This is a genomic window from Streptomyces sp. SM11 (genome assembly GCF_002910905.1).
Taxonomy (GTDB): Bacteria; Actinomycetota; Actinomycetes; order Streptomycetales; family Streptomycetaceae; genus Streptomyces.
In genome coordinates, this window is the sequence record NZ_NEUE01000250.1 from 1 (window position 1) to 55,735 (window position 55,735).

Here is a 55,735-nt window from a genome sequence, read left to right on the forward strand (position 1 = left end):
CCCGCGCCGGGCAGGAGCGCGCCCAGGAGGCGGCCCGAGCCGCCGAGACGGAGGAGCGGGCGGCCCAGGACGCGCTCGGTGCCGTCCACACGCGGGCCCGGGAGGAACTTCGGCGGTGGCAGGACCAGTACGGGCAGCTGCTGCCCGAAGGCACCGCCGAGCCGCTCGCGCAGGCACTCGATGCCGCCGCCGAACCGGACGGCCGGGAAGCCGGTATCCCCGTACTCACCGACCTGTTCACCGAGGCCACCGCCGCCGCCGTCCAGGGCCTGCGTGACCGGCTCGCCGCCTTGCGAGGCGAGCGCGGCGCGCTGGAGGCCCGCCGGGCCGAGACCGAGGCGGAACGGACCCGGATCGCCGCCGAACACGATGACGCCCCGCCGACCGCCCGCGGCCGCACCGCCGACCGTGACAGCCTGGAAGGCGCTCTCCCGTTGTGGCGGCTGGTCGACTTCGCGGACGGCCTCGACGACACGGAACGCGCGGGAGTGGAGGCGGCCCTGGAGGCCTCCGGCCTGCTCGACGCGCTCGTCACCTCCGACGAGCCCCCCACCAGTGGCGGCGACGGATACCTGCGTGTCACCGCCCCCGTCGACGGTCCCAGCCTCGCCGACCTGCTGCGCCCCGAGACCGGTACGCCCATCTCGGCCGCCCGGATCACCGCCGTACTCAGGTCGGTCGCCGTCGCCGACACGGCGGGCGCGGCGACCGCCGTCTGCCCCGACGGCCGTTACGCCGCCGGAATCCTCATCGGCTCCCACACCAAACGCCACGCCGAGTACATCGGCGCCACCGCCCGGACGCGCCGCCGCGCCGAACGCATCGCCGCCTGCGACACCGTCCTGTCCGAACTGGGCGTCCGGTTGGAGGAGGTGGCGCGATCCAGGTCCGGCTGTGAGCAGAGCCTTCAGGAGTACGACACCGCTCGCGCCGCCCTGCCCCGTACCGCCGCCCTCGCCCCGTGCCTGCGCGCACTGGACCGCGCCGTCGCAGCCCTGCGCGCCACCCGCACAGCCTCCGATGCCGCCCAGTCCGTCTACGACGAGACGCAGGCCGCCTGCGCTGTCGCGGTACGTGCCCTGCATCGCGCCGAGTCCGAGCATGGCGTCACCGCCCAGGATGTCGACGACATCGAGTCCGCCACGCGCGCCTTCGAACGGGAGGCGGGCGAACTGGCCGCCCGGCGTCGAGAGCACCTCCGGCAGACCGAGTCCGCCACGGCCGCCGCCGACCGGCTCACGGTCGCCGCGGAGGACGAGGAGGCCGCCGCCGAGGCCGAACGCGCCGCCCGCCGCCGCCACGCCGAGGAGTCCGCCGGACTCCAGGCGCTGCGCGAGGCCGTCGGCGCCGAGGCGCGGCAGGTCATGGCACGCGTCGAGGAGACCGAGGACAGCCTGGAGGCCGCCGCGCGGGAGACGGACGCCGCCCGCGGTGTCAAGGACGAGGCGATCGGCCGCCTGGCCGCCGCCGAGGCTCGCCGCACCGCCGCCGCCGAAGCGCTGCGGGTCGCCGTCACCGAGGAGAAGGACACCGCCCGCGGCCTGGCCCCGTACGCGGCCCGCGAACTCCTCGACATCCTGCGCTGCCCGTCCGGCCTGGCCTGGCCCGCGCAGGAGGCCGACTGGACGGGCGAGAGTCTGCCGCGGGCCGCCGTCGCCGTCCACGAGGCGATCCTGACCGCCACGCGTGAACTCGCGCCCACCGAGTCCAGCGTCAAGCAGTCCGTCACCCGTCTCACCACGGCTCTGGAGGACCTGCACGCCCATCTCGCCGCCGCTGGACAGGACTACCAGCCTGCCTGGGACAGCTCCAGCGGTGTCATCACCGTCACCGTCGCTGACGAACAGGGCCCGTTGCCCATCGCCTCCTTCGCCGAGAAGATCGCCTCCCACCGCCGCGACCAGGCCGAACTCCTCTCCGACTCCGAGCAACGCATCCTCGAGGACGCCCTTCTCACCCGCCTCGCCCAGCAGATCCACGACCGCACCGTCGACGCCCGAGACCTGATCCGCCGCATGAACACCGACATGCGCGAGCGCCGCATGTCCTCGGGCACCACGGTCGGCGTCAGCTGGTTGCTCGCCGACGGCCTCGACGACGAACAGCGTGCCGTCTGCGCCCTCCTGGACGCCGACGCCGCCCGCCTCGGCCCCGAGAAGCTGGCCCGCATGCGCACCCACTTCGCCGCGCAGATCAAGAACGCCCGAGCCCGGCAGCGCGAGGCCCCCTACCGGCAGCTGCTCGCCGAGGTCCTGGACTACCGGAGCTGGCGCCAGTTCGCCTTCCAGCTGGTACGCCCCGGCGGCGCCGAGGAACGCCTCACCCGCGCCCGGCACAGCCGCCTCTCCGGCGGCGAGCAGTCCGTCTCCCTGCACCTGCCGTTGTTCGCCGCCGCCCACGCCATGCTCAACTCCGCGCACCCCGACGCCCCGCGTCTGCTCGCCCTCGACGAGGCGTTCGCCGGCGTCGACGACACGGGTCGCGGCGAACTCATGTCGCTGGCTGCCCAGTTCGACCTCGACCTGTTCATGACCGGGTACGACCTGTGGGCCGTGCACAGCGCGGTGCGTGCCGCCGCCCACTACGACCTCGCGCACTCCGCCGTCGACCACACCGTCTCCGCGCTCCTGCTCCTGTGGGACGGTGAACGCCTGCACGCCGACGACAGCGGCACCCTGAGCAGCATGCTCGGCTCACCAGGTACCCGCTCCGCAGCCCGGCAGGAACTAAAGGTCCAGGAGGCCCAGCTTGTCGACTGACAGCCAGCCGTCCCCGCCGTCGTACACCGAGCTCCGCGAGGAAGGCTGGCGGCGCCTGCTCGCCGCCGCCCGCCGCCGTCTGGAGCGCAGCGGCGGCATCGTCCACGGCGACATCGGCCTCACTTCCCCCACCGAGGCCGAACGTCGCATCGTCATCGGCGTCACCGGCCGGTACCGCCCCGAGACCGCCAGACGCCTCACCATCCCCCTGGCAGACCTCGACGCCTACCTGCACACACGCTACGGAACCGGCCTGCTCCAGACCCTGGGCCGCCTGCACGGTCCGCTGCGCGACCGCCCCGCCGAACGCGCCGACGAGGCGGCCGCCGGTGCCCGGGCCCTCGCGGCAGCCCAGGCCTCACCTCTCGCCGACCAGGGCTGGTACCCGGCCTGGCTGGAGCGGATCGCCGCCGACGGCACCCTCACCCGCCTCCTGCGGCGAGGCGACGCGGCACTGCTCCAGGCCGCCGTCCGGGTCCTGGGGAAACTCCCCGGAATACGGGGCGACGCGGGCCGAAGCCCCCTGCCCCTGCCGGTCCTCGCCGAGTGGGCCACCGGCGACACCAAGGCGCTGCTGCCGGGCGGCCCGCTCGAACAGCTCGTACTGCGCGCTCTCGCCCAACGCACCGCCGCGGGCGACGGGCAGCCGGTGGGGGCCGTCCCCCGAGACCGGGCCGGACGCCGCGCGCTGTGGGAGAGCGCCGGAGCCGTCGCCGACGACCTCGCCAGCCAGGTCCTCGTCCTCAACATCGGCGCCCGCGGAGACGACGTGGTGTGCGACTGGCTGCGTGACGCCGCCGGCTTCGGCATCCCCTTCCGCCTCACCCTCCACCAGCTGACGACTGCCGCCGTCGTCCCCGCCGCCCGTGAGATCCACGTCTGCGAGAACCCGGCAGTGCTGCGCGTGGCCGCCGCCGAACTCGAAGACCGCGCCGCCGCCCTGGTCTGCACCGAAGGCATCCCGTCGGCCGCCTGCCACAAGCTGCTCGCCGCCGCCGCCCTGTCCGGCGCCCGTCTGCACTGGCGCGCCGACTTCGACTGGACCGGCCTGCGTATCACCGCCGCCGCCATGGAGCGCCATGGCGCCCGGCCCTGGCGCATGAGCACGGCCGACTACCGCAGTGCCCTGGCGGGAGGTGCCTCCACGCCGCTGACCGGACCACCCGCCGCCAGCCCCTGGGACCCCGCCCTCGCTTCCGCGATGAGCGAGTCGGGCCAGGCGGTCATGGAGGAACGACTGCTGCCCGAACTCCTCTCGGACCTCGGCTGATGAGCTGGGTACCGGCGACATGCCGGCAGAGCCGGGTCCCGGACGTGACCGGCAGCGGTTGACGCTGTTGCGAGTCTCCTGGGCACCGGGGTGCGGCGTGAGTCAGATTCTGATCACGCGGATGCCGGGGCCGCACAGAATGAGGAGATCAGCAGGGTCCGAGGTGAGGACGGTCACCGGGGAGGGCGAGGCGAGGACGGTGGCGGCCACGATGGCGTCGAGAGCGTACTTGTGGCCGTGCAGGCTTGCTGAGGCGAGGAGCTTGCTGGCGTGGTGGGCGCTGGCTTCCGTGGGCGGCACGATGTTCACGCGTGAGACGGCGTAGTCGAAGCGGGCCTGGTTGGTCTTGGGGTCGCGGGCTTCGACGAGTGTCACGGAGCTCGTGATGACGCGGATGTCCTCGGCTTCGGCCGCGGCGAGCCATTCGGTGAGCTCGGGCGTGCGTCGTACGAGCTTGGACAGGCCCTCGCAGTCCAGGACGAGCGTGCCGCTCACGCGGCGTCCGCCGAGCCGGCCGCGTCAGCGCGCAGGAGTGCCCGCTTGGCCTCGACCGCTGCCTGGTCGACCGGGCCGTGCTCGGCTTCCGCGTCTTCGATGAGTTCGCGCAGCCGGTCCCGTTCGAGTTGGCGCTGGATGAGGGCTTCGACGTAGGCGGACATGCCGCGCTTGCCGGTTCGTGCCTTGAGTGCCGTGATGGTGCCTTCGTGGAGGGAGACGGAGACTGGGCGGACGGGACCTTCGCCGGGAGCGGGAGCGGGGGTGGTGGCCATGGAAGCCATTTTAACAAAACTCTTGTTATTGAGCGGGGTGATTCCGCGACGTTGCGGCCTGACCGGAAGTAGGAGGCGGATTCCCCCGCGGGGTACAGATCCTCTGCGATCACTAAGCGCGACGACGCGATCCGTGGGCTGACGCGCGAGGAACTGCTCGCGCTGCCCGCGGCCGTGGATGCGGTGATGGACTCTGTTCGGGGCTTCATGAACCGGTTGGCCGGACAGGGAATGGAATGCCGTGGTCGGCACTTCGAGTCGGAACTTCCACCGCGCGATGTTCTCCCGGCTGCTGTCGCACACCGAATACGACGTCCGGAAGGCCGGCGGGGTGCGACGGAGTGTGGGGTGGTGGCGAATCGTCGGGTCGGGGGCCCGGCTAGCGTGGCGCGAATGCGTGTGATGAATGGCGACGAAGGACAGAGCCGGGCAATGGATGGGCGTGACCGGGAGGGCGTTTCCGGCGAGGTGCCGGTGGCGGACGGAGCTGTGACCGGGGACGGTCCAGCGGGCCGGGTTCCCGGGCGCGTGGTGGTGCTCGGGACGAGCGGGGCGGGAAAGTCCACTCTCGGCGCGCCCCTCGCAGCCCTGATCGGTGCCGCCCACAGCGGACTCGACCGGTTCCAGCACGGGCCCAACTGGACGCAGGCGACGCCCGAGGAGTTCCGGAAGAGGGCCCTGGCGGAGGCAGAGAGTCCGCGCTGGCTGTTCGACGGCAACTACATCGACCGCGTCGCCGCCGATCTGTGGCCGCGTGCCGACCTGATCGTCTGGCTCAACCCGCCGTTGCCGGTGATCCTGCGGCGGTTGTTCGTCCGCAGCCTGAAGCGGATCGTTCTGCGTACCGAGTTGTGGGGTGGAAATCGCGAGGGCTGGGGTGCGCTCTTCAGCCGTAACTCGGTCCTGCGGTGGGCCGTACGGTCCGACCGGCGACATGTCGAGGAACTGCCGGGCCGGCTCGCGGAGCTTGAAGCGCAGGGTGTCGAGGTCGTACGGCTGCGCTCCGGCGCCGATGCCCGCGCCTGGTCGCGCGCCATGGACGAGCGGGTGCGGGCCCGCGTGACGGAGGTTTTCACGCGGGCGGTGGCGCCTTCCGGGGAACCCTGGAGGGTGCTCGACGCGGCGGACGTGCTGCCGAGGGATTGCTCGGACTGTCTCGCGGCCACTTTTCCCGACAGCCCTCAGATGAACCTGATCGAGCGGGGCAGGGCGGCGTCCGGGGCCGGGGCGGTGGCGCCGGTGTGGCGGGCCGCAGTGGACGGTCTCCTCGCGACAGGTGGTGGTGAAGCCGTGATCCGGGCCTTCACCCGTTGGGAGAGCGGCCCCTCGGAGACCGGCGACGGGGTGGAGCCCGGAGCGCCAACCGCCCGGCAGGCGGTCGCGGAGGAGGCCGCCCCGGCGGACGGGGCATCGCTGCGGCTCCGCTTTGTCTCCGGCGGAGGGCATGGCGTCCTGACGGTCGCGTACGCGAAGAGCGACTGACCGGCGGGGACCGGTCATCGACCGGGCATGTCCAGGTTCGGCTTCCGGTCACGGCCTGTAGGTGGTAGTTGTGCGGGCAGGGATGCCTTTCAACGCCATTTGCCCCGAGCGCAGCAAATGCAATATGTCAAGACCGTCATCTCCGTGGTCAGCATGGGTTTCCTGCGCGGACTCTCGGCTGCCCACATGGAGACGATCCCAGCGATCAACGACTGGGTCGCGCATCCGATCGCCAAGGACCCTGTTCTGTCGGCCACGGGACTGAGGGTCATCCGTAACCGTCACCAGTTGCGCGCCAACCGGCAGATGGCCGATCTCGCCGACCCGTCCGCCGCCTTGCACCTGGTCGGCGAACTCTCCAGGCCGTTGCCCCAGACCCAGGCGGCGATGCCGACTCTGTTGCGTACGTCCAGTTTGCGCTGGACGTTGGCGACATGCGTCTTGGCCGTACCCGCCGAGATGAAGAGCGCGGCCCCGATCTCCGCGTTGGTCATCCCCTTCGCGACCAGCCGGGCGATCTCTCTCCCGGTCCGTCAGCGCGTCCAGCGGCTTCGCGGCCCGGGGTCTGCCGGTGTCCCGGTGGCGCCGCAGCAGGCTGACCGTGAGGGAGGGGCTGATCAGGGTGTCGCCCGCCATCGCGGAGCGCACCGCCTCCACCAGCAGCGTCGGGCCCGAGCGCTTCAGCAGGAAGCCGCAGGCGCCGTCGCGCAGCGCGGTGTGGACGTATTCGTCGAGTCCGAAGGTCGTCACCACCACCACGCGCATCGGGCTCTCGGCGTCGGGCCCGGCGAGTCGCCGGGTGACCTCCAGGCCGTCCATGCGCGGCATGCGGATGTCGGCGAGTACGACGTCCGGGCGCAGTTCCGCGGCGAGTTCGACGGCCCGCAGACCGTCGGAGGCCTCGCCGACCACTTCCATGTCGGGCTGGGAATCCAGGATGAGTCGGAATCCGATGCGTACGGATTCCTGGTCGTCGGCGAGGAGTATGCGAGTGGTCACGACCGGCACCGTAGTTCGCGTTCGCCCTGTCCGGCCAGCGGAACGCTACGCGCTGGTTTCCGCGGTCTCCCCGGCCGGGCCATGGCTCTGGGCGCGCGGGCCGTCCGGCAGTTGGAGTCTACGGTGGCACGCTCTCCGGAACAGCTGAGCACCGGCCGGATTCCGGCCATGTGACGCAGACGGAATCGGCTTCCGGGGCCGGTGGTTACGGGGCGGAAAAGGGCGCTGCGCCTTGAACTGCCGGTTCGTGACGGGCTGCTCTTCAACACAGCGCGGCGAGGCCGGTGATGGCCCTGCCGCAGGGCGCGTTCCGCCACGCGTTCCCCCGCCGCCCGACTCCCCGTCTCTCAACTCGCAGGCGTCCAACTCGCCGTCGCTCGACGCCCCGTCGCCCAGCGCCTCTCACGGCCCGAAGGATCACCGGATGAACGTCGGCGCCCACCGCATCGCACCGTCGGCGAACGTCAGCCCGGACGGCTGGCTGCGTCGCTACCCCGCGACGGCCGGCGTCCGCCGCAGGCTGCTGGTCCTGCCGCACGCGGGCGGATCGGCCGGCTTCTTCCACGCCTGGGGCACCGCGTTCGACAGCGGTACGGAGGTCCTCGTCGCGCGCTACCCCGGTCGCCACGACCGGCTGGGAGACCCCTGCATCACGACGATGGAGGAGCTGGCCGACCGGGTGTCCGAGGCGATCCTCCCTTTCCACGACGTGCCGTTGTCGCTCTTCGGGCACAGCATGGGAGCCTCGCTCGCCCACGAGGTGGCGCTGCGCCTCGGGCGTCGGCACGGAAAGCATCCGGCGGCCCTGCACGTATCGAGCCGCAGGCCGCCGCACCGGCTGACACCGCGCGCCCTGCACGAGCAGGGTGACGAAGCACTGATCGCGGAGATGCGACGGCTCGGCGGCACCGCCGAAGCGGTCCTCCGGGACCCGGACCTCCGGGAGATCGTCCTGCCCGCCATCCGCGCCGACTTCACGATCGTCGGGACCTACGGACCGCGCGCCGCCGATCCGGTCGGCTGCCCCGTGTACGCGTACATCGGGGACGAGGACCCGGGCGCCTCGGTGGAGGACATGTCGGCGTGGTCCGATGTCGCCTCCGGCGGCTTCCAGCTGGACGTCCTGCCCGGAGGCCACTTCTACCTGGTCGACCAGCACGAGTCCCTGGTCCGGTCCGTCCTCGCCCGGCTGCACTCCGCCGACGACGGTTCGCGCCGTCCCTGACCGCACTCCGGCCGGGATCCGCATGATGCACGGGTGTGCGGAACTCCTATCCTGGGCGGGCGCGAACGGCTCCGGCCGGCGCGAACGACCGTAGGGGAAACGGCCATCGGGGGATCGGGGCGGCATGGGCGAGGGCACGGGCAAGGACAGCGGGCGGTATTCGGCGATGGAGGGCATACGGCCGCTCGCGGCCGGTGACCCGGCTCGGATCGGGCCCTATCCGCTGCTCGGCCGGCTCGGTGCGGGCGGGATGGGCCGGGTGTATCTGGCCCGCTCGGCGGGCGGGCGCACGGTGGCCGTGAAGGTGGTGCACGAGGAGCACATCGCGAACGGGGAGTTCCGGGCCCGCTTCCGCCGGGAGATCGAGTCGGCCCGCCGGGTCGGCGGGCGCTACACCGCCCCGGTGCTGGACGCCGACGCGGACGCCGCGCAGCCGTGGGTGGCCACCGGCTATGTGCCCGGCCCCTCACTCGAACAGGCCGTCCGGGAGCATGGTCCGCTGCCGGCCGATTCGGTGAACGCCCTGGCCGAAGGGTTGTTGAGAGCGCTGCGCGGTATCCATGCCGCCGGGATCGTCCACCGGGACCTGAAGCCGTCCAACGTACTGCTCACCGGGGCAGGGCCCGTGGGAGGGCGGGCCGGGGCTCCGGTGACGGACGCGGCGGGCTGGGAAGGAGCATGCCGGGCACGCTACGAGACGGCCCGGCGCCCCGGCCACCCCGTCCGCTGCCACCCCGGTGGTGGAGCTGGCTCCACCACGGAACTCCACCTCGCCGCGATGTGCCGTGCGAGCGGCGCCGGTTGAGTGGACCCCATGAATCCAGCATCGACCACCGACCAGGTACCGGCCGTCCGGCTCCGGTCCGTCACTCGCTCCTACGGCCGTGGCGGCAGCGACGGCAGCATGGTGAAAGCGCTCGACGATGTCAGCCTGACCGTCCGCCGCGGTACGTTCACCGCGGTCATGGGGCCCTCCGGCTCCGGCAAGTCGACGCTCCTGCACTGCCTCGCGGGCCTGGACCGGCCGACCGGCGGCCGGGTGCTGCTGGGCGACAGCGATCTGACCGGACTGAGCGAGGCCCGGCTGACCCGGCTGCGCCGGGAGCGGATCGGCTTCGTCTTCCAGGCGTTCAACCTGCTGCCCTCCCTGACGGCCGCGCAGAACGTGGCTCTGCCGCTGAGGCTCGCCGGACGGCGGCCGCGCAAGGCCGACGTGCTCGACGCGCTGGACCGGGTCGGCCTGCGCGAACGGGCCCGTCACCGGCCCGGCGAGCTGTCCGGCGGCCAGCAGCAGCGGGTGGCCGTCGCCCGCGCCCTGGTGACCAGGCCCGAGGTGCTCTTCGGCGACGAGCCGACCGGCGCCCTGGACTCCACCGCCGGGCGCGCGGTGCTCGGCCTTCTGCGCGACATGACCGACGACGGACGCACCGTGATCATGGTGACCCACGACCCGGTCGCCGCCTCCTTCGCCGACCGGGTCGTCTTCCTCGCCGACGGCCGGATCCGGGACGAGCTGGACGCGCCCTCGGCGGAGCGGGTCGCGGCGCGCATGGCGGCGGGCTCCGGCCCGGCGGCCGGAGCGTCCCCGGCCTTCTCGAAGGGCCCGGCCCTCTCGGAGACCTCGGCCTCCTCGGGGGCGGTCCCGTGCTGATGCTCGCTCTGCGCGGGGTGCGGACGCGCTGGGTCACCTTCGTCGGGTCGTTCGTCGCCCTGGCCCTGGGGGTGGGCCTGATCGCCGCCACCGGACTCGCCCTCGCCGCGACGTTCGACGCCCCGGAGCGTGGGCCCGAACGCTTCGCCGCCGCTCCCGTCGTCGTCAAGGCCGCCGGCCTCCTCCGGGTCGATACGCCGACCGGAACCCGGACCGGCCCCCTCGATCGCCCCGGCCCGGTCCCGCCGTCGCTCGTCGGTCAACTGGGCGTCCTCGGCCGCACGGTGGAGGACCGGATGTTCCCGGTGGACGTCCTGGCGCCCGGTAGCGGCGCCGGTAGCGGCGCCGACGCCGGCTCCGGGACCAGGGTCGGACACCCGTGGTCCGTCGCCGCCGGAGCCCCGTACCGTCTCACCACCGGCCGGGCCCCCGCCGCCCCCGGCGAAGTCGTCGTCACCACCGGGCCCGGCGGAACCGTGCTCCGTACCGGGGACCGCGTCCAGGTCCGCACCCCGGCCGGGAGCGCCACCCGGACCGTCGTCGGCACCGTGGCGGGCCGGGGCTTCGAGGAGGCCGTCTTCTTCACCGACGGCGAGGCCGCCCGGATCTCCCCGGGCATCGACGCCCTCGTGGTGCACGCCGAAGCCGCCGCCGTACGCAGGACGCTCGGGCCGGACAGCGGCATGGAAGTCCTCACCGGCCCCGACCGCCGCCGCGCCGACCCCGACCCCGACCGCGACTCCCGGGTCATGGTCTCCGTCAACGCGCTGCTCGGCACCGCCGCGGGCATCACCCTGTTCGTCTCCGCCGCCGTCGTTGCCTCGACGTTCTCCTTCGCCGTGGCCCAACGGCGGCGGGAGTTCGGCCTGTTGCGCACCGCCGGCGCGACCCCCGGCCAGATCCGCCGTACGGTGTGCGCCGAGGCGGTCCTCATCGGGGTCCTGGCCTCGGCGGCGGGCGCGTGGCTCGGAGCCCGGGGCGCCCCCCTGCTGGTCGGCCGGATGAAGGAGGCGGGCCTCGCACCGCCCTGGTTCGCCCTGGGGGCCCCGTCCTGGCCGCTGCACGCCGCGTTCTGGACCGGGGTGTGCGTCGCCACGGTGGGGGCGCTCGTCTCCTGCCACCGCGCCGGGCGGACCGCCCCGACCGAGGCGCTGCGCGAGGCGGCCGTCGACAGCCGGGCCATGCCGGTGAGCCGCTGGTTGACCGCCGCCCTGGTCCTGCTCGCCGGACTGGGCCTGCCCGCCCTGGCGTTGGCCGTCGATCCCGGCGACCTGCTGGGCAGAAAGTCCTACGTCACCCGGCCCATGCTCCTCATCGCCGGCGTCGCCCTCCTTGCCCCCGTCCTGGTGCGCCCGGCCGGCCGGCTGCTGACCTGGCTGCCCACGCGGCTGCCCGGCGCCATCGGCGTACTCGTGAGGGAGAACACCGCCGCCGGGGTGCGCAGGACCGCCGCCGTCGCCGCGCCCGTCCTCATCACCGTCGCCCTCGCAGCCTCCCTGACGGGTACCGTCGCCACCCTGGAGGAGGCCAGGGCCACCGAGGCGCGCACCGCCACGACCGCCGACTTCGTGGCGACGTCGGGACAGGAGGGCTGGCCGCTGGCAGCCGCCTTCGTGGAGCGGGTGCGGGCCGTCGAGGGGGCTGTGGTCAGCGTCTCGCGGTCCACCGCCGTCACCGTCCTCGAAGAGGACACGGCCCTCGTCCCCTCCCCGGCCCGCGCGGTCGACCCCGCCCGGCTGGCCGCCGTGTCGGAGCTGCCCGTGACGGCGGGCCGGCTCACCGATCTCGACGACGGCGGGATCGTCGTCAACGAGGAGTGGCTGACCACGCGGGTCGGCGACCGGGTCACCGTCTGGCTGGGCGACGGGCGTGAGACCTCGCTGCGGATCGTCGCCGTCCTGGCCACCGGCACCGGCGACAACGGCGTCTACGTCACCCCGCGCAACGCCGGGGGCGCGGACGTCGACCGGATCGATGTCAAGGTCGCCGAGGACGGTGACCGGAGGGCCGTCGCCGCCGTGCTGCGCACCGCCGCGGCCGACACCGGTACGCAGGTGACGACCCGCGCCGCGTGGCCGGCCGCGAACAGCCCGGGGACGAACGATCACACCAGGACCGGACTCCGGATGATCCTCGGCATCGCACTCCTCTGTACGGCGATCGCCCTGGCCAACACCTTGGTCATGGCAACCTCCGACCGGGTCCGCGACCTCGCCGTGCTCCGCCTCGCCGGGGCCACCGCCCCGCAGGTCCTGCGGCTCGTCGCGGCCGAGGCGGTGGCGGCGGTCGGGGTGGGCGCCGTGCTCGGGGGCGCGGTCGCGGCGGTGAACCTGCTGGTGGTGTGGGGTGCGCTGGTGCTGCTGGGCGTTCCGTCCGTCGTCGTGGTGGTGCCGTGGGCAACGCTCGGCCTCGTCGTCGCGGCCGCCGCGCTCCTGGCCGCCGTCTCCGCCCTCCTGCCGGCCTCGCTCGCTCTGCGCACCCGGCCGGTCGAACTCGCGGGCGCCCGTGAGTAGTCGCCGCAGGCCCCGCGCGGGCGCCCGGGAGCTGTCGTCGTCGGACAGGCGCCGGCGTCCGTGCGCAGCCGTCGTCGGCTCGGCAACGCTCGTGATCAACCCGTCCAGGGCATAGGCTCGCCCCATGGGCAGTCACCCGGACAACCTGCCGAACCCGACCACCCCGGCCGGCCGCGAGGGGCTCGCAGCCGTCCTCGCCCGGCCCGACCGCGCGGTCGTCGCCCTCGACTTCGACGGCACACTCGCCGACATCGTCCCGGACCCGGAGCAGGCCCGCGCCCACCCCGGCACCGTGACCGCGCTCGCCGCGCTCGCGCCGAAGGTCGCCGCCATCGCCGTGATCACCGGCCGCCCGGCGGGCGTCGCGGTGCGCTACGGAGGCTTCGCGGGCGTACCCGGTCTGGAGCATCTCGTCGTGCTCGGACACTACGGTGCCGAGCGCTGGGACGCCGTCACCGGCACCGTCCACGCCCCCGCCCCGCACCCCGGCGTCACCGCGGTGCGCGCCGAACTCCCCGGCGTACTGCACGAATTCGGCTCCTGGCACGGCACGTGGATCGAGGAGAAGGGGCAGGCGGTCGCCGTGCACACGCGGCGTGCCGAGGATCCGCAGGCGTCCTTCGAGACGCTGCGCGGACCTCTCGGCGAGCTGGCCGCGCGGCACGGGCTGATCGTCGAACCGGGCCGCCTGGTCCTGGAGTTGCGCCCGCCCGGAATGGACAAGGGCGTCGCGCTCGCCACGTTCGTCGCGGAGCTGGACGCCGAGTCCGTCATCTACGCGGGCGACGACCTCGGGGACCTCGCCGCGTTCGCCGCGGTGGAGAAGCTGCGGACCGAGGGCCCGGACGGCATCCCGGGACTCCTGGTGTGCAGCGGCAGCGCCGAGGTGCCCGAACTGGCCGAGCGCGCCGACCTGTCGGTGCCGGGCCCGGCCGCGGTGGTGGACTTCCTGGCGGCCCTGGCCGAACGGCTGTAGGCGGCGGGCCCCGGCCGGGTGTCAGGCCTTCGCGGTCACGAGCAGCGTGCCGAGAGCGGCCCGGTCCGGGTTCGGCAGCACCTCCGTGTGGACGGCTGCGAAGCCGTGCCGTTTGAGGATGTCCGCCCACTGCCCGGGCCCGTACTGCCAGCGCAGTACCGTCAGGTCGGTCTCGCGGCCCTCCAGCCACGTGCCGCCCATCCGCTGGGCCCCGTACTGCCCGGTCACCGGCTCGCGGTGCGAGAAGCCGAAGACGCCGCCCGACATGAGACGCGCGGCGACGCGCGGGAACAGTTCCTCGGGATCGGTGAACCAGACTGCCCCCCATGTCGAGTAGATGGCCTCGTACTCCCGCGGATCGTCGTCCAGGAAGGCGCACGCGTCGGCGTGGACGAATGTCAGGTGCGCTTCGTCGGCCCAGAAGGCGCGGGCTCGGTCGACCTGTACGGCCGAGAAGTCGACTGCGGTCACCTCGACCCCGGCGCGGGCGAGGAACGCGGCGTTCTCACCTTCCGCCGGCCCCAGGTCCAGTGCGCTCGCCGGGCTGCCCAGGAGTTCGGCACCCGGCCCTTCGTCGTCAAGGCCGGTCCAGTTGAACCGGTCGGCCGCAGGGCGGGGCTGGGGGCCTTCGCATCGGTGTGGCTTGTACGTGTCCCAGTATTCGGCGGGGGTGTTGGGGGCGGCGCTGAGCATCGTTTCTCCGGAGTGGCGCGGTGATGGTTCCTGGCGGGGCCGCCAAGCTACTCGCATCGTCCCTGTGTTGTGAGCGAATGACGTGACTCGCTCGGAAGTGGGCAAAAGGGTGCCCGAGGGCGCACGATGCGCCCCGGGCGATGGTCGGCTACCGGATCAGTGGCAGTTCGAGCCGGGCGAACACGGCCCGCACTTGGCGTAGTCGGCCTCCCACAGCTTCCAGTCCACCTCGAACCCGTTGTCCGCGATGATCTGGGCGGTGCGCTCCACGGAGCCGTCGTACTTGAACGCGATCTCCGGGATGTGCTCCAGGAACCGGCCGTCGAAGTGCTCGGCGCAGAACTCCCGGTAGTTGCGGGTGTCCAGGATGAAGACGTGCACGGCGATGTCGACGATGCGGCCGCAGCACATCTCCAGGCTCTGGCCCCACTTCTCCATCGCAGTGACCAGGTACGACACGGCCGCGTGGAACAGCCGGGTCGCCATCACCTCGTCGAAGGGGTTGTCCCGCATGAGCAGGGCGATCTCGCGGTCCCACACCTCCGGCTTGACGTAGGCGCGGGGGTCACGGAACTCGGAGGCCTCGGCGGCCTCCGGCTCGATGGCCAACAGGGTCATGGTGGTGCTCCTCTCGATCGGTGTTTCGAGTGGTGCAGGGTGGGGCGGGCCGGACGAGGTGGAGTCGGGGGCGACTCCACCGAGCCCGCCCGTTCGCCGAGCACCTGCCCTATGGACAGGCCGGCGAGTCCGGGTGTCATACCTGGGGCGGCCACTGGCGCACCGCAGCCGCGTAGCGGAACAGCGAGTCAGTGGACTTGGCCAGCAGCCGCATGTTCGCTGCTGGGTCGGTGACCGGGTCGAGGGCTACCGCGCGGGCGTGGCGAACGGTGTTTATGGCGATGACCTGGGCCCGAAGTTCGGGGCGGTCGCTTTGAGGCTGTCCGAGCGGTGCGTGCAGGAGGCGAAGACGATCGACGACCCGAGGGCGGTGTCTTACTACCAGGCCACGCTGGCCGACGCGGCAGCCCTCGATGGGGCCCGCCGTATGGCAGGGCGGGCACTTGCCGCCTCGCAGGCCGCGATCGAGCGGAACCCCGGGCAGCCGCCCGGTGAGTCGTGGGCGTCGCACTTCAGTGCGGAACCCCGGGCAGCCGCCCGGTGAGTCGTGGGCGTCGCACTTCAGTATCGGCCGGTGGGCCCATCATTCGGGGATGATCCTCTCCCGGCTCGGCGACCTGGACAGCGCTGCCGAGCACCTGGAGCAGGCGCTCGACATCCACGGCCTGGACCGGCGGAGGAGCCGGGCGATCGTCCTCGCGGACCTCGGGAAGGTGCGCTTGCGGCAGGGGGACCTCGACGCGGCCCTGTCCACGTGGACGGAGTTCCTGGACTGCGCGGACGGCGTCCGGTCGGTGAAGATCGGCGAGGCCGCCGAGGACATGAGCACCCGACTGGACCGCTACCGCAGCGTGGCCGCGGCCGAGGCCGACGCCCTCGTCCAGCGCGCCGAGCACCTGCTGACACCCCCGACCTGACCTGCGTCGGCTGCCTCTCCCTGTGACCCCGTGTGGACCTCGGCCCGCGAAAGTCAGCCACGACGCCGGGGCGGCCGGACGGGCGTCCGCCACGTGTGCCACCTGCACCACGGACGGCATCAGCCACGCCTCCTTGATTGCTTCCTCCTCGGCCACGGACGGCCCGCACTGGGCCGGGTAGAGGGTGAGGAACCCCGAGACCGGAGGCGGCCCATGCGGCGGTGCGCCTTCACCTATTAAGACGGAGCGACCCCGGCAGGCCTCTGGCCTGCGCGAACGATCGAAAGATCACCTATCAGCGGGTTGTTCTACCCAGAAACGAATAGATCGGATAGGCCGCTACCCGGTTCTGGATGGGAAATCGTCAGGACTGCATGGGTGTATGCGTTCATGTCTGTCTTCTATTCACTCGTGGGGGTAATCTGTGCGTGCGGCCCGGAAAGTAACCCGGACTGAGACCGTGAACCGGAAGACGGGCGAGGTCAACGACCACACCGTCCGCTCGTCGGTCTCAGTCACAGCTGGTCTCTGGTTCAGGGGAGGAGGGTTCACCACGATGGGATACGCGGCACACTTGGCACTCGCCGACGCGGACCTCAGTGCGGCGGCCTTCAAGCTGTTCCACAAGATGTGCGGCATCCAGAACCGCAAGGACCACGGCCTGGTCATCGTCGAGAATCAGACCAAGTTCGCCGAGCAGGTCGGCATGTCCCAGTCCTCGGTCTCGCGCGGTCTCAAGCAGTTGGTGGAGGAAGGTTTCATCTACGCCGACGGCCGGAACTGGCGTCTGCGTGCCGACTTCGTGTTCAACGGCAACGGGGCCGCACAGGGCCAGGCCATCCGGAGCGTCCCGGATGACGCACCCGACCCGTACGCCGGGAAGAAGCAGTCCGCCGACCTCACCGTCCTCCCCGGCGGTGCTCAAGGGAGCGACCCCGACGGCGAGTCGTAGCCGCCGAGGTTCCCACGGGCAGGGCGCCCGCGCGAAGCCCCGGCGCGTACGGCCTCACCCCTGCCGCAGCGCCTCCAACTGGTCCAGGAACCACTGCTGCGGCGGCAGTGCGGTCGCCGCCTCGGCCAGCCGCTTCGTGCGGCCGGACCGCTCGTCCCCGCTCATCGTCAGCGCCTCGTGCAGGGCCTCCGCCGTGCCCGTCACGTCGTACGGGTTCACCACGATCGCGTCCTCGCCCAGCTCCTCGTACGCCCCCGCCTCCCGCGACAGCACCAGCGCGCAGCCATGGTCGGAGACGACCGGGACCTCCTTGGCGACCAGGTTCATCCCGTCGCGGATCGGGTTGACCAGGGCCACGTCCGCCAGTCGGTACGCGGCCAGCGAGCGCGCGAAGTCGTCCTTGACGTGGAGGACGACCGGCGTCCAACCCTCGGTGCCGTATGCCCCGTTGATTTCCGTGGCCAGGGTCTGCACCGCCGCCGTGTAGTCCCGGTAGACGGCGAGGTCCTGCCGGGAGGGGTAGGCGAAGGCGATGTGGACGACGCGCTCACGCCACTCGGGGTGGGTGTCCAGCAGGGCCCGGTACGCGTGCAGGCCGCGCACGATGTTCTTGGACAGTTCGGTGCGGTCCACCCGGACGATGGTCTTCCGGCCCTCGCCGACCTGCTCCCGCAGTGCCGCCATCCGCTCCGTCACGTCCGGCTCCTGGGAGCGCCGGCGCAGGAAGTCCGCGTCGGCCCCGAGGCCGTGCACCCCGATCCTGGTCCGGCCGGTGCCGCCGAGGATCTCCGTACAGCAGCCGATGAACGCGTCCGCCCAGCGGCGGGTCAGGAACGCGGCCCGGTCCGCGCCGAGGATGCCGCGCAGCAACTGTTCGGCGATGTCGTCGGGGAGCAGCCGGAAGTAGTCGACGGGCGCCCACGGGGTGTGCGAGAAGTGGCCGATCCTGAGGTCCGGGCGCAGCTCGCGGAGCATGCCGGGGACCAGGGCCAGGTGGTAGTCCTGGACGAGGACGGAGGCTTCCGGGCCCGCCTCCTCGGCGAGCGCCCGGGCGAAGGCCCGGTTGTACGTCTCGTAGGAGGCCCACTGGCGGCGGAACTCCGCGTCGAAGACCGGCTCCACGGGGGTCTGGTAGAGCAGGTGGTGGACGAACCACAGCACCGAGTTCGCGATGCCGTTGTACGCGTCGGCGTGGATCCCGGCGGCGATGTCGAGCATCCGTACGCCCGCCTCGCCGACCCCGCGCCGCACCGCCTCGCGGTCGCCGTCGCCCAGGGCCGCGCAGACCCACAGCTTGTCGTCGACGGCGCTCAGTCCGGAGACGAGACCGCCCCCTCCGCGCTTGGCGTCGAGCGTCCCGTCCTCGCCGAGCGTGTACGAGACGGGGCCGCGGTTGGACGCGACGAGGACCTGGGCGGTGGAGGCGGCGGCTGCGGGTTCGGCGTGCTCGGAGACCATGTAGCGGAACCTAGCCCGTTGGGGAAGCCGCCAAACGCCTCCCGGGCCGCCGTGCTCCCCGCGCTCTGCCGCTCTCGCGCCGCGTGGCCTTCCGCGCTCCGCCGCTCTTATGCGGCGTGGCGTTCCGCGTACTCCGCGATCTCCCGCATCGGCGGCCGTTCCTCGGTGTCCACCGCATGGGTGCGGGGCACGAAGCCGTCCTCGCCGCGCTCGAACTGGGTCAGTGCGGGCCGCACCAGATGGCCCCGGGAGAGCCGCAGCTGCGCCGTGCGGTAGATCGCCGCCGCCATCCGGCCCAGCGCCTGCCCGTCCTGGTGGCGGTGTTTGCGCACGCCGACGTCGACCTGGCCCAGCGCGTCCAGGCCCACCGTGTGCAGCGCGTCGACCAGCAGGCCCAGTTCCACTCCGTAACCGACCGGGAACGGCAGCCGCTCCAGCAGGGACCGCCGTACCGCGTACTCGCCGCCCAGCGGCTGCACGAACCCGGCCAGCTGCGGCCAGTGCAGATTGAGCAGCGGGCGCGCCACCAGTTCGGTGACCCGGCCGCCCTGACCCGCGGTGTCGCCGAGCGGGCGGTCGTACATCGCCTTGACGAACTGGACGGCCGGGTCGGTGAGCAGCGGCCCGACCGTGCCCGAGACGAAGTCCGCGGAGAAGTCCTTCAGGTCGGCGTCGACGAAGCAGACGATCTCGCCGCTGGTCACCAGGAGCGACCGCCACAGCACCTCGCCCTTGCCGGGCAGGGCCGGGATCCGGGGCAGGATCGCGTCCCGGTGGACCACTCGGGCGCCCGCCGCCCGTGCCACGGCGGCGGTGGCGTCGGTGGAGCCGGAGTCGATCACCACGAGTTCGTCGACGAGCCGGACCTTCTCCATCAGTTCGCGGCGGATCGTCGCCACGATGGCCCCGACCGTGGCCTCCTCGTTCAGTGCGGGCAGCACCACGCTCACGGACGTGACGCGCGGATCGGCGTCCCGGGCGTCGGTGAGCCGGTTCAGCGGGCGGTCGCCGGACGACCAGGAACGCCTGGTCAGCCAGCGTTCCACCTCTTCGAGCACGGTCGGCACTCCCTGTGTGTGATCCATCTCGCGGTTCGGACGGCTATCTCAACGGTCCGGTGCTTCGGTTACAGTCTTGAACAACGCGTATGGCCGTCGCATGTCGGGGTCGGATCGCACATAAACGCCTGGATCGAAGATCCAGCGCCATAAGAGCTCATCCAGAGGGACTGAGGGAACGGCCCGTTGAAGTCCCGGCAACCCTCCTGCCGACCGCGAGGTCACGGTGGGGAAGGTGCCAATTCCGTCTTGTGGCGAAATGCGTCGCAAGGAAGATGAGGAGAAAGGGCCTCCGCCATCATGGCTGTTCAGACCGTTGCAGGTAACACCGCTTCTTCTTCCGCCCAGGCCGTGGATCTCGGTCCCGCCGCGGCGCTTTCCTGCCGCGAGTGCGGCGAGCGTTTCGAGCTCGGCCCCCTTTTCGCCTGTGCGTCCTGTTTCGGGCCGCTGGAAGTGGCCTACGACCTGCCCACCGGTTCCCCGGAGGAACTGCGGAAGCGCATCGAGGCAGGCCCGGACAGCATCTGGCGGTACGCCCCGCTGCTGCCGGTGCCCGCCGACGTCGCGGAGAAGCCCAACATCAACCCCGGCTTCACCAAGCTGGTCAAGGCCGACAACCTGGCCCGTGAGCTGGGCGTCACCGGCGGCCTGTACGTGAAGGACGACTCCGGCAACCCGACGCACTCCTTCAAGGACCGCGTCGTCGCGATCGCCGTCGAGGCCGCCCGCGCCTTCGGCTTCACCACCCTCTCCTGCTCCTCCACGGGCAATCTGGCCGGCGCCGTCGGCGCCGCCGCCGCCCGCGCCGGACTGCGCTCCTGCGTGTTCATCCCGCACGACCTGGAGCAGGGCAAGGTCGTCATGGCCGCGGTGTACGGCGGTGAGCTGGTCGGTATCGAGGGCAACTACGACGACGTCAACCGCTTCTGCTCCGAGCTCATCGGCGACCCGCTCGGCGAGGGCTGGGGCTTCGTCAACGTCAACCTCCGCCCGTACTACGGCGAGGGCTCCAAGACGCTGGCGTACGAGATCTGCGAGCAGCTCGGCTGGCGGCTGCCCGACCAGATCGTCATCCCCATCGCGTCCGGCTCCCAGCTCACGAAGATCGACAAGGGCTTCCAGGAGCTGGTCAAGCTCGGTCTCGTCGAGGACAGGCCGTACAAGATCTTCGGCGCCCAGGCCGAGGGCTGCTCCCCGGTCTCCGCCGCCTTCAAGGCGGGCCACGACGTGGTGCGGCCCCAGAAGCCGAACACCATCGCCAAGTCGCTGGCCATCGGCAACCCGGCGGACGGCCCGTACGTCCTGGACATCGCCCGCCGCACCGGCGGCGCGGTGGAGGACGTCACCGACGAGCAGGTCGTCGACGCGATCAAGCTGCTGGCGCGCACCGAGGGCATCTTCGGCGAGACGGCGGGCGGTGTGACGCTCGGCGTGACGCAGAAGCTGATCGAGGCCGGCGTCATCGACCCGACGCTCACCACCGTCGTCCTGAACACCGGAGACGGGCTCAAGACGCTGGACGCGGTCTCCGCGACCTCGCAGGCCACGGCGACCATCAAGCCGAGCCTGGACGCGTTCCGCGCCGCGGGCCTCGCCTCCGCCTGATCCACCGAGACCGAAGCAAGAAGGGCATCCACCATGAGCGTCAAGGTCCGTATCCCCACCATCCTCCGCACGTACACGGGCGGCCAGGCCGAGGTCCCGGCGGAGGGCGCGAAGCTCTCCGAGGTCATCGAGTCCCTGGAGAAGAACCACCCGGGCATCGCGGCCCGTGTCCTGGACGACCAGGGCAAGCTGCGCCGCTTCGTGAACGTGTACGTCAACGACGACGACGTGCGCTTCGAGGGCGGCCTGGAAGCGGTCACGCCGGACGGTGCGGGCGTCTCGATCATCCCCGCGGTCGCCGGCGGCTGCTGAACCGCCCCGGGCCGCCCCGCGGCGGCCCCCACCGCGCCTCTGTGTGACCCCGGTTGCCCCCTCCGCCTGAGAAGCGGAGGGGGCAATTCTGCATGGTTGAGCACGGTACAGTTGGGGAAGCCCCATCCGCTGCCCGAGCCGCCCGCATATGAGTTTGCGCCCGGCCCCGATAAGAAGCAGCCAAAGTGAGTGAACCTCTTGCGGCATAAGTGCCCTTTGCCTGGCCCGACTTGCCCGTAAATCTCAGCAAACCCGCACATTCGCGAGTTGTTCAGTGCCCAGAATTCTCGTCCGATTGACCTGTTGCAGAGGGCAGTTGGACGGATACATTCGGCCGCGGTCGACGCGCTGCGGCGCCGCGCACCCTCTCCTGTCGGGGGTGAGTTCCGACCCGGGGCCGCGAAGTGCGGTCCCGTGCAAGGGCCAGTAATAGGGGAGTTAGGCATGGCTCAGGGCACCGTCAAGTGGTTCAACGCGGAGAAGGGGTACGGCTTCATCGCGGTCGACGGTGGTGCGGATGTTTTCGTCCACTACAGCGCGATCCAGATGGACGGGTACCGCACCCTCGAAGAGGGTCAGCGAGTTGAATTCGAGATCTCGCAGGGCCAGAAGGGGCCCCAGGCCGACATGGTCAAGCTCGCCGTCGGCTGAGCTCGGCGCGGTCGTCCGACGACACTACTCACGCACGCAGGGCCCGGCCCCCGGATCAGGGGACCGGGTCCTCCGTGCGTCCCGGCGACCCGGCCGGGGGCGCGCCGCTGTCCATATCCGACCGGTGACGCTTGCACTCGCAGGGGTCGAGTGCTAATCATTGGCGTTAGCACTCTCCAGGTGAGAGTGACAGAAACTTGGACCGGGCCGGTGAGGCCCGCAGGCGCGGTGGGGCAAGGAACCACCACGCAGGCAGGCCGTCCGTCGCGGGCGCCTCTCGGTCCGGAGAAATCCACCCCTGTCCGGGAGGACCACTTCACATGGCCAAGATCATCGCGTTCGACGAGGAGGCACGGCGCGGTCTCGAGCGCGGGATGAACCAGCTCGCCGACGCCGTCAAGGTCACCCTCGGCCCCAAGGGCCGTAACGTCGTCCTCGAGAAGAAGTGGGGCGCGCCCACGATCACCAACGATGGTGTTTCCATCGCCAAGGAGATCGAGCTCGAGGACCCGTACGAGAAGATCGGTGCGGAGCTGGTCAAGGAGGTCGCCAAGAAGACGGACGACGTCGCCGGCGACGGTACGACCACCGCCACCGTTCTGGCTCAGGCTCTCGTCCGCGAGGGTCTGCGCAACGTCGCCGCAGGCGCCAACCCGATGGCCCTCAAGCGGGGCATCGAGAAGGCCGTCGAGGCCGTCTCCGCCGCTCTGCTGGAGCAGGCCAAGGACGTGGAGACCAAGGAGCAGATCGCTTCGACCGCCTCCATCTCCGCCGCCGACACCGAGATCGGCGCCAAGATCGCCGAGGCGATGGACAAGGTCGGCAAGGAAGGCGTCATCACCGTCGAGGAGTCCCAGACCTTCGGTCTGGAGCTTGAGCTCACCGAGGGTATGCGCTTCGACAAGGGCTACATCTCGGCGTACTTCGCGACCGACATGGAGCGTATGGAGGCGTCGCTCGACGACCCGTACATCCTGATCGTCAACTCGAAGATCGGCAGCGTCAAGGACCTCATCCCGCTGCTGGAGAAGGTCATGCAGTCGGGCAAGCCGCTGCTGATCATCGCCGAGGACGTCGAGGGCGAGGCGCTCTCCACCCTGGTCGTCAACAAGATCAAGGGCACGTTCAAGTCCGTCGCCGTCAAGGCTCCGGGCTTCGGCGACCGCCGCAAGGCCATGCTCGCGGACATCGCCATCCTCACCGGTGGCACCGTGATCTCCGAGGAGGTCGGTCTCAAGCTGGAGAACGCCGGCCTGGACCTGCTCGGCCGTGCCCGCAAGGTCGTCATCACCAAGGACGAGACCACGATCGTCGACGGCGCCGGTGACAGCGACCAGGTTCAGGGTCGCGTCAACCAGATCCGTGCCGAGATCGAGAACTCCGACTCGGACTACGACCGCGAGAAGCTCCAGGAGCGTCTGGCGAAGCTGGCCGGCGGCGTGGCCGTCATCAAGGCCGGCGCCGCCACCGAGGTGGAGCTCAAGGAGCGCAAGCACCGCATCGAGGACGCGGTGCGCAACGCCAAGGCCGCCGTCGAGGAGGGCATCGTCGCCGGTGGTGGCGTGGCTCTGCTCCAGGCCTCGGCCGTCTTCGAGAAGCTCGACCTCACGGGCGACGAGGCGACCGGCGCCAACGCCGTGAAGCTCGCGCTGGAGGCCCCGCTCAAGCAGATCGCCGTCAACGGTGGTCTTGAGGGTGGCGTCGTCGTGGAGAAGGTCCGCAACCTGCCGATCGGTCACGGCCTCAACGCCGCGACCGGCGAGTACGTCGACATGATCGCCGAGGGCATTCTCGACCCGGCGAAGGTCACGCGCTCCGCTCTGCAGAACGCCGCGTCCATCGCCGCGCTCTTCCTCACCACCGAGGCCGTCATCGCCGACAAGCCGGAGAAGGCCGCTGCCGGCGGCGCTCCGGGCGGCATGCCGGGCGGTGACATGGACTTCTGATCCGCCGCGGAGCCCCGGGACCTCTCGGGTGCCTCCGGCTGATCGAAGTTCTGCGTACGTCCCACAGGGGCGGTAACTCCTTCGCGGGGGTGCCGCCCCTGTGGCGTTCTCCGGCACAATCCGGGAGAGCCTTGCGCGGGGCGCGGGGCGCGCCCACGTGGACGGCGTGCCCCGGCCGAAGAGGACCGCGCGCACCAGGATCCTCTTCGCCGACCACGACGGCCGGACCGACCCCGAAACCATCACCGCGGCCCAGGTGTTCGACGGCGGACGGTGGTACGCCCACTCCTCGACGGTCGTCGGCTACGGCATGATCCCGCTGCTGCTGGGCGCGGGAACCGCGGCCTGGGGTCGCTACCGGCTGCGTCGGCGGTAGTCACGGGGCGGTTGCGCGTGGTCGGCGTGGCCGAATGGCTACTTGCCGTGCCCTTCTTCGTACGGCAGCACGTGTCGGTGCGGTGGCGCCGAAGACGGTGGCGCGCCCTCGGCTCCTGAGGTAGGGCGGACGCGAGGCCGCCCGGAGCCCCGTTCCGGCTGGTTTCCCGGTTCTTCCGACGGCCGCTGCCTCTCTTGGCAGCTCACCGCGCGGTCCGGCGACCCCATGCGGTCATTGGTCCAGTCCACTGCCCCTCTGCGCCCCGGCGGTGTGCGACTGCACAGGGTGACCGGCAGGTGCCCCGGTCTCCGGCGGCGAGACCCCGGAGCGGCCGGCCCCGGACCTCCCTGCTCGCGCTATCCAGCCAACTTCGCTCGGTAAGTCGGAATCAGGCGTACCGGTTCGGCAGCGGGACATGATGGCTCTGGTGTTCACGTGGTGAACACCAGTCGCATGAGTAACGTCAGTTATGCAGAGACCATGTGGGCATAACGGTCGTCAATGGTCGTCAACCTACAGAAGGGAAGGTGTCATGAAGCTGCAGAAGAAGGCTTATGTGAAGCCGTCGCTGTTCAAGCAGGGCGACTTCTCGAAGAAGACCGCCGGCTACTTCGTCGGCTCGTACAAGGAGTACTGGACCCGGCGCATCATCTGATCCGCCGGCCAGTTTCCTGTGCACCGTGTGAGAACTTCCGAAAGGTGAAGATGCCCGGCCAGCTGCGTGACTACTTCGTCGTCCTGCCGGACAGCGTGGCGGGAGCGGCGGTGGCCGGGCGGCTTCCCGCACCGGGAGCGACCGGGCCGGCTCCGCGGGCGGGCGACGCCCTGACCGTCGCCCACCCTTCGGGCCGGCCCTGGGTCGTCGCCCGCCCACTGTTCCGCAGGGTCAGCCACCTCGCCCGGGGCGCGGACGCCCTCGTCCTCATCGGCCCGGACCGCGTCCCCGACGCCGTGCTCGCCGGGCTCCTGGAGGGCGCCCGGGACCGGGCCGGGCTGGAACGCCGCCTCGCCCGGCTGCCCGGCCTGTACCATGTCGTCGCCCGGCTCTCCGGGGAGACCTGGATCCGGGGCACCGCCACCGGACTGCGCCGGATCTACCACGCCCGCCACCCGGAGGCCGGAACCCTCGCGTCCGACCGCCCCGCGGCCCTGGCCCGCCTGACCGACGCACCCCTGGACGACGGCGCGCTGGCACTACGGCTGCTGGACTTCGTGCCGCACCCCCTGAGCCGCCGCGTCGTGTGGCGGGGCGTGTACGAGACCGGCGCCGGGTACGGCCTGGCCCTGCCCGTCGCAGCACCGGGCACGGCCGCCGTCCCCGGCCCCACGGAGCACCGCTGGTGGGAGCCGCCGCCCGGCGAACTCTCCCTGGCGCGGGGGGCCCGAAGACTCGGTGATGCCGTCGCCGCCTCCGTACGGGCCCATGTCGGCGGCGTGGACCGGATCAGCTGCGAGCTCTCCGGCGGCATGGACTCCACGGCCCTCGCCTTCGCCGCCCGGGAGACCGGCCCGGCGGCGCTGTCCCTGCTGACAGTGGCCGCCCGGGACCGCTACAGCGAGGACGAGACCTGGGCGCGGAGGGCGGTCGAGGCGGCGAACCGGAGCACACCAGGAGCCACCGCCCCGGACCACCACGTGATCCCCGCCGCCGACGCCCCCTACTTCTACGCCGACCTCGTTGCCACCTCCGCCGAGTTGAACGACGAACCGCTCCCCGTCGCCCCCGGCCGCGCCCGTGCGCATCTGCTCCTGAGCCGGGCCCACGCCACCGGCTCCCGCTACCACCTCACCGGCTACGGCGGCGACGAACTCTTCCTCGGTCTGCCCCACGCCTACCAGGACCTCTTCCACGGCAACCCCCGCACCGCCTGGAACCACCTCAGCGGCCTGCGCCACCAGCTCGGCTGGCCTCTCCTGCCCACGGTGAAGGCCCTGCTGGACCGCTCCACGTTCCCCCGCTGGATCGCGGGCGCGGTCAGCACCGAACCCCGGCCCGTCGCCCGGACCCCGCTGCTCTCCTGGGGCGTACGGCAGTCCCTGCGGCCCTGGTTCACCGAGCACGGATGCGCCCTGATCACCGAGGAGTTCCGGGCCGCCGCCGAGCACGCCGAGCCGATCGACCCGTGGCGCGGGCGGCATGTGGACATCGACGCCGTACGGATGGGGGCCCGGCACTTCCAGGCGATGGAGGACATCGGCATGACGATCGGGCTGCCGGTCGCCGCGCCGTTCTACGACGACCGGATCCTGGAGGCGACCCTCGCCGTACGCCTGCCGGAGCGGGTCAGCCCCTGGCGCTACAAACCGCTGCTCGCCGAGGCGATGCGCGGGGTGGTGCCGGACGCGCTGCTGGCCCGGACGACGAAGGACCACATGTCCTCCGACGAACACCAGGGACTCAGCGAACACGCCACGGAACTGGCCGGGTTGTGGACGGACTCCCGCCTCGCCGAGCGTGGCCTGGTCGACTCCCGCAGCCTGCTCCGGCTCGCCGCCGAGCCCTTCTCCCCGGTCCTGGCCGAGCACTCCATCTCCCCGACCGTGGCCGGGGAGACCTGGCTCCGCACGGCTGAGGACGCCTGGCCGGCATCACCCCACCGCACTTCCACGACCAGCGAGGCAACCCTGTGAAGCTCAGAAAAGGCATCGCCGTCACGAGCACCGAGTACGGCGGCGTCCTCCTCGACGAGAAGGACGGCAGCTACTGGCAGTTGAACGACACCAGCGTCATCGTCGTCGACACCCTCGCCGCGGGACACACCCCCGACATCGCCGTGGAGCGGATCCTCGCCGCGTTCGACGTCGAGCGCGCCGAGGCGGAGTCGGACGTCGCGGAGCTGACCCGGCAGCTCGTCGAGGCGAAGATACTGCGCCCATGACCACCGAGATGACGATGCCGCGCCGGAGCGCGGGAGCGGGCGGCCCGCGGCTGCGTACGGCCATCGCCGCCGCGTTCGTCCTGGCCCGTCTCAAGCCCGGCCGGCTGCGCCGGGTGCTGGCCAGGTGCGCCCGGGGCGCGCGCCCGGCATCGTACGCGGAGACGCTGGAGGTGTTCGAAGCGGTCGTCGCCACCAGCCGCCGCTGCGCGGGCCGTTACGGCTGCCTCCCCCGCTCGGTCGCCGTCGCCCTGGCCTGCCGGATGTCCGGCGTCTGGCCCGACTGGTGCGCGGGGGTGCGGGCGGCTCCGCCGTTCTCGCCGCATGCTTGGGTACAGGCGGGGGGCCGTACGGTCGGGGAGCAGGCGGAACCGGCGGATCTGCGTCCCTTGGTGGTGGTGACCGTACGCGAGGGGGTTCCGGGTGAGCGCGGTGGCAGGGACGACGACGGGGACGGGGGCGGGCAGGCCGCCTGAGGGCGAGGAGACGCCGGCGACGGGGCCCGCGGGGGAGCCGACGCCCTCCGCCAAGAGCAGCGGGACGGGCCCCTCCCCCCTCCGGCTCCTCCTCTCCCGGGTCCGCCCGCACCGGGGCGTACTCGTCCGTGCGGGCCTCCTCTCCCTCACCGGGTCCGCGGCCGGCCTCGCGATGCCGCTGATGGCGAAGCACGCGGTCGACGCGTTCGCGGCGGACCGCTCGCCCGCCGGTCCGCTCGTCGTGCTGACCGCGCTCGTGCTGGCCGGAGCCTGTCTCTCCGCGTACGGGCGCTATCTCATGTCCCGTACGGGAGAAGGCGTCGTGCTCCGCGCACGCGACCAACTGGTGGGCCGCATCATGAGGTTGAAGGTCCCGGCGGTGGACCGCCTCACCCCGGGCGACCTCCAGTCACGCGTCACCAGCGACACGACGCTCCTGCGAACGGTCCTCTCCAGCGGCCTGGTCGAGTCGTTCAACAGCGTGCTGATGCTGCTGGGAACGATCGGCTTCATGGCGTACATGGACCTGACGCTGCTCGGCGTGACACTGGTGGTGATCGTCGGCATCGGAGCCGTGACGTCCCTGCTGATGCCGCGCATCCAGCGGGCCCAGCTCCGCGCCCAGGAGTCCGTGGGCGCGATGGGCGCGGCCCTGGACCGGGTGCTCCAGGCGTTCCGTACGGTCAAGGCGAGCGGGGCGGAGGAGCGGGAGACGGCGGCCGTCGCGGCGGCGGCCCGGCACGCGCACGACCGGGGGGTCTCGGTGGCGCGGTGGTCGTCGGTCTCCGACGTCACGATGATGATGTCGATCCAGCTGGCGTTCCTGGCGGTGCTGGGCGTGGGCGGCGCGCGGGTCGCCTCCGGCTCGCTGGAGATCTCGTCGCTGATCGCGTTCCTGCTCTACCTCTTCTACCTGATGGGCCCGATCGGCGGCCTGGTGGAGGGCTGGACGGGCCTGCAGAGCGGGCTCGCGGCGGTGCGCAGGATCGACGAGGTGGAGTCGCTGCCGGGTGAACCGGCGGGTGCCTACGAGGACGTACCGCGCGATGTGGCTTCGACTCCGCTGGGCGTCACCTTCCAGGACGTGACGTTCGGGTACGGGGACGAGCGCGCCCCGGCCCACAAAGGGGTGACGTTCGACGTCCCGACCGGCGGACTCGTCGCGCTGGTGGGCCCGTCCGGGGCGGGCAAGTCGACGGTGTTCAGCCTGCTGGAACGGTTCTACGACCATGACTCCGGCACCATCACCGTGGACGGCCGGGACATCCGCGACTGGCCGCTGGCCGAGCTGCGCGCCTCGCTCGCGTACGTGGAACAGGACGCCCCGGTCCTGGCCGGGACGCTCCGCGAGAACCTCCTCTTCGCCGCCCCGGACGCCGAGGACGAGGCGCTGGCGGCCGCGGTGGCCCGTACCCGCCTGGACACCCTGGTCGACCGGCTGCCGGACGGTCTGGACACGGCGGTCGGTCACCGCGGCGTCACCCTCTCCGGCGGCGAACGCCAGCGCATCGCCATCGCCCGGGCCCTGCTGCGCAGCCCCCGGCTGCTTCTCCTCGACGAGGTGACCTCGCAACTGGACGCGGTCAACGAGCAGGCGCTGCGCGACGTGATCCTCGAACTCGCCGAGCGGACGACGGTGCTGGTCATCGCGCACCGCCTGTCCACCGTCCGGCACGCGGACCGCATCGTGGTCCTGGAGGACGGCCGGGTCCGCACGGCGGGCACGCACGAGGAGCTGATAGCCGGGGACGACCTGTACCGGGAGTTGGCGACGACGCAATTGGCGGCGGACGCGCGGTGAGGGACGGGGCGGAGACTCAGCGGGCGTAGTCCTTGAGCTCCTCGGTGTCCAGGGTGATGTCGACGGGTCCGGGGAGGGTGACGGCTTCGCCGTAGTCGTACGAGTGCTGCTGCCGGTAGCGGCCCTTGTCGGGCTCACTGTGGACGACGAGGGTGCCCGATTCGCGGTCGATCAAGAGGTACACCGGGATGCCCGCTGCCGCGTAGCCGTGAGGCTTTTCGTTACGGTCGCGACGGTCGGTGTCGTGGTCGTAGGAAGTCACTTCCACGGTCATCAGAACACCCTCGGCGGGCGCCCACTCCCCTTGCCCGGCGAAGTGCCGACGAGGGGCGAGGGTGCCGTCCGGGCGGGCGCGGCCCTGCCGGTATGCCTCCACCATCAGCCCTTGTTCGGGGTGCAGGTCGAGTTCGGGCCGATGCTGCATGCACTGACGCAGCAGCCACATGAAGATGGTTCCGTGGTCCCCGTCCGGCACGGGCTTGACCTCCAGCTTTCCGTTGATGAGCTCAAGCGTCACGGTCTCGGGGGACGTACGGGCGAGCTGCTCGAACTCCTCGACGGACATCTGGGCGTGCGGTGCGTGATCGGCGGTGCTGGGGGTCATGGCGTCGCCTCCTCCCCTCCATCGTGCCCCGTCGGATCTGCGGGCGAGCCGCATGGTCATCGGTATGTCCTCTCGGATCGCGGAACGAGACCCGCCCGGACCGCGTTCATCCGGTCCCGTACGCCAGGCGGCTGCACGGCCCCCGGCGGCCCCACCGGCGGTTCGGGGGACGGCCCCCGGCACGGTCGGCAGAGGCCCCCGAGGAGGGCTTCCGGGGTGCCGGGCACTCCGCACTCGCCGCACTCCAGGGTGCGCAGGACGGTCCGGGGCCCCGGCAGGACCCGCTCGGGCGGCAGCTTGTCGCGCAGGCGCCGTTCGACGAGGCGGGCGGCGCAGTGGACGGGCGACGGCAGCCCACCGGTGAGCGCGTGCAGCAGCTCCGCCTCCGTGGCACCCCGCGCGAACCACTCGCTGACCTGCGGTTCCAGATGTACGCAGTCGGCGGCGGACAGTGTCAGCATGGGGGCCTTGCGCCCCAGGGCGGCCAGCAGAATGAACGCCCGGGAGCGGGTGGGTCGTCGGGGCTCGTCCGGCGGGGCGTCACCCCGGGTGTAGGCGTTCCACCAGTCGTCCTCGCGTGCGGTGCGGGAGAAGAAGGTCCGGGTCACCCAGAGCATGACCTTGTCCGTGATCACGCACTCGCTGCCGCGCCGCAGGTGCCCCGTTCCTGAAGTCGGTTGAGGGTGGTGCGCAGGGCGCACTGACCGTACGGCAGGTGCTTGGCCAGGGTCTTCACGGATACGTCGGAGCCGTCGGGCAGCCGGTCGATGTAGGCGGCGACGGCGGCGTCGCGGGGGAGAAGGTGGGCGAAGCCCCGTTCGGTGCGGGGGCGTTCGCCGGGGGCGGAGCGCTTGCCGTAGCCGGGCTTGGCCCTGGGGTGGGGGGTCGCGGACGGGGTCTCGCGCGGGGCGCGGGGGGCATCACTAAGCTGGCTGTCAGCCATGGGGATCGCTTTCTGGTTTCGATCTTCGGTGGCTAGACCCCTGTCGGTGTTGGAGCACCGGTGGGGGTCGTCCTTTTGCCTGGTCGTGGTCTTCCCGCACGCTAGAGCCTGGCGACCGTGCGTCGCAACTCGATCACGAATTGTCAACTTCGCAGCCAGGGTGGGTGGGTGGGAAAGCTGACCCATCTACCCCATCCTTGTTAAGAGCGCTCGGATCTCGCGGCTTGAGCTTCGGGAGGCCGAAGCGGAACGGGGGCGGTATGAACGACCCGGAGGACGCGGGTGCGAGTGCGGGTGCGGAGCTGACGGCCCGGTTCACCGCGGAGGTCGACTGGACGAAGGTGGTCGACCCCGCCATCCCCAAGCCGGAGGGGCAGTGCGGGCCGGACCTGCTGGAGTGGCTCTGGTCCCCCGATCTGCGAACGGCCCATGACGCCCACGCCACCCTTCACTTCGTGTGCTGTGGCGACGGCGGTTCGGTGCGGCCCGCGGCGCCCGAGGTGCTTCCGTTCCTCGTCGAGGCCGTCCGGGACCCGGCCGTGAAGGTGCGTCCGCAGATCCTGGAGACGCTCGCCGTTCTCGCCCGCGCCGGGAACGAAGCCCGCGCCGCGGCACCCGGGCCGGGGCCCGGCGGATGGTGGCGCACCGCCCCCGCCGCCTGGCCCGCCGCCTGGGAGCGGGCGGTCGACGCGCTGCTTCCGCTCCTCGCCGACGACGTGGAAGGCGACGAGGACGTCCGGGCCGGAGTGGCCGCCGTACTCGCACGGGCCACCCACAGGGCGGACGATCTCGTCGACCGCTTCCTGGCCCGGTTCGAGGACGAGCCCGACCTGTCGGCGGCGGAGCAACTCGTGCTGGCCGTGGGCGAGCTGGCCCCTCATGCGGTGGAGCGGCGCGAGGGCGCCGTCTCGTGGTTGCGGCAGCGGACGACCGACGCCGGGAAGGGCGAGGAGCCCGACATGGACGACGACATCGAGGCGTGGCTCGCCTGGATGGAACAGCACGGGCACGATGTCCGGCCGGCTGCGATCGTCGCGCTGCGCCGCGCCCTTCAACTGCTGTGACGCTGTGATGACCGTCACCCCCGATTCCTTCTGGGTAGTGTCGACCGGATGCCCGTCGGCGGGCGTATACCCGGTGAAGCGAAAGATCCGGGAGCAACTTTTGACCGTCGAGGAGTTCGAAGAGTTCTACGCCCGGGCGGTCGCGCGTCTCACAGGCCAGTTGTACGTGATGACCGGCGACCTCCAGGAGGCGCAGGACGTCGTGCAGGAAGCGTTCGTCAAGGCGTGGATCCGGCGTGGGCGGCTGGAGCGTGACGGGCAGCCCGAGGCGTGGATCCGTACGGTCGCGTGGCGTCTGGCGGTGAGCCGGTGGCGTTTTCGGCGTCGGTCGGCGGACGCCTGGGGCCGGGGGAGTGGCGCGGCGGAGCACGTCGCGCCGCCGGACCCGGACCACGTGGTGCTCGTCGGCGCGCTTCGGGAACTGCCCGCCCAGCAGCGGCGGACCTTGACCCTGCACTACCTGTGCGACCTCACGGTCGAGCAGATCGCCGGGGAGACCGGGCTTTCCAGCAGCACGATCAAGACGCATCTGGTCCGTGGACGGGCGGCGCTCGCCCACCGTCTGCGGGACCCCCGCATCGCTGCCGGGGGGTGCGGAGACCATGGGGACCCAGGGGGCGGTGGGCCGGTCCACCGCCCCGGGCGGAGTGCCCACGAGGACGAGCACGAGCCATACCGCGAGCACGACGCGGTCGTCGCCGACGTCCACGCCGTCGGCGACGACCGATGGGGCCACGTCGATGCCCTGACACCAACTTCGTTCTTTCCCCTTCCCTGCCCCCGTCCGTGCCCCGGCGGCTTCACCGGGCGGTCCCGTACGCCTCGTCGCATCCGTGAGGCACGCCCGAAAGGTGCCTGAGTCTGTCCACGCTTTCCCCCGGGCTGCGGCCTGCCTCCGTCCGCCCCGCACCGCCCGAGCCCCGGGTGCCCGTCCCGCCCGAGCCCCGGGCGGGGTGGTTCCGCCGGGTGGCCGATCGCCTGACATCCGCCGACCGGGGCGTGTTGTGGCTCTATCTGCTGACCCGGATATCCCTGTGGACCACGGCTCACTTCGCCCGCCGGATGTTCCCGGCCCGCCCCGGCACACGGGAGGCGGCGCCCGTCCTCGCGCCCTTCCAGCAGTGGGACGCGAACCACTACCTCCACATAGCGCGCGACGGCTACTTCCCCGCCGGCGCGGGGCCGTGGACCATCGGCTGGGACAACCGGGAGGCGTTCTTCCCGGGCTACCCCCTCCTTCTCCGCGCCGTGCACACGGTCGTGCCCGACTGGACGGCGGCCGGGCTGCTGATCTCGTTCGTCGCGGGGGCGGTGGCCGTACTGGCCCTGGCCCGTATCGCGCGGGCGTATCTGCCGGAGGACGCGGCGGGCCGCCGTACGGCCGCTCTCTTCCTGCTCTCGCCCTGCGCGGTGTTCCTGGCCGTCGGGTACACGGAGGCGCTGTTCCTCGCGTTCGCCCTGCCCGCCTGGATCGCGGCGATGAGGCACCGGTGGGCGCTTGCCGCCGGACTGACCGCGCTGGCGACGACGGTGCGGGTCAGCGGCCTGTTCCTGGCCGCCGCGATCGCGCTGGCCTTCGTGCTGTCCGCCCGGACCCGGCGGGACTGGCGGGCGGCGGGCTGGCTGCTGCTTCCGGCGCTGCCGCCGGCCGCGTACAGCTGGTATCTGCACACGCACACCGGCGACTGGATGGCCTGGAAGCACGCGCAGGAACGCGGTTGGTGCCGCACCTTCCACGCTCCCTGGGAGGCGTGGGCGAACACCTGGCACGGGGCGTTCGACCGTACGCAGTCGACGGGGTACGCGTTCATGTTCCAGGCGGAGTTGGCGGCGATGCTGGTGGGCCTGGCGCTGGTCGCCGTCCTTCTGCGCCGCCGCCGCTGGCCGGAGGCGGTGTACGTGGCCCTCAGCCTGTGGGCCCTGGGGACCTCGTACTGGTACACGTCCATCCCGCGCGCGACGCTGCTGTGGTGGCCGCTGTGGATCGGCCTGGCGGCGCTGAGCCTGCGTCATGCGCGGTTCAGCACGGCGTACTTGTGCGTGGCCGCACCGGTGACGACGATCGTCGCGCTGACGTTTCTGACGGGGAGGTGGGCGGGGTGAGGGGACGCACGTCGGCGGGCGGGGCGGCCTTCATCGCCCCTCTACTCTCCACCGCCAGTGCCTCGCACGTCGTCCCGGGCTCGCTGTCGCTCCACGAGGCGTTCCAGCGACCACCGGGTCCATGGATGCCCGGCCCCCAGCACGCGTGTCCGGGCATTCGCCACCAGCTCTGCCTGTTCCACCGCCTCCTCGAACAGCCCGAGCTCCCCGAGAACGCGACTCTGCAGGGAGCGGGCGGCGAGAGTCTTCGGATGGTCGATTCCGTAGGTGCGCTCGGAGCCCGCGACCACGGTGCGGACCAGAGGCAGAGCCCGGCTTCGATGGCCCGCGGCGACCAGGGCGAAGCCGTAGTTCAGTTCGGCGTCCAAGGTGATGGGATGCCCGGGACCGACCTCCCTGTGGCAGTCCGACACCAACTCGGCTCCGGTGGCCGGATCCATCTCCGGACCGGCAACGAACTCCAGCAGGTACGTCCGCGCGATGAGCGTCGATGGATGAGTCGCACCGAGTGCGGCGGACCGGCCCTCGACCGCACGGCGCACCAATGCCACCGCCTCGTCCTTCTGATCGAGAACCCAGGCGAGCACCGGGGACAACCCAGCACAGCTCTCCAGCGTTTCGACGGCACTCGCACCGAACACAGCTGTGCAATCAGTAAGGGCGAGGCGATGGGCCGCCTCCGCCTCCTCGTAACGCCCGAGCCGGTAGAGGGACCGCCCCACACGCTGGCGGATGGCGATCACCGCAGGGTGGTTCGCCTCAAGGCTCCGCGTCCCGCGTGTCGCCGCGTCCTGCGCCACCGACAGGGCAGACGCGTAATCTCCGGCTCGATGGAGTGCGATCGCCAACCGGACGTGCACTCCAGCACGCGCGCCATGGTTGCCCGCCCGACCTCGGCCCACTGAGTCGCTCGCCGTAGCAACGCCAGGGTGTGCGGTACGTACGGAGCGAGAGGTGGATCTTCGCGGGCCCATGGACGCGACACGTCCGGCATGACTGCCATGAGCAGTTCCGCGGCAGTGCTCACCAAAGCGTCGCGCTGACCGGACGGGGTGCCCCGGGCGATGCTTTCCAGCAGTACCCCGTGGGTCCGCAGACAGCGAGGCGGACCGGGAACCAGCCGTGTGAGGGAGTGGTCGAGCAGGCCGCGGAGTGCCAACTCCACGCGGGCCCGGGGCAGCACTGTATCGATGCCCGGGCCGGTCAGCAGGTGGAGAGGCAGCGGGTCGTGGGACCAGCAGCTGAGCAACTGGACCAAGGTCGTGGCTTCCGGTAACCCTTGGGCGTGCAGTGCGTTCAGCGACAGTTCCCAGGTGGTGCTGGCGAGATGACGCGAAGGGTTGCCGCCGCCGTACGCAGCCCCTTGATCCAGAAGTTCGATGGGATCCACCCCGTTGCCCCGGTCGAGGGCAAGCCCGTACTCCGCCATGCTCCATGGACTGATCACCTGGTGTGCCAGATAGCCACCTGCGAGGGTGAGCGCCAGTGGCAGACGGCCCAGCCGGTCCGCGATGTCAGCCGCTTCCTCCGCGGTGCCCCTCTCCGGCGCCAGGTCGCACAGCACCTGCGCCGCGTCCTCCCGCGGCAATACACCGACGTGGTGAAGTGTTGCACCGGGCCACCAATGGGAGGCGACCTGCCGGGTGGTGACCAGAGTGATGCCGCGCGGACTCGTGCGCAGCCAGTTGCCTTCGCGCAGGATGGCCGGGTCGTCGGCGTTAAGGGGCCGAGGTATCGTGCGCGCCCAGGGTCGGCTCAACGTCATCGAGCTCTTGCGATACGGCAATCGCCTCCCAACGAGATGCTGGTCGCCCATCAACTCCCGACTGCGGAGCAGCAGGGCGAGTTCAGCCTCGCCACCTCTGGGCGAAACGCCTGAGTTCGTAGTGAATGACTGAACGTGAACAGCTGCTCAGAGTGTCCTGATTCTTGTTGCAGTTCAACGACCTACTGCCCTTCAGCCAGAGGTGGAGCCGCTTCTGCAGCCCTGGTTCGAGCGATCGCGTGAAGCGCCGCCGGGGTGCTCCACTCCGGAAGGGCTCAGCGGACGTCGCTGACGAAAGCCGACCACGCCGAGGCTCCGAAGACGAGGGCCGGGCCCTCCGGCTGCTTGGAGTCGCGCACGGGGACGACGCCCGGAAAGCCGTCGGACACCTCGATGCACTGTCCGCCGTCTGAGTTGCTGTACGAGGACTTCCGCCATGTCGCGGAATTCAGGTCGGCTCGGCGGGATGGCATGTTCGGATCTCCTTGACCAGCTGCTGGATGAACTCGGTTGTCTGCTCCGGAGAGAGCGCCTTGTCTCGCTGTACATCGTAGGACAAGCGCAGCTCCTCGACGCGTCCTGATTCCTCAACCAGTTCACCGGACTTGCTGCCCTCCAGATAGGCCACGGCCTTGCCGTTGGCCAGCCACAGGACCGTCAGCGAACCGCCCATCAGATCATGCAGCCCTGCCGAGAAGGGCAGCAATTGAAGCGTCACGTTCGGCCGCTTCTGCTCCCCGGGATCGTCGACTTCTTCGAGGAAGGCGCCGCCGCGGGCAAGGGGGGCCTGGAGCTCATCGGCAACGACGTCGCCGCGTTCTGCGACGACCTGGTCAAGGACTCACGAACCTATGCGGACGTCTACCAGGAGTCCATCGGCAGGGAACCCGGTACCGCCGAGAAGTGACCCACTCGTCGCCCCGTGCCGGTGGGCGTAGCCCGCACGCGCGGTTCGTACGCCTTGGCGCGGCGCGGCACGGCCATTCCCCAGGACGACACGGCTGACCTGTGGTCCTGTTCCTCAGGAGTCGGATGCCGGGGTCCGCCGGCCGGCGGAGCCTGTCACGGCCGGTAGATCATTTCGATCAGGCCCCCGGCGATCAGCGCCCACGCCCCGACGCCCAGCAGCCACCACGAGTCGCTGACCGCCCCGGCTGCGAGGAGCAGCACGGCGGCCAGGAGCAAGGAGTACTCGGTGTGCCGCAGGCCCCGGGCGAAATCCGGACCCTTCACCCGATCGGTCGCAGGGTCGGCACGGGCAGGTGAGTGATGCGGACACGGAAGCTGCTCAGGGGGCCCATGGCGTAAGCCTAGGCACGACTGAGGGCGGACGGCAGGGCCTACTGTCGAAAACGGCGTCAAGGTTGTCTATCGTCTTCCAGTGCGAACAATCGTGGTGTCCGTCCGCAATGCGGAGGGCTTGGTGTGGTGAGGCAGCGGTGGCCGCGCCTCCGGCATCCGGCGCAGGCGGTCGTGGTCGGCTTCGCCGCCGCGATCGTGGCCGGGACCGGTCTGCTGATGCTGCCGGTGGCCAAGGCCGGGCCGGGCGGCGCCGGTGTGCTGGAGGCGTTGTTCACCTCCACCTCCGCGGTGTGTGTGACCGGTCTGATCGTGGTGGACACACCCGAGTACTGGACCGGGTTCGGGCAGGCGGTGATCCTGGGGCTCATCCAGGTGGGCGGCTTCGGCATCATGACCTTCGCCTCCCTGCTGGTTCTCCTGGTCTCCCACCGCTTCGGTCTGAAAGCCCGCATGACGGCCGCCGCGGAGACCAAGACCCTGGGGCTGGGCGACGTTCGCTCGGTCGTGACCGGTGTGGTCAAGGTCAGCCTGCTGCTGGAGGCGATCACCGCGCTGGTCCTGACCCTGCGGTTCGCCACCGCCTACGACGAGTCCTGGCCCCGGGCTCTCTGGCTGGGCGTCTTCCACGCCGTCTCCGCGTTCAACAACGCCGGATTCGCCCTGTACTCCGACAGCCTGATGGGCTTCGTCACCGACCCCTGGATCTGCCTGCCCATCGCGCTGGCGGTCATCGCCGGTGGGCTGGGCTTCCCCGTCCTGTTCGAGCTGCGCCGCCGGTTCCGCAAGCCACGCGGCTGGTCCCTGCACACCAAGATCGTGCTGTGGGCCACCGTAGTCTTCCTGGTCGGCGGCAGCGCCTTCATCACCGCGCTCGAATGGTCCAACCCCGCCACCCTGGGCCCCCTGGACGCCCCCGGCAAACTGCTGGCCGGGTTCTTCCAGGGCGTCATGCCGCGCACCGCCGGGTTCAACAGCCTAGACACCTCCCAGATGAACCCCGCGAGCTGGCTGGGCACCGACGTGCTGATGTTCATCGGCGGAGCCAGCGCCGGCACCGCCGGCGGTATCAAGGTCACCACCTTCGCCGTGCTGTTCTTCGTCATATACGCCGAGATCCGCGGCGAAGGGGCGGTCAACATCTTCCACCGCCGTCTGCACGGCGACCTCCAGCGGCAGGCCCTGACCGTGGTGCTGCTGTCCGTGGCCGCCGTCGCCGTCACCACCGTGGCCTTCATGGTCTTCTCCGACCACAACCTCGACCAGTCACTGTTCGAGGTCACCTCCGCCTTCGCCACCGTCGGCCTGTCCACGGGCATCACCGCCGACCTCCCCGTCGGGTTGCAGCTGCTGCTGATCGCCTTGATGTTCATCGGCCGGCTCGGCCCCATCACCGTCGCCTCCGCACTCGCCCTGCGCACCCGTGTCCGCCTGTTCGACCTTCCCGAGGAGCGACCCGTCATTGGCTAGGAAGACCACCCCCAAGAAGCGCCGTACGGGGGGACCTCAGGGCTCCGTCGTCGTCATCGGACTGGGCCGCTTCGGCCGCGCCCTGGCCCTGGAACTCGTCGACGAGGACACCGAAGTGCTCGGCATCGACGAGAACGCCGAAGTGGTGCAAGCCGTCTCGGGCTCCCTCACCCACGCCGTGCGGGCCGACTCCACCAAGGAGGACGCACTGCGCCAGCTGGGCGTCCACGAGTTCGACCGTGCCGTCGTCGCCATCGGCAGCGATCTCGAAGCCAGCATCCTCACCGCCTCGCTGCTGATCTCCTTCGGCATCGAGGACGTCTGGGCCAAAGCCATCAGCAAGGCCCACGGCCGCATCCTCACCCAGCTCGGTGTCCACCACGTCGTCTACCCCGAGCACGACATGGGCCAGCGCGTCGCCCACCTCGTGCGGGGCCGCATGCTCGACTACATCGAGTTCGAGGACGACTTCGCCATGGTCAAGACCAACCCGCCCGCCGACATCATCGGCCTCCCCCTGTCCAACAGCGCCGTCCGCTCCCGCTACGGCATCACGGTCGTCGCCATCAAGCGCCCCGGGGAAGGCTTCACCTACGCCACCCCCGAAACGGTCGTCGAGGCGGACGACACCATCATCGTCGCCGGACGCACCCGGGCAACCGAACGCTTCAGCGAACTCCAGTAAGACCTTCCAGCTCAATCCCCGCAGGCGGCGGGAGCGGGCCGGCGGAAAGCCCGGCCCGGAACGACTCCAGCTGGTAGCCCACCAGTCGGCGGGGCGCGGCGGCGGCATCCGCCCCCGCCGCGTTCACCACGCTGCGATTGGCCGGCAGCACCAGCACCACGTCGGGCACGTCGAGGTCCGGACGCAGCGCTCTCGCCCCTTGTGCCCGCCGCACCAGCAGGGCCAGCCCCTTCTCCGCCCGGTCGCGCTCCCCGGCGAAAGCCGTTTCGTCCGGGAAACGGGAGAGGAACGCGTGGGTGAAGCCCCGGTCGGCGGCCTGCATCGCGCACACCTTGCGGAACACCGCGTGGAAGCCGCGCCAGGGGTCCGGGTCCTCCAGCGCCTCGTCCGGCGCGCCCGCGCACTCGGTGAGCTGCTCGGCGAACGCCTCGCGGGCGGCCCGCAGGATGCGCTCCCTGTTCTCCCGGGCATCCGTCCGCAGGCCGACGGGGCCCGAGGCACTCTGCGAGGGTCGGGTCCCGGTCCCGGTGCCGGCACGCAAGCCGGGCGAGGTGCTCGTACGGGTGCATGCGGCGAGCGTCAACGGTGGCGGCCGGGCAAGCGCCCTCACCGGCGGCTACTCCGCGGTGTTCCTCGCCACCGCCGTCACCCTGGTGGCCGCGGCGGTCGTCGCCGCGACCATGCTCCGCGGTACTCGCCCCGCCGGCACCCCGCAACAGCTCGCCGAGGTGCCGGCCCACGTCGGTTGATCGCCGCTGGTGCCGCTGGTGCTGCCGCCCTGGCCGGGGCGTTCCGGGGCGGATCCGCCCCGCTCACCCTGCCGTTGCCGGGTCTGTCCCGTCCGGCGCCGTGACGATCTGGACCCGCGTCCCCATTCGTTCGCGGCCACGACCAGGCACACGGCCACCAGGACCACGTTCTTGACGACGTACTGCCCCTCCATCGTCGGGGCGGGCGAGTGGGGTTGCCACATCGCGTCGGGGAGGAGGAAGAGGGTCGAGAACACGCCGCCCATGTGGAGGAAGAACGCGACGAGGGCGGGGCGCAACAGACGGCGGCCGGCGAGCAGACCGATGCCGATGGCCGTCTCCAGTGCCGCGAGGGAGAGCAGCAGGGCCGTCTCCGGTACGAGGCCCAGGGTCATCCTCGTCGCCGCGTCGACGGCCAGTTGCTCCGCGGGGCTGGCCGAGGGGAACAGCTTCAGGACGCCGAAGCCGAGGAAGACGATGCCGACCGTCACCCTCAGCAGGGCGAGGGCGTGGGAGTCGACCAGCGCGGCCGTTCGGCTCAGGATTCGGGGACCGGCCGGGGCTGTCGGGTCCGTCCGGCCGGTCGGGTTGGTCGGGCCGGTCGTGGGCTGGTGACCACGGCCGAACTCGGGCCTGCGGGCCAGGGGTTCGGGTTCGCTGCCGGGCGGGGTCAGGCGCGGCTCTACGGTGTGGCTGCTCATGTGCGATCTCCCGCTGTGTCTGTGGGGGTGGGGAAAACGTGCATGGGTGGCCCGCGCGGCTCGGCGGGTACCTGGGGCATTGCGGGGCGGTGCGCAGGTGGGGGCCGGCGGGTGAGGTGGCGGGGGAAGTGGCGGGCGAGTACCGGAAGGCTGCCGGGGTCCGTGGCCGGTGCCGTGGTGTCGACGTTCTTCAGCTGCTGCTCATGGGCTCGAACGAGGCGGGTTTCGCACGAGGCGGGGCCGGTACGTGATCGACGTGGCCGGCCGCCTCTCGATGCCTGGTCTAGACCATACGGATGAGGGTCGGGAGGTCGTCAAGGGGCGTGTCCCGCGGCACCGGCCAGAAGGGGCGCATTCGCGCCATGTTGCTTCAGGGGTGGAAGAGGGCGCCCATGCAGTCGCCGTCCAGGGGGCGGGGGCCCTCCGTGGAGGGCCGGCGGAGGGCCGGTAGAGGGCCGCGCACCCGGTTCACCGGGCCGGACGGACTTCCGTCCGCCTCTCTGCTGAGCAGCCCTGTTTCCGTCGGCGCCGCGTCCGCCGCGCCCCGAAGCGCGTGCGCGGCTCTGACCCCCATGGTCTCTTCCGGCCATTCCGGCGTCCTGGTGCCCGCCGGGCCCGTTACTCGCCGGTCCGCCGTGCATCGCCGGCCGTTCATCCGGCCGAAAGCAGCCCGGGCCATTCCGGGAGGCATCGGGCACCGCCCGCCTGCGCGGCCGGGCACACGCCACGGGGCCCGGAGCGTGTGCCCCGGGCCCGGCAGGCCCTGTGGAACGGAGGAGCCTGGCGGGGCCTGCCGCCGGCTGCAGGGAAGCGCTCCCTGGTCATCCTGGCCGCACTGTTCGTACGCCACCGACACCGCCACCGCCTCCACCGCCTCCACCGCCGGTGGCGGCGGTGGAGGCGGTGTGCGTCGCGCTGAGCCTGCGCCGCCCGTGGTTCAGGACGATGCGTCTGCGGGGATCCTGCACGACCCCGAGGGAGGGGGCGAGAGAGTGCGCAGCGCCCGTCCGGCGCCGAGGCCGGGCACACGTCGGGGCCTCCGGGCCGCCCGCCCCTCACCCCCGTTCCAGCCCACCCCGCCCGATGACCCCCGCGTACCACCGCGCGCTGTCCTTCGCCGTGCGGCGCTGCGACGCGAAGTCGACGTGGACGATGCCGAACCGCTTGCTGTACCCGTACGCCCACTCGAAGTTGTCCAGCAGCGACCACAGGAAGTACCCGCATACGTCCGCCCCGTCCTCGATCGCCCGGTGCACGGCGCTCAGGTGGGCGTCCAGGTACGCCACCCGCTCCGGGTCGTGGACCTCGCCCTCCGGGTCGGCGTAGTCGTCGTACGCGGCCCCGTTCTCCGTCACCAGCAGGGGCAGGGAGGGCAGTTCGTCGCGCAGGCGGGTCAGCAGTTCGTACAGGCCGTCGGCGTCCACCGGCCAGTCCATCGCCGTGCGCGGGCCCTCTGCCGGGGTGAACGCCACATGCTGCTCCGCGCCCGCCCACGGGGAGGGGGACTCCGACCTGCCCGCCGAAACCACGCTGGGGGAGTAGTAGTTGATGCCCAGCGAGTCGATCGGGGTCGACGTGACCTCCAGGTCGCCGTCCCGCACGAACGACCAGTCCGTCACCGCCGCCGTGTCCTCCACCAGGTCCTGCGGCAGCCGGCTGTGGAAGACCGGGTCCAGGAAGATCCGGTTCGCCACCGCGTCGATCCGGCGCACCGCGTCCCGGTCGGCCGGGGTGTCGTTCAGAGGACGCAGGGCGTGGAGGTTCAGCGTCAACGAGATCTCGGCCGTCTCCGGCAGGCGGTCGCGCAGGACCCGGGCGCCGGCGCCGTGTGCGAGGTTCAGGTGGTGGGCGGCGCGCAGGGCCGCGAGGTCGCTGGTCCGGCCGGGGGCGTGGACCCCGTTCCCGTATCCGAGGAACGCCGCGCACCAGGGCTCGTTGAGCGTCGTCCAGGTCTCCACCCGGTCGCCCAGCGCCCCCGCGACCAGGCCCGCGTACTCCGCGAACCGGTGCGCGGTGTCCCGCTCGGGCCAGCCGCCCGCGTCCTCCAGCTCCTGCGGCAGGTCCCAGTGGTAGAGCGTGGCGACCGGTCTGATCCCGGCCGTCTGCAGCTCGTCGACCAGGCGGCGGTAGAAGTCCAGGCCGCGCTCCACGGCCGGGCCCCGGCCGGTCGGCTGGACCCGGGGCCAGGAGACGGAGAACCGGTAGTCCGTGACGCCCAGTTCCTTCATCAGGCGTACGTCGTCCGGCATCCGGTGCAGATGGTCGGCGGCGATGTCACCGGTGTCGCCGTTGCGCACCTTGCCGGGCGTCCGGCTGAAGGTGTCCCAGATGGACGGCGTACGGCCGTCCTCGGTCGCCCCGCCCTCGATCTGATAGGCGGCGGTGGCCGTGCCCCAGCGGAACGCGGTGGGGAAGCGGAGTCCCACCACGGTGTCGGGGCGGGACTCCGCGGAGGTCGCCGGACGGGCATCGACAGCGGTCATGGGACGGACACTCCAGAGCGAGGGGAGGAGGGGAGGAGGGGACGAGCAGAGGAAGCGGGAGGGAAGGGCGCTGCGTCAGCCCTTGACCGCGCCCTGCATGATGCCGCCGACGATCTGCCGGCCCAGCAGGCCGAAGACCAGCAGCACCGGCAGTGTGCCGAGCAGTGTGCCGGCCATGATCACCGACTGGTCGTTGACGTAACCGCCGCCGAGCTGACGCAGCGCGACCTGCACGGTCGGCTCCTGCGAGGACAGCGCGATGATCGGCCAGAAGAAGTCGTTCCACGCCGTCATGAACGTGAGCATCCCGAGCACCGCCATCCCCGGCCGCGCGATCGGGATCACGATCGACCAGAAGATCCGGGCCGTCGACGCCCCGTCCACCCGGGCCGCCTCGATCAGCTCGTCCGGCAGCGACTGCACCAGGTACTGGCGCATGAAGAAGACGCCGAAGGCGGATACCAGGCCCGGCAGGATCACGGCCTGGAGCTGGTTCACCCACTGGAGTTCGGCGATCAGCATGAACAGCGGGATCACGCCGAGCTGCGGCGGGATCATCATCGTCCCGATCGTCAGCGTCAGCAGCGCGCCCCGGCCCCGGAACTTCAGCTTGGCGAAGGCGAATCCGGCCAGCGTGCAGCACAGGACCGTGCCGAGGGTGATGGACCCCGACACGATCAGCGAGTTCAGCAGCGCCTTGCCGATGTCCGCCTCTTCGAGGACCGCGTCGAAGTTCTTGATCAGGTTGGGGCCCGGCAGCAGGCTCGGCGGCACCTGGGCCAGGTCGGCGTTGGACCGGCTGGCCGCGACGATCGTCCAGTAGAACGGGAACGCCGAGATCAGCAGGGCGAGGCCGAGGATGAGATAGGAGAGCCAGCCGCCCTTCATCGTCCGGCCCGCCCCACCGCCCCCCTTGCGGAAGCGGGGACGCTTTCCGGGCGGGTCCTGCGGCGGGCGGCCCTTCCCGGGCGCGGTCGGCGGTGCGGCGAGCGCGGTCATCGGCTGGCCTCCTTGCGTGCACGGTGGCGTACGAGCAGGGCGTTGGCCCCGACGAGCACCACGATCAGGACGAACATCACCCAGGCGATGGCCGCGGCCCGGCCCAGGTGGAAGAAGCCCCAGCCCTGCTCGTACATGTACAGGCCGAGGGTCTGGTACTGGTGCGAGATGCCGCCGGAGATCGACCCCTCGAACAGCAGCGGCTCACCGAAGAGCTGCGTCGCGCCGATCGTCGAGATGATCACCGTGAAGACGATCGTGGGGCGGAGTCCGGGCAGTGTCACGTGGATGAACTGGCGCCAGCGCGATGCCCCGTCCATCTCCGCCGCCTCGTACAGCTCGTGCGGGATCGACTGCATCCCCGCCAGGTAGATCAGCGCGTTGTACCCGGTCCACCGCCAGATCACGATGCTGGAGACCGCGATCTGCGAGGCGACCGTCCCCGTCTGCCAGTCCACCGGGTCGAAGCCGACGAGCCCGATCACGTAGTTGATCAGACCGAAGTCCCGGCCGAAGAGCTGTGCGAAGACGAGCGTGGCCGCGGCGACGGACGTCGCGTACGGGAGCAGGATCGCGGTCCTGATGAACGTCCGCCCGCGCAGCTTGTAGTTGAGCAGGTGGGCGAGGCCCAGTGCCATCGCCAGCTGCGGGACCGTCGACAGCACGCCGATGGTGAACGTGTTGCGCAGTGAGATCCAGAAGTACTCGTCGGTGAACAGCGCCGTGTAGTTGGCGATGCCCCGCCACTCCATCTCGCCGCTCGTCTGGAGCTCGACCCGGTAGAGCGAGACGAACGCCGTGTAGAGGAGCGGGAAGAGTCCGAAGGCCAGGAAGAGCGTGAAGAAGGGGGCGATGTAGGCGTACGGGGAGGCCTTGCGCCAGGTGCGCCGGAGGGCGGCGGCCCGGCCGTCGTCGGGGCCGGGCCCGGTTCCGGACGGGCGTGGCCCGGCCTTCGCGGTGGCGGTGAGGGACACGGTGCGGCCCTTCGGGATCGGGAGCGGACTGGTGGGGGAGCCAAGGGCACGGGGCCGGGGCCGGTCCATCCCCCGTGCGCGGGCGGACCGGCCCCCGGGAGGGAGGAGAAGGGAGGAGAAGGGAGGAGGAAGGAGGAGGAAGGAGGAGGAAGGAGGAGGAGGAAGGAGAAAGGAGGGAGGGAAGGAGTCGGGACAGCGGCGAGCGGCGTCAGCCGATCACGTTGGCCACGCCCTTCTTCGCCGTCTCCCACGCCTTGTCCGACGCCTTCCCCTTGCGCTCGACCTCGCTCAGCGCGTTCGTGATCTGCTGCATCACGTTCTGGTCGTGCACACCCAGCACCTGGACCGGGGACTCCTTGGCCGCGTCGCCGAAGATCTGGCCGATCGGGGCGCCCGAGAAGTACTCGTCCTCGGCGTCCGCGATCGTCTCGATGGCACCGGTCGAGGACGGGAAGTTGCCCTGCTTCTGGAAGACCTTCGCCTGCTGCTCGGGGGCGGTCAGCCACTCGATGAGTGCGTACGCCTCCTTCTTGTGCTTGGCCGCACGCGGGATGGAGAGGTACGAGCCGCCCCAGTTGCCCGCGCCGCCGGGCAGCTTGGCGATGTCCCACTTGCCCTGGCCGGCGTCGCCGGCCTGGCCCTTGACGTAGCCGAGCATCCAGGCCGGGCACGGGATCGTCGCGAACGAACCGGCCGCGAACGCCTGGTTCCACTGCGGGGACCACTGGTCGAGCTTGGCGCTCAGGCCCGCCTCGGCCGCCTCCACGGAGGTGTCCCAGGCCTCCTTGACCGCCGGGTTGCTGTCGTAGATCAGCTCGCCGGAGGCGTCGTAGTACCGCTCCTTCTCCTGGCCGATCATGATCCCGTAGAGCGAGCCGACGCTGTCCAGCCAGGCGCTCTTGGCGGGGGCCTTCTTCTTGTACTGCTTGCCCAGCTCCAGGTAGCCGTCCCACGTGGCCCACTTCTTCGCGAGCTCCTCGCGGTCCGTGGGCAGGCCGGCCTGCTTGAAGAGGTCGGTGCGATAGCACATGGCCTCGGGGCCGACGTCCGTGCCGAGGCCGAGGATCTTGCCGTCCTTCGTGGTCGCCGCCGACCACTTGGCCTCGGCGAACTCGTCCTTGAGCTTGTCGGCCCCGAACTCCTTCAGGTCCTGGAACTTGTCGGACTGCTGCTGGGTGACCGACGCGATGCGGCCCACCTCGACCCCTTGCACGTCCGCGAGACCGCCGCCGCCCGCGAGGCGGGTCTGGAGTGACTTCCAGTAGTCCGCCTCGTCCTGGGTGTCGCTCTGCTTGATCGTCACGTTCGGGTTGAGCTTCTGGTACTCCTCGTACAGGCCGGCCTCCTTGAAGCCGAAGGACCCGAAGAGGTCGACGGTGAGCGTGACCTTTCCGCCCGCGCTGTCGGAGGAGTCCGACGAGTCGCTGGATCCACAGGCGGCGAGGAGGGCCCCGGCGAGGACGACCGCGCCGAGGCGGGCGGTGGCTCTCTTGGCGGCTCGGGCGATGGGCATGGGAAGCCTCCCTTGGCTTCGGGGTGAACCGAGCGCCTTGAGAGCGCTCTCAGACCTGCGTCTGGAGCGTCCCCCACCGCCCTCGCCCCGTCAAGACTCGAACGCATAACAGCTTGGAGTTGCGCCCGTCGGACGCCCAACTGCCGTTCGTGTGCGTTCTCTTGACACTTACGTTTCAGGAGTTTTACGTTCCTTGGCACCTGAGAGCGCTCTCGAACGCGCTTCTCGCCCCCCATGATCGAGGTGCTGCTCGTGCGAACCTCCCTCCCCAGATTCGCCTCCAGACCCGCCGCGGCGACGCTCCTCGCCATCGCCGTGGCCGCTGTCGGCCTGGGACCCGCCGCTTCCCCCGCTGCCGCCGCCACCATCCCCGCCGGCTCCGGCAGCTATACCGACACCCGCCCCGCCGGTACCTCGGGCCCGACCACCAACACCGGCGCGCCCGTCACCCCGAAGGTCACCGCCGCCGCGCGGAACAAGCCGGTCCCGACCAACGACTGGTGGTCCTCGCTCGCCTTCCAGCGCTACGGCGACAACCCGTACAGCACCCCCATGTACGGCCACCCCCTCACCTACCAGGCGACCTCCGGCGGACTGGAGGTCGGCTACCCGACCACGCCCGCGGTCGTCGGGGACGGCCGGCAGTACGAGTACGCCCACAAGGCCGACCTGACCGTCGGCCTCAGCGGACTGAACTCACCCGACACCAAGGCCGACGCCTGGTCCGACTGGACGGTGACGCCCTACTGGGCCGACGGCTCCCGTACCTTCCGGGCCACCATCGGCCACGGCATGCCCTTCGTGTACGCCAAGGGCTCCGGCGGCGACGCCCGCGTCACCACCGCCTCCGCGCCGGCGGTCTTCTCGGACGACGGCAACGTCCTCGGCATCACCGTCGCCGGGCACCACTACGCCCTCTTCGCGCCGACCGGCAGCGACTGGAACGTCTCCGGCTCCACGATCACCGCGGGCCTGGGCTCCAAGGACTACTTCTCGCTCGCCGTGCTGCCCTCCACGGACGCGCTCGCGACCTACCGGAAGTACGCCTTCAGCTTCGTCACCGGCTCCCGGGTGGCCTGGCAGTCCACCGGCGGCGACGTGCGGGCGACCTACAGCCTGACGACCGAGGCCGAGGAGGGCACCGAGCGCGGCACGCTCCAGGCCCTCTACCGCCACCAGTGGCTGCACACCACCGACGCGCTGACCCCGTACACGTACGTATCGCCGCGCGGCACGATGAAGGTACGCGAGTCCGCCTCCTTCACCACCAGCCAGAAGAACAACGGCGTCGTGCCCGCGCTGCCCGCCTCCAGCGGCGTCGACAAGGCCCGGCTGACCGGCTATCTCAACGAGGTCGCGAACGCCGCCGACCCGTTCTCGGGGGCCTCGGACACCTACTGGACCGGCAAGGCGCTCGGCCGCCTCGCCCAGCTCGTGCCCGTCGCCGACCAGATCGGCGAGACCGCCACCCGCGACAAGCTCCTCGGCCTGATGAAGGGCCGGCTCCAGGAGTGGTTCACGGCGGGCGGGGCCGGTGAGTTCAGCTACGACAAGGACTGGAAGACCCTCACCGGCTACCCGGCCTCGTACGGCAGCGACACCGAGCTGAACGACCACCACTTCCACTACAGCTACTACGTCTACGCGGCGGCGATCATCGCCCAGTACGACCGGGCCTGGGCCGCCGACTCCGCCTGGGGCTCGATGGTCGAGCACCTGGTGCGCGACGCGGCCAACCCCAGCCGCACCGACTCCGCCTACCCCTTCCTGCGCGGCTTCGACGTGTACGCGGGCCACAGCTGGGCCTCCGGCCACCAGGGCTTCGCGGCGGGCAACAACCAGGAGTCCTCCTCCGAGTCCATCAACCTCAGCGCGGGACTCGTCCTCTGGGGTGCGGCCACCGGCGACACCTCCCTCCGCGACCTCGGCAGCTTCCTGCTGACGACCGAGTCGGAGGCGATCACCCAGTACTGGTTCGACGCCGACCAGCAGGTCTTCCCCGACTCCTTCGGCCACGACACGGTCGGCATGGTCTGGGGCAGCGGCGGCGCGTACTCGACCTGGTGGACCGCCAACCCGGAGGAGATCCACGGCATCAACGTCCTTCCGGTGACCGGTGGTTCACTCCACCTGGCCCGCGAGAAGGCCGCCGTCAAGCGGAACATCGCCGAGATGGAGCGTGAGAACGGCGGGCCCGCCCAGGAGTGGCGCGACCTGCTCTGGGAGTTCGAGGCGCTGTCCGATCCGGCGGCGGCGAAGGCCAAGTGGGACGGCGCTAACGGGAACTACGTGCCGGAGCAGGGTGAGTCCAAGGCCCACACCTACCACTGGATCAACACCCTCGACACGCTCGGCGCGCCCGACATGACGGTCAGTGGCGACCTGCCCACCTCCGCCGTCTTCACCAAGAACGGCACCCGCACCTACACCGCCCACAACCACGGGTCCAGCGCCCGCACGGTCACCTTCTCCGACGGCAAGACCCTCTCCGTACCGGCCCGTTCGACGGCCACCGGCACGGGAGCCGGCGGCGGAGACCCGGACCCGGACCCGCCCACCGGTAACACCTTCCGTCTCAAGTCCGGCGGCGTCCTCACCACCGACACCACCGGCCCGGCGGGCACGGACACCATCGCCTCGGCCGACGGCGTCAACCGGGACGGCACCCCGTACCGCCCGACCGTCTACGAGGTGAAGCAGGTCAACGGCAAGGTCGCCGCCGGGGCCGCCACCGCGTTCCGCCTCCGGGTGGACGCGGGCACCGAGGTCGGACTCGCTCCGCAGGTCCGGGTCAGCTACGACCTCACCGGCGACGGCACGTTCGACCAGGCCGAGACCTTCCGCTACTTCGCGACCGACCCGGTCGCGGGCTGGGAGGAGTACACGCACGCGGTCGGCGCGCGGACGACCACCGGGAGCCTGGGCGAACTCAGGAACGGCACGGTCCGCCTGGAGATCTGGAACGCGCTCGGCAACGGCACGTCCCAGGTGCAGACCGGCACGGACGCGGCGGTCCTGAAGATCCCGTACGAGTGACCCGCACCGGTCGATGACCGGAACGGGTGACGCATGACGCGGCGGGTCTCCGGCTCCTCGGGGCGGAGGCCCGCCGTACTCACGCGTTGCCGGGGCCGGGTGTCACGCCGAGGCCCGCCGCACCAGCGTGGTCGGGGTGATCACCGATTCGGGGACGTCGCCGCTGCCCGTACGGTCCCGGTCCAGCGCGCGCAGCAGCAGGCGGGCCATCAGCCGCCCCTGCCCCTCGATCTCCTGGCTGACGGTGGTCAGCGGCGGATCGGTCTGCTCGGCCACCGACTCCATGTCGTCGAACCCCACCAGCGCCACCTGCTCCGGCACGGGAATCCCGCGCTCGCGCAGCACCCGCAGCGCACCCGACGCCATCAGGTCGTTCGCCACGAACACGGCGTCCAGGCCGGGCCGCCGGTCCAGCAGCTCCGCCATCGCCCGCGCCCCGCTCTCCACGGTGAACGCGCCCTGGGCGACGAGGGCGGGGTCCACGTCCAGCAGGACGTCCCGGTAGCCGTCCAGACGGTCCATCGCCGACGTCTGGTCGGGCGGCCCGCCGATGTGTGCGATCCGCTCCCGCCCGAGGTCCTTCAGATACCGCACGGCCAGCCGCGCCCCGCCCCGGTTGTCCGCGTCCACATACGGAACGGCCTGGTCGCCCGGGTCGGCGGTCCAGCTGGGCCGCCCTCCGTACACCGCGGGGATCCCCGCCCGGCGGGTGATCGCGGGCACCGGGTCGTCGGTGTGCAGCGAGAACGCCAGCGCCCCGTCCACGTGTCCGCCGGACAGATACCGCGCGATCCGGTCGAAGTCGCCGGGACCCTCCACCAGGAGCAGGACGAGCTGGGTGTCGTGGGCGGTCAGCTCCTTGCTGATGCCCCGGATCTGCTGGGAGAAGAAGGGGTCCGAGAAGAACCGCGTCTCCGGCTCCGCGATGACGACGGCCACTGCCCCGGTCCGCCGGGTGACCAGCGTCCGCGCGGCGTGGTTCGGGATGTAGCCCAGCTCCTCGACGGCCTGGAGCACCTTGTCCACCAGCGGTTTGCGGACTCCGTCGCCCCCGTTGACGACCCGCGAGGCGGTGGCCCGGGAGACGCCCGCACGCGCCGCGACGGCTTCCAGGGTGGGCCGGGACCCGGGGGGCTGCTCGGGCAAGGCGGTCGCTCCTCGTCGACAGGGGCGGCGAAACGCGGGCTGGTGCGTGGGGGTGCGCAGGGGTGCGCGTCGCGCTGTGTGCGTGCTCGGTGTCGCCGCCGGATCGTCTACAGCCTAGCGCCGGGCGCCGACAGGGCTGAGAGCGCTTCCAGGGAGCGGTGGGGCCGGTGGTGGCGATGGAGCGGTTGCCGGAACTGCGCCTCTTCCGGGCCAACTGCGCGTTGGACACGCTGGGTATGCATGTCCATCACTCAGAGTGGAAGGTGTGCGGCATGGAAGCGATGGAGCGGCGCAGGGCGGCGGCGGACCGCGTACGGGCGGCGGAGCACGCCGTGGAGCAGCTGAAGGAAGGGCTTGCGGAGTTCGGAGTGAAGCTGCCGTCCCTGCGGATCGATCCGGTCTCGTGTGCGGGTGACGAACCGACGCCCCTGGTCGACCTGGGCCGCTGCAACATCGACACCGCGTTGCGGCTGTGCGAGATGCTGGCGGAGAAGGAGAGCGGTCATGACGGGTGAGGTATGTGAGCCGGGTACGCCCGAGCCGGGCGCGTTCGCGGTGGACGCGCGGGACGGGCGGGTCGGCCGGGTGACGGGCTGGTCCGGACCGAACGTGCGGCTGAGGCCGCCCGGCGGCGGGCCGGAGTGGGGCTGTCCGCCGGAGTCGGTGCGGCCGGCGTCACCGGGCGTGGTGCTGCGGGCCCGGGTGACGGAGATCAACAGGGAGGGGCAGCTGCCGCGCTGAGGCCGGGAGGGGTGCGGTCGGCACTCGTTACGCTGCTCCGATGGCCGGTGATGAGGGAATGCGGGCGGGAGCGCGGGCGGCGCGCCGTCTGGCGGAGCTGGGTGTGTGCGAGCTGGGGCCGGGCCTGGGCGATGCGGAGTTCGACCGGATCGAGGCGGAGTACGGCATCGTGTTCGCCGACGACCACCGGGGCTTCCTGGCGGCCGCGCTGCCGGTGGACCGGGCGGCACCGCCGGACGAGGACGAGGCCCCGCGGAATCCGTGGAACGACTGGCGGGACGGCGACCCGGCCCTGATCCGGCAGCGGCTGGAGGGGCCGGTGGACGGGCTGCTGTTCTCGGTGGAGCACGGCTGGTGGCTTCCCGGTGGCGGGTGGGGGCCGCGCCCGGCGGACCCGGTGGAGGCCGTCGCGGCGGCGCGGGCCGCACTCGCCTCCGTACCGAAGCTGATCCCGCTCTACTCGCACCGGTACCTGCCGGGGCCGGGTGTGGCGGCGTACGGCGGTCCGGTGCTGTCGGTGGCCGGCGCGGACACCATCCACTACGGGCGGAACCTGGCGGAGTGGGTGGAGCTGGAGTTCGTGGACCCGGACCCGGACCCGGAGGATGCGGGAGGCGCGGGGGAGGCGGTCGGGTGGCTGGAGCCGTCCACCGGTGACCGGGTGCCGTTCTGGTCGGACCTGGTGGTCTAACGGGCGTGCTCACGCGTGAGGCGGCGGGCCCTGCCCCTCCTCGGGGCCGGACCCGCCGCCGTTCGGGGGCGTACGCGGGGTCACATGATGCGGAACGGCAGGTAGTGCGCGGACAGTTGCTCGTGGTAGCCCGGGTCGTCGGCCTGCCGGTGGCGGTCGAACTCCGGGGAGTCCCTGACCTGTTCCTTGGTGAGGTCGACGTAGATCTTCCGGTCCGCGGCGTCGATGCGCTTCACCGTGCCCGCGGGCAGCAGGACGTCCTTGCCGAAGATCCAGACTCCGGTGTCGACGAGCAGATAGGCCGAGCCCACCTCGTCGGAGTGCTTGTCGACCTTTCCGATACTGCCGTCGGTCGCCTCGACCGAATAGCCGATCAGATCTGCGCCTGCGGTGTGGCCGCTCGACGGCTGATAGCCCCACAGGGAGTCGCTCATTGTGGCTCCTTTCACGAAAGTCGCCCAGGTCATTCTTGCGGCGGTTCATCGATGCGTTGTTGATGGGCCCGCTGAACGATATTTCCGCTGAACTTCGTGTGCCCGGGGAGAGGCGGACCATACCTCGCCCCCGTTGTCGTCGGTCAGGAGCGACTGCTGCTCAGAAGTGGCTACCAGCGATACCACCGGCCCCGTCGGCCACCGTTCGCGGCGGGGCGGACGAGAAAGCCTATGAGCCAGAGCGCCAGGACGATCACGGCTATCCACCAGAGAGACTTGACCGCGAAACCGACGCCGAAGAGAACCAGGGCGAGCAGAAGAACGAGAAGCAGGGGAACCATGATAATCAACCTCCGGAAATTCAGGTTCCCGCTGACGCATTGCCTACACGCGGAGGACGTCGGCAAATTTCTCTCCGTGCGGCAGGGGATCATTCGTGACCGGTGCCCGCCGCGCGTTCTTCCTGTGCGGGTCCCCCCCCGTTCGTGGGACGCTGGGAGGAGCGGCGGACAGCCGTGAAACCCCCGATCTAGCCTTCTCGGCAAGGCCACGGAAGAAGGGACCCGCGATGACCGCAGCGTTCGTCGAGAACGGCCAGGCTTCGGATGGGCGCGCGTGGGACTACCTCCTGCAGACATGGCGTGAACTGGACGTGCCCGAGGGGTGGCGCGCCGAGATCGACGAGGGGCAGATCGTCTTGGTACCACCGCCGCACGCGCACCACAACGGCATCGCCGAGGCGGTGCAGAGCCGCCTCTACAGGGGCCTTCCCGAAGGGCTGGGGATCTATCAGACCCTCGGCGTCCATGTGGCCCCGCTCGGCAAGCTGTACGTCCCCGATCTTGTGGTCATGCCGAAGGAATTGATCACCGGCGCCGATCCGGAGACCAGTGATCCGATGGACGCCTCGGAGGCCTTGCTCGTCGTCGAGATCACGTCGCGGGGGAACGCGCGGGAGGACCGCACCAAGAAGTACCGCGCGTATGCCCGCGCGGGCGTCCCGATGTACCTGCTGATCGACCGGTTCGACACCCGGGGGCCGATGGTCACGCTGTTCACGGAGCCGAACGAGGACGGCACGTACAAGCACACGGACGCGGTACCGTTCGGCAAGCCGCTGGCCGTACCGTCCCCGTTCGACGTACAGCTGACGACGGGGGAGTTCCCGGGGCCTGCCGCCTGAAGGACGTCCGCCGGCGGGCGGGTCACCACCTTGATGTTGAAGGTGTGGGACCCCACGCCGCCCGCGATCCCCATGAAGAGGAACGCGAAGTGTTGCTGGCCGCGCGCGGTGGTGATGCCGCCGATGCCGAGCTGGGAGGACGCCGGCCAGCCGAGGTCCGTAAGCAGCCGGCCGGTGGTGCGCTTGGCCTCGGCGTCGTCGCCGGAGAGGAAGACCGTGCCCGGCTCGGTGAGTTCGCCCGGGGCGGTCATCGTGGTCGAGTCCACGGTCTCACACTGACCCTGTTCATCGCGGTGCCGCTCTCCCTGGCGCTGGCCTGGCGCGCATCCCTGTACGTCACCGTCCTGCTGGCCCTCATCGCCCTCATCGGCACCGCCACCCTGGTCCGCGACCAGGCCGGCCGCGCCGCGGCCCGGTTCGACGCGCTCGGGGCGCTGCTGAGCACGTTCGGGGTCGCTGCCCTCGTCCACGGCTTCAGCCAGTCCGTGGAGATAGGCTGGGGAACTCCCCTCACGTCCCTCACCCTCACCCTCGGCATCGTCCTGCTTGCGGCCTTCGCCCGGCGGCAGTCGAGGGCGACAAGCCTGCTCCTGCCGCCCGACGCGGCCAGGAACCGCGACGGTTTCGGCGCGTTGCTCACCTTGTTCCTGACCGGGCTCGCCCTGGCGGCCGTGGCGCCGTTCCTCGGTGGATTCCTCAGCTCCGTCGGCCCGCTGCCGTCCCTTGCCGCCTTCCTGTTGATGACGGGTTCGTTCCTCATCGGCTCCTTGGCCGTCTCCGCCCGGCTGCTGCCCCGCATCGGGCCCAGGGCTCTGCTGGTGCCGGGTCTCCTGGTCGCGGCGGTCGGGGTGCTGCTCATCCTGCTGGCCGAGGACTCCGTCTCCGGCGCCTTCCCCAACATGATCTGTCTCAGCCTCGGCCTGGGCATGGCCGGCACGGTGCTCTACTCGACCGTCGCGGACGGCAGCGCCGCGCCGGGCCCCGGAGGGCGGTCCGGCCTCGTCGTGGTGAACCAGCACGTGGGCAGTGAGCTCGGAATCGCACTGCTCTACGGGGCGACGGCGGCGTCCCACCTGGCCGGCGACCACCCCGTACTCGTCTACGGGGCGGCCGGGGCCCTGGCGGTCGCGGCGCTGCTGGGCGGGCTGCTGATCAAGGGCCCGGCGAGGAGTGGCACCCCCGCCGAGCCCTGGGCGGCCCCGACCCTGCCGGGCTAGGAGGTCAGACCCCCGCAGGCGTCTTCGCCGGGGAGCCCGGGTCCGTGCCGGGGCCTTCGGGGCCGCCCGTCGATGCCGCGTCCGGTGCCGGGTGCGGGCCGCCGGTGGCGGCGACGGTGGACGGGGCCGGTTCCTGGGAGACGTTGAACTCGGCCAGCAGGTCCTTGCCGAAGCCGAAGAAGTACGTCGCGACGAACCCGGCGACGTAGCCGACGAGCAGACCGCCCGCGTAGACCGCGATCGTCGAGCCCAGGCCGTGGTTGCCGTCCAGGAGGGGGAACAGGGCCCAGCCGGACGGGCCGATGGCCGTCGAACCGACCGTGTCGCCGAGCTGGTTGAACAGGCCGACGAAGCCGCCGCCGAACGCGCCGCCGACGCACGCCGTGATGAACGGGCGGCCGAGCGGGAGCGACACTCCGTAGATCAGGGGTTCGCCGACGCCCAGCAGGCCCGCCGGGAGGGCGGACTTGATGGTGCGGCGGATCGACTCGTTGCGGGGGAGGCGGAAGTAGACGGCCATGGCCGCGCCCACCTGGCCCGCACCGGCCATC

General features: G+C 71.3%; 51 protein-coding genes, 7 pseudogenes and 1 riboswitch (1 of these 59 cut by a window edge). Of the genes and pseudogenes, 33 read left to right on the forward strand and 25 right to left on the reverse strand.

Going from position 1 to position 55,735, the window contains the following annotated elements; translation table 11 throughout:
• Together B9S58_RS26375 and B9S58_RS26380 are read left to right on the forward strand one after the other, a co-directional pair.
• Positions 1–2,759, forward strand: a 2,759-nt coding sequence (locus B9S58_RS26375) for an SbcC/MukB-like Walker B domain-containing protein (protein ID WP_103534529.1), incomplete at its 5' end; no start/stop codon positions are given.
• Positions 2,749–4,029 (forward strand): TIGR02679 family protein, encoded by a 1,281-nt coding sequence (locus tag B9S58_RS26380; RefSeq protein ID WP_103534530.1) that lies wholly within the window; start codon positions 2,749–2,751, stop codon positions 4,027–4,029. The genes B9S58_RS26375 and B9S58_RS26380, both read left to right, overlap by 11 nt.
• A gap of 102 nt (positions 4,030–4,131) precedes the next feature.
• On the opposite strand, the gene B9S58_RS26385 is transcribed toward B9S58_RS26380, so the two are convergent.
• Both B9S58_RS26385 and B9S58_RS26390 read right to left on the reverse strand, forming a co-directional pair.
• Entirely contained in the window at positions 4,132–4,524 is a 393-nt protein-coding gene (locus B9S58_RS26385; protein WP_103534531.1) for a DNA-binding protein, read from the reverse strand.
• Positions 4,521–4,799 carry a hypothetical protein gene (locus B9S58_RS26390; protein ID WP_103534575.1) on the reverse strand — a complete coding sequence of 93 codons (279 nt, stop codon included), beginning with the start codon at positions 4,797–4,799 and terminating at the stop codon, positions 4,521–4,523. Before B9S58_RS26390 ends, B9S58_RS26385 begins: the two co-directional genes overlap by 4 nt.
• Before the next feature lie 432 nt (positions 4,800–5,231).
• Between B9S58_RS26390 and B9S58_RS26395 the strand changes: the two genes are divergently transcribed.
• Both B9S58_RS26395 and B9S58_RS40315 read left to right on the forward strand, forming a co-directional pair.
• On the forward strand, positions 5,232–6,281 hold the full coding sequence (locus B9S58_RS26395; protein ID WP_103534532.1) for a hypothetical protein: 1,050 nt from the start codon (positions 5,232–5,234) through the stop codon (positions 6,279–6,281).
• Positions 6,282–6,434: 153 nt separating this feature from the next.
• Positions 6,435–6,533, forward strand: a pseudogene (locus tag B9S58_RS40315) (hypothetical protein); the annotation flags it as partial.
• Between the two features lie 29 nt (positions 6,534–6,562).
• Here B9S58_RS40315 and B9S58_RS26400 read toward each other — a convergent pair.
• Positions 6,563–7,280: pseudogene (locus B9S58_RS26400) on the reverse strand (response regulator).
• A gap of 424 nt (positions 7,281–7,704) precedes the next feature.
• Here B9S58_RS26400 and B9S58_RS26405 point away from each other — a divergent pair.
• The 5 genes and pseudogenes from B9S58_RS26405 to otsB all read left to right on the forward strand — a co-directional run bounded on the left by B9S58_RS26405 (position 7,705) and on the right by otsB (position 13,645).
• Entirely contained in the window at positions 7,705–8,505 is an 801-nt protein-coding gene (locus tag B9S58_RS26405; RefSeq protein WP_103534533.1) for a thioesterase II family protein, read from the forward strand.
• A 124-nt stretch (positions 8,506–8,629) separates the two neighbouring features.
• Positions 8,630–9,130, forward strand: a pseudogene (locus B9S58_RS26410) (serine/threonine-protein kinase); the annotation flags it as partial.
• Between the two features lie 189 nt (positions 9,131–9,319).
• On the forward strand, positions 9,320–10,156 hold the full coding sequence (locus tag B9S58_RS26415; RefSeq protein WP_103534534.1) for an ABC transporter ATP-binding protein: 837 nt from the start codon (positions 9,320–9,322) through the stop codon (positions 10,154–10,156).
• Positions 10,150–12,669, forward strand: coding sequence for an FtsX-like permease family protein (locus tag B9S58_RS26420; RefSeq protein WP_103534535.1), 2,520 nt, complete (start codon positions 10,150–10,152; stop codon positions 12,667–12,669). The genes B9S58_RS26415 and B9S58_RS26420 overlap by 7 nt, the downstream gene beginning before the upstream one ends.
• Positions 12,670–12,793: 124 nt before the next feature.
• Positions 12,794–13,645 carry a trehalose-phosphatase gene (otsB, locus tag B9S58_RS26425; protein WP_103534536.1) on the forward strand — a complete coding sequence of 284 codons (852 nt, stop codon included), beginning with the start codon at positions 12,794–12,796 and terminating at the stop codon, positions 13,643–13,645.
• A 21-nt stretch (positions 13,646–13,666) separates the two neighbouring features.
• Here otsB and B9S58_RS26430 read toward each other — a convergent pair whose 3' ends face one another.
• Both B9S58_RS26430 and B9S58_RS26435 read right to left on the reverse strand, forming a co-directional pair.
• A complete protein-coding gene (locus tag B9S58_RS26430) occupies positions 13,667–14,338 on the reverse strand; it encodes a bifunctional 2-polyprenyl-6-hydroxyphenol methylase/3-demethylubiquinol 3-O-methyltransferase UbiG (RefSeq protein ID WP_103534537.1) in 672 nt (223 codons plus the stop codon).
• Positions 14,339–14,494: 156 nt separating this feature from the next.
• Positions 14,495–14,956 (reverse strand): hypothetical protein, encoded by a 462-nt coding sequence (locus tag B9S58_RS26435; RefSeq protein ID WP_103534538.1) that lies wholly within the window; start codon positions 14,954–14,956, stop codon positions 14,495–14,497.
• A 259-nt stretch (positions 14,957–15,215) separates the two neighbouring features.
• Here B9S58_RS26435 and B9S58_RS39445 point away from each other — a divergent pair, with 259 nt between their 5' ends.
• The 3 genes from B9S58_RS39445 (at position 15,216) to B9S58_RS26450 (ending at position 16,825) form a co-directional block, all read left to right on the forward strand.
• Positions 15,216–15,500 (forward strand): hypothetical protein, encoded by a 285-nt coding sequence (locus B9S58_RS39445; RefSeq protein WP_103534539.1) that lies wholly within the window; start codon positions 15,216–15,218, stop codon positions 15,498–15,500.
• 49 nt (positions 15,501–15,549) lie between these two features.
• Positions 15,550–15,873, forward strand: a complete 324-nt coding sequence (locus B9S58_RS39450) for a tetratricopeptide repeat protein (protein ID WP_103534540.1) — start codon at positions 15,550–15,552, stop codon at positions 15,871–15,873.
• 556 nt (positions 15,874–16,429) lie between these two features.
• Entirely contained in the window at positions 16,430–16,825 is a 396-nt protein-coding gene (locus B9S58_RS26450; RefSeq protein WP_146063568.1) for an ArsR family transcriptional regulator, read from the forward strand.
• A 54-nt stretch (positions 16,826–16,879) separates the two neighbouring features.
• Here B9S58_RS26450 and B9S58_RS26455 read toward each other — a convergent pair whose 3' ends face one another.
• Entirely contained in the window at positions 16,880–18,283 is a 1,404-nt protein-coding gene (locus B9S58_RS26455) for a trehalose-6-phosphate synthase (RefSeq protein ID WP_103534542.1), read from the reverse strand.
• Positions 18,284–18,390: 107 nt separating this feature from the next.
• Complete coding sequence (locus B9S58_RS26460; protein WP_103534576.1) at positions 18,391–19,341, reverse strand: glucosyl-3-phosphoglycerate synthase; 951 nt, start codon at positions 19,339–19,341, stop codon at positions 18,391–18,393.
• 154 nt (positions 19,342–19,495) lie between these two features.
• A riboswitch (SAM riboswitch) is annotated at positions 19,496–19,623 on the forward strand.
• A gap of 18 nt (positions 19,624–19,641) precedes the next feature.
• Here B9S58_RS26460 and thrC point away from each other — a divergent pair.
• The 10 genes from thrC to B9S58_RS26510 all read left to right on the forward strand — a co-directional run bounded on the left by thrC (position 19,642) and on the right by B9S58_RS26510 (position 29,384).
• Positions 19,642–20,946, forward strand: coding sequence for a threonine synthase (gene thrC / locus B9S58_RS26465; RefSeq protein WP_103534543.1), 1,305 nt, complete (start codon positions 19,642–19,644; stop codon positions 20,944–20,946).
• A 33-nt stretch (positions 20,947–20,979) separates the two neighbouring features.
• Positions 20,980–21,258, forward strand: coding sequence for a MoaD/ThiS family protein (locus tag B9S58_RS26470; protein ID WP_103534544.1), 279 nt, complete (start codon positions 20,980–20,982; stop codon positions 21,256–21,258).
• A 444-nt stretch (positions 21,259–21,702) separates the two neighbouring features.
• On the forward strand, positions 21,703–21,909 hold the full coding sequence (locus B9S58_RS26475; protein ID WP_003967346.1) for a cold-shock protein: 207 nt from the start codon (positions 21,703–21,705) through the stop codon (positions 21,907–21,909).
• Positions 21,910–22,229: 320 nt separating this feature from the next.
• Positions 22,230–23,855, forward strand: a complete 1,626-nt coding sequence (gene groL, locus B9S58_RS26480; protein WP_103534545.1) for a chaperonin GroEL — start codon at positions 22,230–22,232, stop codon at positions 23,853–23,855.
• 157 nt (positions 23,856–24,012) lie between these two features.
• Positions 24,013–24,231 (forward strand): hypothetical protein, encoded by a 219-nt coding sequence (locus B9S58_RS26485; protein WP_258045057.1) that lies wholly within the window; start codon positions 24,013–24,015, stop codon positions 24,229–24,231.
• A 532-nt stretch (positions 24,232–24,763) separates the two neighbouring features.
• Positions 24,764–24,886 carry a keywimysin-related RiPP gene (locus B9S58_RS26490; protein ID WP_103534546.1) on the forward strand — a complete coding sequence of 41 codons (123 nt, stop codon included), beginning with the start codon at positions 24,764–24,766 and terminating at the stop codon, positions 24,884–24,886.
• A gap of 50 nt (positions 24,887–24,936) precedes the next feature.
• A complete protein-coding gene (locus B9S58_RS26495) occupies positions 24,937–26,862 on the forward strand; it encodes an asparagine synthase-related protein (protein ID WP_103534547.1) in 1,926 nt (641 codons plus the stop codon).
• Positions 26,859–27,110: a lasso peptide biosynthesis PqqD family chaperone gene (locus B9S58_RS26500; protein ID WP_103534548.1), complete on the forward strand. Its 252-nt coding sequence runs from the start codon at positions 26,859–26,861 to the stop codon at positions 27,108–27,110. The genes B9S58_RS26495 and B9S58_RS26500 overlap by 4 nt, the downstream gene beginning before the upstream one ends.
• Positions 27,107–27,583, forward strand: a complete 477-nt coding sequence (locus B9S58_RS26505) for a lasso peptide biosynthesis B2 protein (protein ID WP_103534549.1) — start codon at positions 27,107–27,109, stop codon at positions 27,581–27,583. The genes B9S58_RS26500 and B9S58_RS26505 overlap by 4 nt, the downstream gene beginning before the upstream one ends.
• On the forward strand, positions 27,531–29,384 hold the full coding sequence (locus B9S58_RS26510; protein WP_103534550.1) for an ABC transporter ATP-binding protein: 1,854 nt from the start codon (positions 27,531–27,533) through the stop codon (positions 29,382–29,384). The genes B9S58_RS26505 and B9S58_RS26510 overlap by 53 nt, the downstream gene beginning before the upstream one ends.
• A gap of 16 nt (positions 29,385–29,400) precedes the next feature.
• Here B9S58_RS26510 and B9S58_RS26515 read toward each other — a convergent pair whose 3' ends face one another.
• Positions 29,401–29,988 (reverse strand): Uma2 family endonuclease, encoded by a 588-nt coding sequence (locus B9S58_RS26515; protein ID WP_103534551.1) that lies wholly within the window; start codon positions 29,986–29,988, stop codon positions 29,401–29,403.
• Positions 29,989–30,044: 56 nt separating this feature from the next.
• A pseudogene (locus B9S58_RS26520) lies at positions 30,045–30,931 on the reverse strand (hypothetical protein).
• Between the two features lie 260 nt (positions 30,932–31,191).
• Here B9S58_RS26520 and B9S58_RS26525 point away from each other — a divergent pair.
• The 3 genes and pseudogenes from B9S58_RS26525 to B9S58_RS26535 all read left to right on the forward strand — a co-directional run bounded on the left by B9S58_RS26525 (position 31,192) and on the right by B9S58_RS26535 (position 34,098).
• Complete coding sequence (locus B9S58_RS26525; RefSeq protein ID WP_103534552.1) at positions 31,192–31,995, forward strand: hypothetical protein; 804 nt, start codon at positions 31,192–31,194, stop codon at positions 31,993–31,995.
• Positions 31,996–32,095: 100 nt separating this feature from the next.
• A pseudogene (locus B9S58_RS26530) lies at positions 32,096–32,575 on the forward strand (SigE family RNA polymerase sigma factor); the annotation flags it as partial.
• 281 nt (positions 32,576–32,856) lie between these two features.
• The gene (locus tag B9S58_RS26535; protein ID WP_181009465.1) at positions 32,857–34,098 is read left to right on the forward strand and encodes a mannosyltransferase family protein; all 1,242 of its coding nucleotides are present in this window, start codon (positions 32,857–32,859) and stop codon (positions 34,096–34,098) included.
• A 41-nt stretch (positions 34,099–34,139) separates the two neighbouring features.
• Here B9S58_RS26535 and B9S58_RS39455 read toward each other — a convergent pair whose 3' ends face one another.
• The 4 genes from B9S58_RS39455 to B9S58_RS26550 all read right to left on the reverse strand — a co-directional run bounded on the left by B9S58_RS39455 (position 34,140) and on the right by B9S58_RS26550 (position 36,581).
• A complete protein-coding gene (locus B9S58_RS39455) occupies positions 34,140–34,898 on the reverse strand; it encodes a tetratricopeptide repeat protein (protein WP_258045060.1) in 759 nt (252 codons plus the stop codon).
• Positions 34,838–35,914, reverse strand: a complete 1,077-nt coding sequence (locus tag B9S58_RS39460; RefSeq protein ID WP_258045062.1) for a hypothetical protein — start codon at positions 35,912–35,914, stop codon at positions 34,838–34,840. Before B9S58_RS39460 ends, B9S58_RS39455 begins: the two co-directional genes overlap by 61 nt.
• A gap of 224 nt (positions 35,915–36,138) precedes the next feature.
• A complete protein-coding gene (locus tag B9S58_RS26545; protein WP_103534553.1) occupies positions 36,139–36,336 on the reverse strand; it encodes a DUF397 domain-containing protein in 198 nt (65 codons plus the stop codon).
• Entirely contained in the window at positions 36,312–36,581 is a 270-nt protein-coding gene (locus tag B9S58_RS26550) for a Scr1 family TA system antitoxin-like transcriptional regulator (RefSeq protein WP_181009466.1), read from the reverse strand. Before B9S58_RS26550 ends, B9S58_RS26545 begins: the two co-directional genes overlap by 25 nt.
• Here B9S58_RS26550 and B9S58_RS26555 point away from each other — a divergent pair.
• Positions 36,540–36,770, forward strand: a complete 231-nt coding sequence (locus B9S58_RS26555) for a DUF1048 domain-containing protein (RefSeq protein WP_374935710.1) — start codon at positions 36,540–36,542, stop codon at positions 36,768–36,770. The two genes, B9S58_RS26550 and B9S58_RS26555, sit on opposite strands and share 42 nt — an antisense overlap.
• A 155-nt stretch (positions 36,771–36,925) precedes the next feature.
• On the opposite strand, the gene B9S58_RS38190 is transcribed toward B9S58_RS26555, so the two are convergent.
• Positions 36,926–37,096, reverse strand: a complete 171-nt coding sequence (locus B9S58_RS38190; protein ID WP_181009467.1) for a hypothetical protein — start codon at positions 37,094–37,096, stop codon at positions 36,926–36,928.
• Between the two features lie 195 nt (positions 37,097–37,291).
• Here B9S58_RS38190 and B9S58_RS26560 point away from each other — a divergent pair, with 195 nt between their 5' ends.
• Together B9S58_RS26560 and B9S58_RS26565 are read left to right on the forward strand one after the other, a co-directional pair.
• A complete protein-coding gene (locus B9S58_RS26560) occupies positions 37,292–38,632 on the forward strand; it encodes a TrkH family potassium uptake protein (protein WP_103534578.1) in 1,341 nt (446 codons plus the stop codon).
• Positions 38,625–39,317: a TrkA family potassium uptake protein gene (locus tag B9S58_RS26565; RefSeq protein WP_103534556.1), complete on the forward strand. Its 693-nt coding sequence runs from the start codon at positions 38,625–38,627 to the stop codon at positions 39,315–39,317. The genes B9S58_RS26560 and B9S58_RS26565 overlap by 8 nt, the downstream gene beginning before the upstream one ends.
• Here B9S58_RS26565 and B9S58_RS26570 read toward each other — a convergent pair.
• The 6 genes and pseudogenes from B9S58_RS26570 to B9S58_RS26600 all read right to left on the reverse strand — a co-directional run bounded on the left by B9S58_RS26570 (position 39,301) and on the right by B9S58_RS26600 (position 46,736).
• Positions 39,301–39,798 (reverse strand): TetR family transcriptional regulator, encoded by a 498-nt coding sequence (locus B9S58_RS26570; protein ID WP_308457925.1) that lies wholly within the window; start codon positions 39,796–39,798, stop codon positions 39,301–39,303. The two genes, B9S58_RS26565 and B9S58_RS26570, sit on opposite strands and share 17 nt — an antisense overlap.
• Positions 39,799–40,152: 354 nt before the next feature.
• Positions 40,153–40,767 (reverse strand): annotated as a pseudogene (locus B9S58_RS26580) (DUF417 family protein); the annotation flags it as partial.
• Positions 40,768–41,822: 1,055 nt separating this feature from the next.
• Positions 41,823–43,250, reverse strand: a complete 1,428-nt coding sequence (locus B9S58_RS26585) for a GH1 family beta-glucosidase (protein WP_103534557.1) — start codon at positions 43,248–43,250, stop codon at positions 41,823–41,825.
• A 75-nt stretch (positions 43,251–43,325) separates the two neighbouring features.
• Complete coding sequence (locus B9S58_RS26590; RefSeq protein ID WP_103534558.1) at positions 43,326–44,249, reverse strand: carbohydrate ABC transporter permease; 924 nt, start codon at positions 44,247–44,249, stop codon at positions 43,326–43,328.
• The gene (locus B9S58_RS26595; protein WP_103534559.1) at positions 44,246–45,223 is read right to left on the reverse strand and encodes a carbohydrate ABC transporter permease; all 978 of its coding nucleotides are present in this window, start codon (positions 45,221–45,223) and stop codon (positions 44,246–44,248) included. Before B9S58_RS26595 ends, B9S58_RS26590 begins: the two co-directional genes overlap by 4 nt.
• 208 nt (positions 45,224–45,431) lie before the next feature.
• On the reverse strand, positions 45,432–46,736 hold the full coding sequence (locus tag B9S58_RS26600; protein ID WP_103534560.1) for an ABC transporter substrate-binding protein: 1,305 nt from the start codon (positions 46,734–46,736) through the stop codon (positions 45,432–45,434).
• Positions 46,737–46,970: 234 nt separating this feature from the next.
• Here B9S58_RS26600 and B9S58_RS26605 point away from each other — a divergent pair, with 234 nt between their 5' ends.
• Complete coding sequence (locus B9S58_RS26605; protein ID WP_103534561.1) at positions 46,971–49,772, forward strand: glycosyl hydrolase; 2,802 nt, start codon at positions 46,971–46,973, stop codon at positions 49,770–49,772.
• A gap of 102 nt (positions 49,773–49,874) precedes the next feature.
• On the opposite strand, the gene B9S58_RS26610 is transcribed toward B9S58_RS26605, so the two are convergent.
• The gene (locus tag B9S58_RS26610; RefSeq protein ID WP_103534562.1) at positions 49,875–50,918 is read right to left on the reverse strand and encodes a LacI family DNA-binding transcriptional regulator; all 1,044 of its coding nucleotides are present in this window, start codon (positions 50,916–50,918) and stop codon (positions 49,875–49,877) included.
• 272 nt (positions 50,919–51,190) lie between these two features.
• On the opposite strand from B9S58_RS26610, the gene B9S58_RS26615 reads away from it, so the two are divergent.
• The 3 genes from B9S58_RS26615 to B9S58_RS26625 are packed head-to-tail and all read left to right on the forward strand — an operon-like array spanning position 51,191 to position 52,350.
• Positions 51,191–51,433 carry a hypothetical protein gene (locus B9S58_RS26615; RefSeq protein WP_103534581.1) on the forward strand — a complete coding sequence of 81 codons (243 nt, stop codon included), beginning with the start codon at positions 51,191–51,193 and terminating at the stop codon, positions 51,431–51,433.
• On the forward strand, positions 51,423–51,659 hold the full coding sequence (locus B9S58_RS26620) for a hypothetical protein (protein WP_103534563.1): 237 nt from the start codon (positions 51,423–51,425) through the stop codon (positions 51,657–51,659). Before B9S58_RS26615 ends, B9S58_RS26620 begins: the two co-directional genes overlap by 11 nt.
• Positions 51,660–51,699: 40 nt before the next feature.
• A complete protein-coding gene (locus B9S58_RS26625; protein ID WP_103534564.1) occupies positions 51,700–52,350 on the forward strand; it encodes a hypothetical protein in 651 nt (216 codons plus the stop codon).
• A gap of 80 nt (positions 52,351–52,430) precedes the next feature.
• Here B9S58_RS26625 and B9S58_RS26630 read toward each other — a convergent pair whose 3' ends face one another.
• Together B9S58_RS26630 and B9S58_RS26635 are read right to left on the reverse strand one after the other, a co-directional pair.
• Positions 52,431–52,784: a PRC-barrel domain-containing protein gene (locus B9S58_RS26630; protein ID WP_103534565.1), complete on the reverse strand. Its 354-nt coding sequence runs from the start codon at positions 52,782–52,784 to the stop codon at positions 52,431–52,433.
• A 170-nt stretch (positions 52,785–52,954) separates the two neighbouring features.
• The gene (locus B9S58_RS26635; protein ID WP_103534582.1) at positions 52,955–53,125 is read right to left on the reverse strand and encodes a hydrophobic protein; all 171 of its coding nucleotides are present in this window, start codon (positions 53,123–53,125) and stop codon (positions 52,955–52,957) included.
• Positions 53,126–53,352: 227 nt separating this feature from the next.
• Here B9S58_RS26635 and B9S58_RS26640 point away from each other — a divergent pair, with 227 nt between their 5' ends.
• Positions 53,353–53,967, forward strand: a complete 615-nt coding sequence (locus B9S58_RS26640; RefSeq protein WP_103534566.1) for a Uma2 family endonuclease — start codon at positions 53,353–53,355, stop codon at positions 53,965–53,967.
• 14 nt (positions 53,968–53,981) lie between these two features.
• On the opposite strand, the pseudogene B9S58_RS39465 reads toward B9S58_RS26640, so the two are convergent.
• Together B9S58_RS39465 and B9S58_RS26650 are read right to left on the reverse strand one after the other, a co-directional pair.
• Positions 53,982–54,236: pseudogene (locus tag B9S58_RS39465) on the reverse strand (oxidoreductase); the annotation flags it as partial.
• Between the two features lie 952 nt (positions 54,237–55,188).
• Positions 55,189–55,735, reverse strand: partial view of a PTS transporter subunit EIIC gene (locus B9S58_RS26650; protein WP_103534567.1) — the end only. Its footprint extends 1,025 nt past the window's final position; 547 of the gene's 1,572 nt are visible here — the last part of the coding sequence; the start codon falls outside the window, past its right edge — the gene reads right to left on this strand; the stop codon is at positions 55,189–55,191.

Excerpts from the sequence above, each read along its gene's own strand:
- B9S58_RS26390 (WP_103534575.1), bottom strand. The coding sequence starts at position 4,799 with ATGGCCACCACCCCCGCTCCCGCTCCCGGCGAAGGTCCCGTCCGCCCA.
- B9S58_RS26395 (WP_103534532.1), top strand. The coding sequence starts at position 5,232 with ATGGATGGGCGTGACCGGGAGGGCGTTTCCGGCGAGGTGCCGGTGGCG.
- B9S58_RS26405 (WP_103534533.1), top strand. The coding sequence starts at position 7,705 with ATGAACGTCGGCGCCCACCGCATCGCACCGTCGGCGAACGTCAGCCCG.
- B9S58_RS26415 (WP_103534534.1), top strand. The coding sequence starts at position 9,320 with ATGAATCCAGCATCGACCACCGACCAGGTACCGGCCGTCCGGCTCCGG.
- otsB (WP_103534536.1), top strand. The coding sequence starts at position 12,794 with ATGGGCAGTCACCCGGACAACCTGCCGAACCCGACCACCCCGGCCGGC.
- B9S58_RS26430 (WP_103534537.1), bottom strand. The coding sequence starts at position 14,338 with ATGCTCAGCGCCGCCCCCAACACCCCCGCCGAATACTGGGACACGTAC.
- B9S58_RS26435 (WP_103534538.1), bottom strand. The coding sequence starts at position 14,956 with ATGACCCTGTTGGCCATCGAGCCGGAGGCCGCCGAGGCCTCCGAGTTC.
- B9S58_RS39450 (WP_103534540.1), top strand. The coding sequence starts at position 15,550 with ATGATCCTCTCCCGGCTCGGCGACCTGGACAGCGCTGCCGAGCACCTG.
- B9S58_RS26450 (WP_146063568.1), top strand. The coding sequence starts at position 16,430 with ATGGGATACGCGGCACACTTGGCACTCGCCGACGCGGACCTCAGTGCG.
- B9S58_RS26455 (WP_103534542.1), bottom strand. The coding sequence starts at position 18,283 with ATGGTCTCCGAGCACGCCGAACCCGCAGCCGCCGCCTCCACCGCCCAG.
- thrC (WP_103534543.1), top strand. The coding sequence starts at position 19,642 with ATGGCTGTTCAGACCGTTGCAGGTAACACCGCTTCTTCTTCCGCCCAG.
- B9S58_RS26470 (WP_103534544.1), top strand. The coding sequence starts at position 20,980 with ATGAGCGTCAAGGTCCGTATCCCCACCATCCTCCGCACGTACACGGGC.
- B9S58_RS26475 (WP_003967346.1), top strand. The coding sequence starts at position 21,703 with ATGGCTCAGGGCACCGTCAAGTGGTTCAACGCGGAGAAGGGGTACGGC.
- groL (WP_103534545.1), top strand. The coding sequence starts at position 22,230 with ATGGCCAAGATCATCGCGTTCGACGAGGAGGCACGGCGCGGTCTCGAG.
- B9S58_RS26490 (WP_103534546.1), top strand. The coding sequence starts at position 24,764 with ATGAAGCTGCAGAAGAAGGCTTATGTGAAGCCGTCGCTGTTCAAGCAG.
- B9S58_RS26495 (WP_103534547.1), top strand. The coding sequence starts at position 24,937 with ATGCCCGGCCAGCTGCGTGACTACTTCGTCGTCCTGCCGGACAGCGTG.
- B9S58_RS26505 (WP_103534549.1), top strand. The coding sequence starts at position 27,107 with ATGACCACCGAGATGACGATGCCGCGCCGGAGCGCGGGAGCGGGCGGC.
- B9S58_RS26515 (WP_103534551.1), bottom strand. The coding sequence starts at position 29,988 with ATGACCCCCAGCACCGCCGATCACGCACCGCACGCCCAGATGTCCGTC.
- B9S58_RS26525 (WP_103534552.1), top strand. The coding sequence starts at position 31,192 with ATGAACGACCCGGAGGACGCGGGTGCGAGTGCGGGTGCGGAGCTGACG.
- B9S58_RS39460 (WP_258045062.1), bottom strand. The coding sequence starts at position 35,914 with ATGGGCGACCAGCATCTCGTTGGGAGGCGATTGCCGTATCGCAAGAGC.
- B9S58_RS26545 (WP_103534553.1), bottom strand. The coding sequence starts at position 36,336 with ATGCCATCCCGCCGAGCCGACCTGAATTCCGCGACATGGCGGAAGTCC.
- B9S58_RS26585 (WP_103534557.1), bottom strand. The coding sequence starts at position 43,250 with ATGACCGCTGTCGATGCCCGTCCGGCGACCTCCGCGGAGTCCCGCCCC.
- B9S58_RS26590 (WP_103534558.1), bottom strand. The coding sequence starts at position 44,249 with ATGACCGCGCTCGCCGCACCGCCGACCGCGCCCGGGAAGGGCCGCCCG.
- B9S58_RS26600 (WP_103534560.1), bottom strand. The coding sequence starts at position 46,736 with ATGCCCATCGCCCGAGCCGCCAAGAGAGCCACCGCCCGCCTCGGCGCG.
- B9S58_RS26605 (WP_103534561.1), top strand. The coding sequence starts at position 46,971 with ATGATCGAGGTGCTGCTCGTGCGAACCTCCCTCCCCAGATTCGCCTCC.
- B9S58_RS26615 (WP_103534581.1), top strand. The coding sequence starts at position 51,191 with ATGGAAGCGATGGAGCGGCGCAGGGCGGCGGCGGACCGCGTACGGGCG.
- B9S58_RS26620 (WP_103534563.1), top strand. The coding sequence starts at position 51,423 with ATGACGGGTGAGGTATGTGAGCCGGGTACGCCCGAGCCGGGCGCGTTC.
- B9S58_RS26625 (WP_103534564.1), top strand. The coding sequence starts at position 51,700 with ATGGCCGGTGATGAGGGAATGCGGGCGGGAGCGCGGGCGGCGCGCCGT.
- B9S58_RS26630 (WP_103534565.1), bottom strand. The coding sequence starts at position 52,784 with ATGAGCGACTCCCTGTGGGGCTATCAGCCGTCGAGCGGCCACACCGCA.
- B9S58_RS26635 (WP_103534582.1), bottom strand. The coding sequence starts at position 53,125 with ATGGTTCCCCTGCTTCTCGTTCTTCTGCTCGCCCTGGTTCTCTTCGGC.
- B9S58_RS26640 (WP_103534566.1), top strand. The coding sequence starts at position 53,353 with ATGACCGCAGCGTTCGTCGAGAACGGCCAGGCTTCGGATGGGCGCGCG.